The following is a 42,074-nucleotide window of genomic DNA, read 5'->3' as shown; positions in this document are numbered from 1 at the left end:
GACAAGCAAGATAAACAAGACAAGCAAGATAAACAAGACAAGCAAGATAAACAAGACAAGCAAGATAAACAAGACAAGCAAGATAAACAAGACAAGCAAGATAAACAAGACAAGCAAGATAAACAAGACAAGCAAGATAAACAAGACAAGCAAGATAAACAAGACAAGCAAGATAAACAAGGTGAAAAAGACGAAACAGCCAAGTCAACACCACTGGAACCTATAATAGAAACAAATTCACACAACTTAGATATATGGGATGAAATTTCTCTAAAAGAAATACAAGCTGGTGAACATACGAGTTTAGTTGAAGAAAAAAGCAATTATCAAAATATTAATTTGCTACAAGTAAGCGATATCCGTTTATATTTGGACAACCAACTACAATTTAGTTCCGTTGATGAACAAATTTATCATGAAGCACTTGTTCATCCGGTAACGTCCAAAGTCATTGATCCAAAACGTGTTCTCATATTAGGTGGCGGCGATGGCCTTGCCTTACGAGAAGTTTTGAAATATGAAACTGTGCTGCATGTAGACCTTGTTGATTTAGACGAGGCGATGATTAATATGGCTCGTAACGTACCAGAAATAGTCTCTTTAAACAAAAAAGCATTTTTTGATAATCGCGTGAATGTGCATATATGCGATGCAAAAGAATTTCTGAATTCTCCTTCCTCTTTATACGATGTAATTATTATTGATTTTCCTGATCCTTCAACAGAGTTATTAAGTACTTTATATACAAGTGAACTTTTTGCTCGTATAGCTACGTTCTTAACAGAAGATGGTGCTTTCGTCTGCCAATCTAATTCACCTGCTGATGCACCTCTTGTATATTGGAGTATCGGTAATACAATTGAAAATGCCGGATTAACTGTAAAAAGCTATCATATAATTGTTCCTTCTTTCGGAACTGATTGGGGATTTCATATTGCTGCTAACTCCTCACATGTACTCAATCAAATTGAACAATTATACGTAGTACCAACTACTCGCACATTACCTTCTCTTCTCGCTCCTTTATTTCAATTTAAAGAAGAACATTTAGAGCACCGTAACAACACTCTTTTAAATTCAGATTCGAACCTTATCCTACATCAATATTACAAAGAGGAAATGGAGTTTTAATGATTTTATAATAAGGAGTGCTACCCTATGGAATATTCTACTTTCGGTAAGCATATAATAGTAGATTTATGGGGAGTGGATTTTCCCCTACTAGATGATATTCACTTGCTAGAACACCATTTAGTTACCGCTGCAAATTACTCTGATGCACATGTGTTAAACGTAAGCAAAAAAAAATTCCAGCCGTATGGAGTTACCGTACTAGTTTTACTATCAGAAAGCCATATTTCAATTCACACTTATCCTGAAAAAAACTTTGCAGCGATTGATTGCTATACGTGCGGTACAACCGTTGAACCGCAAATAGCGATTGATTATATCGTAAATATATTAAAACCAAAACGGATTCATATAAAAAAATTAATTCGTGGTATAGGAGAAATTGTTACTACCGATTGATTCTTACTCATCCATGAAAAGGAGGGTTGTAAATACCATCAGTGGAACGAGAGCTCCACTGATGGTACGCAAACATACATAATTTTTCACCTTAATTGATGATTTAATTTTTCTATTTTTCGTTTCCAATATAGTGTCATCACAAACCATATAATGAAGTAAATAACAATAAAGCTGCCTATACAGACAAGAATCGAACCGAAACGATTCGGAACCCACCCGATCCAAATTGCTGTAGGTAAAAATGTCCCTAGTAAAATGATAAAGTGAATACTTGTCTGTTTTAATATGCTCCATTCTTCTTTTTCAAAAATAAATGAAGCGAAAGAAAAGATCAGCCCTACTATATTTGCTGTAACTAAATACGTAATTAACATTTTTGTTTCCACTGTTTCCATTCCATTTGCGTAACCAATCCATAAAAACAATAGACTATATATCATCGCCATTCCTAATCCAATAGCGATTTTATTTATTACTCTATCAACCATCTTTTAACCTCCTCCTATATTTAAAGCCTCTTTAATGAGCGGTACATATTTCCTCGAAACATATTCTTTCATTCCATTAGAAAAATGAGCACACATACTACCACCAAAAGACATTTCAAAGCTTTTTACATGCCCTAAATTTGCAAGTATCGACTTAGAAAATCTAGCAAAGCGCTTTCCGGCCAACTGTTCTTCTAATTCATATAAGCGAGCCTTCACTTCAAGACTCCCTTTCTTCGTTTGTGCCATAACTTTTCGACCTTCTGTATAAAACCAATAAATATCATGTAAATTCAATAGATGATACTGCTGGTCTAACACACCAATAATTTGATTTACAGTTCCCCCTTCTATTATTTTTAAAAGTTGCTGCATTTCATCTGTTACTTCTTTTGTTCTTATAATAATCTCTACTTCGTCTTGTGATGGGTCCAATTCGATGCGTACTTTCATCTACTTCCCACCCCCTTTACACTTTTATTTTTACATAAACTTGGAAAAAACAAATAAAATCATGCGTAAGTAGTTTTCTTTTTGTCATAACAGTATCTTTTCAAAACATAAAAAAACCTTGCATACGCAAGGTTCATTCTGCTGCTGACATCTTCCTATATAATTCTACAAACTCACTCGCTAATTCCTTTACCGTAATTGCATTCATTAAATGATCTTGCGCATGCACCATCAGAAGGGTAACTTCTGTCTTTTCACCACCAGCTTCCTTCTGTATGAGCTCCGTTTGTAAGCGGTGCGCCTCTTGCAGTTCATTTAAAGCTTCTTGTAGTTTAGCTTCCGCTTCCTGAAATTCACTGCGCTTAGCACAATCAATTGCTTCCATTGAACAACTTCTCGCATTTCCCCCATGCAAGATTAAATGAAAAACTTTCGTCTCTATCGTATCCATTTTAGCTCTTTACTCCCCCTTTTCTTCCGCCACTTTTTGTTTATCCCATATTTTTAAGAATGGTAAATAAATAAAGAATGCCAGTGCAAAGTTAACAAGCTGCAACATAACACCAGAAATTTTCCCGCCCGATCCTAAATATCCACTAAAAAGAATAGGTGTAGTCCAAGGTACAGCAGCTCCGCTCGGACGGGCAACTAATCCCCATTCCATTGCAAAGTAAGAAACAATTGTTAACACAACTGGAACTAATATAAATGGAATAAGTAAAAGTGGATTCATTACAATCGGCATACCGAAAGTCACCATTTCATTAATATTAAAAATACCAGGTGCAATCGACAATCGGCCGATACTTTTTAATTGCTGACTTCGCGCAAACAGTAACATCCCTACAACTAAAGCTAATGTTGCACCAGAACCGCCCATATAAATCCATAAATCAAAAAACTGTGCGGTAATCGTATTCGGTACGTCTTGACCAGCCTGAAAAGCAATTCGGTTCTGATCCATTAACGACAACCAAATCGGGCTCATTACCCCACCAACAATTGCAGCGCCATGAATCCCGCATGCCCAAAGTACATGGACAATAATAACTGCGATTACTGCGCCCCAGAGGCTAGCCCCTAGTACATTAAGAGGCTCTTGTAAAAGCTTTCCTACAACATTATGAATGCTACCGAAAGTCGTATGTTCAAAAATCAATCTAATGATCCAAACGACCGTCACAACAATAAAACCTGGAATAAGCGCAGCAAATGAACGCGTTACTGCCGGCGGAACTGTCTCTGGCATTTTTATAATTATCTTTTTTTGTACAACAAATCGATAAATTTCAGTAGATATAATTGCAATAATCATCGCCACAAATAAACCTTGGCTTCCCATTAATGCAGCTGATATCACTCCATCCACAAGTACACTTTCCTTTGTATTTGGTATCATATACATAACTTGGAATGGTGTTGCAAGCAAAAATGATACAAGTGACAATGCCCCAGATGCTAAAGCATCCACTTTATAATACTCACCAAGTCTGTAAGCGATTCCAAAAACAGCCACTAAAGACATTATATTAAAAGTTGCACTTACTGGGTACCCCAAAGCTTTCTGCCAACCCTCCCCAAACAAGTCGGCCATAAAATCATTATACCCTGGTATTGGTAAGGCACTAATAATAAGAAAAAAAGAGCCGATAATTAAGAACGGCATCGTTAAAACAATCCCGTCACGAATCGCTTGTAAATGCCTCTGCTCTGCAATCCTTCCCGCTACTGGCATCACATATTTCTCTAAAAACCGTATCATCTATCCCACTCTCCTCATGGTTTCATCGACAAAGCTGCTTGCAAGATAGCTTCCCCATTACAAAGGCCGTAATGGACGGATTGAATGACATCCACAGGGATTCCTTTCTCCTTACATAATTCTTTCATTTTCGGTAATAAATAACGTACTTGCGGTCCAAGTAAAAGTACATCCGCATCATCGATATGATTTCGCACTTCTGAACCTGATACAGCCCAAATTTTTACCTCTATCCCCTTTGCCCCTGCTGCTTTCTCCATTTTTGTAACTATCAAACTGGAAGACATTCCCGCTGCACAGCAAAGCAAAATTTTCATCCCGCTTCCCTCCCCTTTTTTCTACACTCAAGTTATGATGCACCCCTTGCCACTACTAGGTTACAAATATATATGTCTATATTTGTAACTGTATGCCGAGCTTAAAAACAAAAATTTCTCGGTTTTCACGCTATTCCATCTATCCGTATTTTCCTAGTAAAGAGGAATCTGACTCGCTATAATGATTCAGTATGATTTTTTTTATAATCGATAGGAGGGTATATTTATGAAGGCATATCGCTTTCCACTTATTTTATTATCTTCTATCCTAATTGGTGGTTTCATTGGTTATTTCATGGGTGCCGATGCAGTTGCTTTAAAGCCGCTTGGTGACATTTTCCTAAACTTAATGTTTACGATTGTTGTACCTTTAGTGTTCTTTAGCATCGCGTCATCTATTGCTAATATGGATGGATTAAAACGTTTCGGTAAAATTATGTCTAGTATGGCTGGGACTTTCTTATTTACAAGTATTTTAGCTGCTATTTTTATGATTATCATCGTGAAAGTATTCCCGCCAGCACAAGGTGTTGTATTAGAACTAACACAACCTGATAAAGCTGAAAAAGTTGTTAGCGTTGCTGATCAAATCGTTGGTATTCTAACAGTATCTGACTTCTCGAAGTTACTATCTCGTGAAAATATGTTAGCTCTTATTTTCTTCTCAATCTTAATGGGGATTGCAACTTCCGCAGTTGGTGAAAAAGGAAAACCTTTCGCTACATTTTTACAAGCTGGTGCAGAAATTTCAATGAAAGTCGTATCTTTCATTATGTACTACGCTCCAATCGGACTTGCTGCTTACTTCGCAGCATTAGTTGGTGAATTCGGACCACAACTTCTTGGAACTTACTTCCGAGCAGCAATGGTATACTATCCAGCTTCTCTTATTTACTTCTTTGTATTCTTTACATTCTATGCGTACCTTGCAGGTCGCAAACAAGGTGTACAAGTATTTTGGAAGAACATGGTCTCTCCTACAGTTACATCGCTTGCAACTTGTAGTAGTGCCGCAAGTATTCCAGCGAACTTAGAAGCAACGAAGAAAATGGGTATTTCTTCTGACATTCGTGAAACAGTTGTCCTTCTTGGATCAACGCTTCATAAGGACGGATCTGTTTTAGGCGGCGTATTAAAAATTGCTTTCTTATTCGGTATTTTTAACATGGAATTCGAAGGACCGAAAACATTGGCAATCGCTCTTGTCGTTTCTCTACTAGTAGGAACAGTAATGGGTGCTATTCCAGGCGGCGGTATGATTGGTGAAATGTTAATCGTTTCTCTATACGGCTTCCCGCCAGAAGCGTTGCCAATTATCGCAGCAATTAGTACAATCATCGATCCTCCTGCAACGATGTTAAACGTAACAGCAGATAACGCTTGTGCCGTAATGACAGCTCGCCTTGTAGAAGGTAAAGACTGGATCAAAAATAAATTTGCTTAATAGATAGAAAGAAGATGCTCGTTTGGAGCATCTTCTTTTTTGGGTTATTTGTCCGCAAATCGATACGTTGGAAAAATCGTTGATATATTAGCAAAATCGTTAATATAATCCCATCCGCCACAAATTTGTTAAAATCTTCACAAATATTCCACACCTCTTATCCATTCTCCGTACTATAATCATGTATGGAAAAGGAGATGGAAACAATGACACAAAGCGCACCAGAATTTAAAGTTTTGCAAAGCATTGCCTTTCTTGCTGTCGTTTTGCAAAGTTCCTTATTATATACAATGAATCAAGGAAATGTCTTGCTTGAACAATCCCTCATTATGGGTATGTTATTTAATCTCGCAAAATTTTCAGCACCTGCATTCATATTTATCGTTGGATTTCATTTAATTCGTCACTATACAAAGCAATTAGTATACAAAGAATATATTTCTGAAAAAGCCACACATTTACTCATTCCTTATTTCTTTTGGTCTATTCTTTACTTATTAACAACAAACGATCTTATTACATTACAAAGCGGAATAAAAAGTTTACTACTCGGAACAGCCGCACCTCATCTTTGGTACGTTATTATGATGTTCCAAATTCACTTATTATTCCCTTTACTATGTACACTATTTTATTGGTTTCAAAAACGAACGGAAAATAAAAAAGACATATATAAATATATGACCATTTTCGCGTGTCTATATTTCCTTTTAATGTGGTTCTCTTCCCACTATATTTTTAATGGAGAAAAATTAACGAGTTCGACCATTTTACATTATACAGATCGCTCCTTTTTATTTTACTCATTTTATTTCGTTCTGGGAGGCATTGCCGCTGTAGCACTAAAAACTTGGCGTCTATTCGTTATGAAACATATCCCGCTTATCACCATATTATTTTTCATCTTATTTTTGTTCATCAATTATGAGCTATTTAGCTTTTACGGAGCAAACGCTATTCATTTAACCGTTTCTACCTATTTAAAACCGTCCATGTTTTTATATATAGTCTGTGAAATTATGATACTGTATGTATTATCTATTACAATTGTACAGCGTCGAGGTTTCTTATATAGAACGTTACGATTCATTGGAAACTACACGTATGGCGCTTATTTAGCACATTTTTTCTTCTTGCAAATATGTACAAAAATTCTTTCCTTATTCGCACTACAAGAAAACACAATACTATATAGCCTATTACTATTTGTGTTAACAGCTGTTATGTCTATTTCAACAATGGTCATTTGTAGCACACTACCATTTCATGTATGGATTACAGGGCCTTCCCCTACGACAAATATGAAATGGGCAAAGATCGCACTTCGGAAAAATCATGAAAAGCTATTCAAACCATATCTTTGATATAATAGTATTCCATATAAGAAAAGAAAGCAGGAGACATCTATGATTAATCAAGTTGGACAAATTATGCTATATGTAACTAACCAAGATGAAACCGTACAATTTTGGACAGAAAAAGTAGGGTTCCAAATCATTGCTGAAGAAAATAACGGAAAAGGATTTCGCTGGATTGAAATTGCGCCGGCAAAAGAAGCTGGAACAAGCATCGTCCTTCATGATAAAGCATTAATTGCGAAGATGCAGCCTGAATTAAATCTTAATACACCTTCACTTATGTTCTTCTCAAATGACTTAGACCGTCTATATAAGGACCTGTCTGAGAAAAACGTCACAGTTGGCCAAATTGTAGATCTACCTACTGGTAGAGCGTTCAACTTTGCTGATAATGAAAATAATTACTTTGCGGTAATGGAAAAAAATAAGAAAAAGTGCCATCCCTAGGGTGGCACTCTATTTTTTGCTCTTCTCTAATTCCATTTCAGCTAAAAGTGGCAAAACATTATCAAAAATATGCGTATTATTATTTTCACCTGTGACGTATCCACCGTAATATCTACTAAATACATTATCGTTTCGGAATGTGGCCATATGATCATACAATTCCTTCGCAAACTTTGTATCACCTGTTTGTAGTACGTACAATATTGTTAATCCGTAAGCTGCAGGCGATTCATAATTCACAGCCTGTTTTCCCGTTTCTAAATTGTAACGACCGTATAACTTTCCGTCCTCCTGGAATTTCTTCTTTATAAATTCCAAATAAGCATCTGATGAAAGACCACCTAGACTACGATGGTAAGCAACGTATGATTGGTCAATAAGATTCACTTCTTTATCGTACGTAAATGTGCCATCTTCTTTATACTCTTTCGGAAAGGCCCAGCCATGCCTTGGATAATCAGCTAAAAACTGAACTACTTCCTGATATTGCTGAGCAGAAACTTTTCCGTACTTTTTCATATAAAAGAATGCGTGCGGATTTATGTATGATGTTGTTGTAAAATTATTTTGTTTCCCTGCATCTGCATCATAATAATCCACGTAATAATTATCTTTTTTATTATAACGAAGTACAGCATTGCTCAATTGATCCGCAAGGTTTTTATAACGATCTTCCTTATACATTTCATAAGCACGATATAATTGTTCAATAATACGAAGATCATCTATAAGTGCATTTGTGGCTGACTGCATTTCTCCCTTTTCAGAGATTTTCCATAAAACGATGTGATCCTTATGTACAAAATTATTTTGAATAACCTTTACTTGTTCATCAAATAACGCTTGATCATCTTTATCAAGTGTATATTGTAGCCATAGTCCTGCCGATTCTGATAAAGCTTCACGGCCCTTCGCCTCACTTACTCCTGCCTGTGTATCTGCTAAACGGTACGTTGCAAGTGTTCCATTTTCATTTACCATATGCCTTAAAATAAAATGCTCCGTACGGTTTCCTTGTAAAGCTGACCAAAATACAATTCCACCTAAAGCGATTAAGAGAATAACTCCAATCCCTATATATAAACGTTTCCGCAATCTTTTCACCTCCTTATTCAGGCTAACCTTAATTTTAACAGAACATACGTCAATTAAAAAAAGACAATCTATTAGATTGTCTCCCTCACTTTATCCCTCATAAGCCTCTTTAGAAGGTCTATATAGCGATTCCACAAGTCGATCGTATTCACGACGTGTAATTTCTTTATTGTACAACTTCAATAATAAATCTCTATGCTCTTTTGAAAATGCCATCTTTTTAATGACTTCAGGATACATAAAACATCCTCTCCATTTCACATAAACTTCTTTCGAAAAATCAGAACTTATGTTCGCATAAAAGATTATAAAAGATTCCTCAATAAAAAACAAACAAAATATTATCAAATATTCATTTCTTTTTATTTTGAATATTCAATTATAATATTGCCATATTCATTTTTTAAATACATATATATTTTTGGCAGTTTATTGAATAAATCTTCCAATTCAATCAGAAAATAATGGCAAAAAAGAAGAGGAGTATACATATGGATACCGTAACATTAGCAAGAGCGTTTTTTGGTTCTTCATTAGCATTCCACATTATTTTTGCAACACTTGGAGTCGGGCTTTCTTTAATGATTTTTATAAGTGAAATATTGTATCACTGGAAGAAGGATTCTGACTATGCCATTATGGCAAAAAGATGGACAAAGGCTTTTGCTATCCTTCTCGGTGTAGCAATTCCAACTGGAACAATTGTTGGTGTACAAATTTCACTTCTTTGGCCTGGTTTCGCCAAAATTGTTGGCCAAGTCATTTCTGTTCCGTTTCAAATTGAGATTTTCGCCTTCTTTTTAGAGGCTTTATTCATGTCTATTTACGTATACGCAGCTGATAAACTACCCCCATTTATGAGATTAGTCTCACTATTTTTCGTTATGCTTGGTGCCACGGCATCCGCCGTGCTTATTACATCAGCAAATACATGGATGAATACACCCGCAGGCTTTTCAATGGGGCCAGATGGATCAGTTTTTAACGTTGACCCTTGGAAAGCTTTCTTTAATCCAAGCTTTGGCACAAGTGCATTCCACGTTGTTATTACGGCCTATGCAGCTGGGGCAGCTGTCATTGCCTCTATCGCCGGATTTAAATTATTAAAGAAAAATGTAAGCAAACGTGAAATTGCTTACCATAAAAAAGGATTACTGTTAGGACTTGTCGTTACATTTATCACAGGCGCTACGATGTGGATTTCTGGACATGAATCCGCGATTGCCTTACATAAACACTCACCAGAAAAACTAGCATCTGCTGAAGCTTTGTTTGAAACGACATCACACGCACCTTTATCACTTGGTGGGGTTGTTGATCCTAATACACTTGAACTAAACTATGCACTCGAAATTCCGAACATGCTCAGCTTATTAGTAGGACTCGATCCTAGTACCGTAGTAAAAGGGCTAAATGAGTTTCCGCGAGAAACGTGGCCACCATTTTATACACATACCCTTTTCAACTTAATGGTTGGTGCCGCTACATTTACCTTTGCAGTCGCAGCTATTGCCCTCTTGTATTGGTACTTTGTTTATCGAAAAAAAGGAGCAGAATTACCGAAGTGGCTTCTTTGGGCTACTGCTGCGTGCGGACCAGTTATGATGCTCGGTATTGAGTTCGGATGGATTTTCAGTTGTAGCGGTCGCCAGCCATGGACCATTTATGGTATGCAACGTACGATGGATGCTTCTACACGTGCTGATTTCGTCGGTCCCTTATTTGTTCTATTCATCATTTTATATATCGGACTCGCTATTTTAACAGTCTTTGTACTACGAACATTCTTTAAGAAACATCCGTTAAAGAATGATTTACATCATCAAGGAGGCGATTCTCGTGCATGAGGAAAGCATTGCAATCATCATCTTATGGGCTCTTATTTTTGTTTATAGTATATTAGGGTCCATTGATTTTGGAGCTGGTTTTTGGGGCATGGTATACGCGAAACATCCGACGATTGCTGCTAAACTTGCGAATCGATACTTATCACCAACTTGGGAAGTAACCAATACATTTCTCGTCTTTGTTGTTGTCGCTTTCCTTGGTTTCTTTCCGAAAGCAGCCTTTACCCTTGCAACCGTTATGTTCGTACCCGTTATGCTAATTCTAGTACTCGTTGCAATTCGCAGTACATTTATGGTATTTGCTTACTCTCTGCCGAAATACCAACACCTTCTTCGTATTATTTCAGGTATTACAGGGCTCCTAATTCCAGCTCTATTAATTACCGTTTTACCCGTTACAGAAGGTGCTTACATTACAATGGTTGAAGGAAAAGAAGTACTCCTGTACGGAAAACTCCTTTCTAGCCCTGTTATTTATTGTTATATGCTCTTCGGACTAACTTCGGAACTATTTCTATCTTCTCTCTTTCTTGCTGATTTTGCGAGAGAGCAAGGTTCAGAAGATTCGTATAGAATTTATAGAAGAAATGCCATCATACTTGGTCCTGCAACGCTTATTACAGCTATTATTGCCCTTGTTGTAATGGACCCTGAAACACACTGGCTCATGCAAGGAATAATAAAACAATTCCCGTGGTTTACAGTTTCTATCGTTTTATTCGTTATCGGATACTCTTCTCTTTGGTGGACAAACAAGAAGTACAGCACACTTGGATTCCCTCGTATCGCCGTTTTAGCTGTCGTCGCTCAATATGCATTTGCAAGCTACGCTTATGGCGTCGCGCATTTACCGTATATTATTTATCCTGACGTAACTGTCTTTACAAGCTTTACGACACCTGAAACATTCTATGCACTGCTTATTCTATACGCAATTGGGATTGCAATTTTACTCCCAGGATTCATTTTTTTCTGGAATTTATTCTTAAAAGACCGCACATTTTTAAAGGAGAAATAATAAATTGAAACTATAATCAGTGGGGGTTTTGTTCATCCCCCACTGATTATTAGACTTCACCAATCGGGCGTTTACGGGCAGTCCCCACCGATCGGTGAGGGCTATTTAGAAATAAAAAGATACATGCAGGGCATTCATACTTAGAATGCCCTGCATTTGTTAGGCTTCTATCCTCCTGGTTATTTCACTACTAGTTATACTTGCCCTATAGCATAAAAAACACATATTCACTTCACTCCATTATCCGTCTAGTTCCTCTTATTTTTCACTGAATATACTACCAATATAACCTGAGACAAGATACATTTGTTCAAGGAAAAATAGAAAGGTAGGCAAATTATGAGTACTGAAATATGGATTACTATTATTGTATTCTTCTTAACGATGATTGTTGTCTTTTGGCGACCTCGTGGTTTAAATGAGGCGTGGCCGGCAGCAATTGGTGCTGGTATTATCCTGATTACTGGCCTTGTATCAAAACCAGACGTCATGGACATTATAAGTAAAATCGGAGGTGCCTCCATAACAATATTAGCGACCATCGTTATGGCGGTTATATTAGAAAGCTTCGGCTTCTTCCATTGGTCCGCAGCAAAACTTGCAAATCTAGCGAAAGGTTCTGGACGCCGCCTATACTGGTACATTCAATTACTATGTTTTCTTATGACGCTTTTATTTAATAACGACGGTAGCATTTTAATTACAACACCAATCTTAATTTTACTACTGAGAAACCTCCAATTAAAACCTCATCAACAAATCCCTTATTTATTAAGCGGTGCTTTAATTGCAACCGCATCTAGTGCACCAATCGGTGTAAGTAATATCGTAAACTTAATTGCCTTAAACATCGTCCATATGACTCTTTATATGCATACAGCTATGATGTTTGTACCTGCAACACTAGGACTATTGTTTATGTCATGGCTCATGTATACAGTTTTAAAGAAAAAACTTCCGAAAAGATTACCTGTTTCTTCATATGATATTGAAGAGATTTTCTTCACAAAGAACTTCCATCCACTTAAAGGAAAAAATTCTGTTGATACGAAACAAAAGCGTACAAGATTCATGTTAAAAGTATTAGGTTTCGTCTTCCTTATGCGCTGTCTTCTATTCGTTGCATCCTTCTTATCCATCCCAATCGAAATTGTTGCTGTACTCGGTTCACTCGTTCTTCTCATCTGGAGATGGTACTACTTACGAACAAACCCTGTCGATATTTTGAAAAAGACACCGTGGCACATTTTAATTTTCGCTTTCTCTATGTATGTAATTATTTACGGGCTTCACAACGCAGGATTAACAGCGGCACTTGTAAATTGGCTCGAGCCAGTTGTAAGTCAGCATCTACTCTATGCTAGCTTTGCAATGGGCGGACTCGTTTCCCTCCTCTCTAACGTCTTCAATAACCACCCTGCACTTATGATTGGTACAATCACATTAACAGAAATGGGACTAGATCCAGTCACATTAAAAACGATCTACCTTGCAAACATTATTGGTAGTGACATCGGTTCACTATTATTACCAATCGGTACGCTAGCTTCCCTCATTTGGATGTATATTCTGAAACAAAACAAAATTAAAGTGAAATGGAAAGATTATTTAAGCGTATCTCTCATCGTTATTCCTCTCACAACCGTCGTCACATTATTCCTCTTATACTATTGGGTACACTTATTCTTCGCCTTATAAAAAATAGAAGCCCCTTTTGCTACCGTCTTAGCAAAAGGGGCTTCTTCTATAATTAAGTTAGGTACTACAATGTGATCAATCAAGTAAAGAGGTGTAACGTGTTATTGGTATAAATGACTACCAGTGTCTTTAAATTCTTTCGCTTTCGCTTTCATACCTTTTTCAATTGCTTCTGTCGTTTCTAAATCATTTTCTTTCGCATATTCACGAATATCATGTGAAATTCTCATACTACAAAACTTCGGTCCACACATCGAACAGAAATGAGCTGTTTTCGCTCCTTCTGCTGGCAACGTTTCATCGTGATACTCCATCGCGCGCTCAGGATCTAAAGATAAATTAAATTGATCGCGCCAACGGAATTCAAAGCGTGCTTTTGAAAGTGCATCATCACGCTGATGGGCCGTTTTATGCCCTTTCGCAAGATCAGCTGCGTGCGCAGCGATTTTGTACGTAATAACACCTTCGCGAACATCATCTTTATTCGGTAAACCTAAATGTTCTTTCGGCGTTACATAACAAAGCATCGCCGTTCCAAACCATCCGATCATCGCAGCCCCAATCGCTGATGTAATATGGTCATATCCTGGTGCAATATCTGTCGTTAACGGCCCAAGTGTGTAGAACGGCGCGCCCTGACAAATATCAAGTTCTTTCTCCATATTTTCTTTAATTAAATGCATCGGTACATGCCCAGGTCCTTCAATCATAACTTGCACATCATGTTTCCAAGCAATTTTCGTTAATTCACCAAGTGTCTCAAGCTCTGAAAACTGCGCTTCATCATTTGCATCTGCAATGGAACCTGGACGTAATCCATCTCCAAGAGAGAACGAAACATCGTACTGCTTCATAATTTCACAAATCTCTTCAAAATGAGTATATAGGAAGTTTTCTTTATGATGGAATAAACACCATTGTGCCATAATTGAACCACCACGAGAAACGATACCTGTCGTACGCTTTGCAGTAATTGGAATGTAACGAAGTAATACACCAGCGTGAATCGTAAAGTAATCCACGCCTTGCTCCGCTTGCTCAATTAACGTGTCACGATACACTTCCCACGTTAAATCCTCTGCTATTCCATTTACCTTTTCAAGCGCTTGATAAATCGGCACTGTTCCAACTGGTACCGGAGCATTACGAATAATCCACTCACGCGTCGTATGAATATTTTTACCTGTAGATAAATCCATAATCGTATCTGCACCCCAGCGAGTCGCCCACGTCATCTTCTCTACTTCTTCTGCAATAGAAGAAGAGACAGCTGAGTTTCCGATATTCGCATTTACCTTCACATGGAAATTACGCCCGATAATCATCGGTTCTGCTTCCGGATGGTTAATATTCGCTGGCAAAATTGCACGACCTTCTGCAATCTCCTTACGAACAAACTCAGGCTCTACTCCTTCACGAATCGCAACATATTCCATCTCAGACGTAATAATACCATTACGCGCATAATGCATTTGCGTTACATTGGCACCTTGCTTCGCTCTAAGCGGCTGGCGATCCATTTGCGGGAAAACAGGTGTATGTTTCGAAGCCACTTTCACACCATCATCCTCTGGTTTCACTTCGCGCCCTTCGTATGCCTCTACATCCTCGCGCTCCATGATCCAAGAATGACGCGGCGTTGGAATCCCCTTTTCCAACTCCACTTTATACGCAGGATCTGTATAAGGACCGCTCGTATCATACACACGAATCGGCTTGTTTGGAACACCATTTGTATCGCTTTGTTCAATCTCACGCATCGGCACTTTCATACCCGCGCGTGGTCCATCCACATACACTTTCTTACTTCCTGGTAAACTCGACTTCAATTCAATTTGCTCAGCTGAAACAGATTGTTTCATCACCTTTGTTACCCCCCTGTTCGTGACAAGGACGAGATATGGCCAGCGCATGCCAAAATAAAAAGAGCCAGGTCCATAAAAAAATAAGGACCTGGCTCATAAAAGGCATCATTATGTAAAGCCGTTAACTTCCCTACGCTGGTACGAGCCAGATCAGGTCCAAAGGGTTAAGAAGTTCACGCGCTTCTCTCTCAGCCTACGCATACGTTAGGCACCCCTAGTTTATCACTGATTTAATTTTCAATACTTTCCCATCATACACGATAATCTGAAAAATGCAAAGGTTATTTCTTTTGTTGTTTACGGAATCATCCAAGTTAAATAATAAGCCTGTACATATGTCATAATCCCCACAATAATTACGAAGAATAAACTATGCTTCACTGTAAAGCGGAACAGATCTGATTCTTTCCCAGCAAGACCAACCGCCGCACAAGCGATTGCAATCGATTGCGGAGAAATCATTTTACCTGTTACACCGCCCGTTGTATTTGCTGCAACGAGAAGCACTTCAGATACACCGACTTGCTGCGCTGTAATTGCTTGTAAATTTGAGAATAGTGCGTTCGCTGACGTATCTGATCCTGTTAAGAATACGCCAATCCAACCTAGGAACGGTGAGAAGAACGGGAATAATCCGCCAGTTCCTGCTAGTGCTAATGCTAATGTAGAAGATAAACCAGAATAGTTTGCGATAAACGCAAATCCTAACACAAATCCGATTGATAGAATTGGCATCTTAAGTTCGTTTAACGTTTCTTTAAATGTGACTACTGCATCTTTCGCACTCATTTTCAAAATAAAGATAGAAATGATACAAGCAATTAAAATTGCTGTTCCCGTTGCTGATAATACGTCAAACTTCAAAATTGCCTCGTAAGGCGTCGGTTGATTTACAATCGGCTCTGCTTTCATTACTAAATTGTGTAAACCTGGGACTTCAAACTTAAATACAAGACTCTCTAATGCGCCGCCTGGAGCGAATAATGCTTTAAAGAAACTTTGGCTCCAAATGACTACCATCACAGTTAAAATAATAAACGGAGACCACGCTTTTACTACTTTTCCTACTGTTAGTTTCGGCATAGATGTTGATGTCGTTGTCGTTGCCGCGGCTACTTCACTATCCGCTTGTTTAGATTGATAAATCTCTTTCGGCTGCCAAACTTTTAAGAATAGCGACAAACTTACTAAACTTACAAGCGCTGACGTAATATCAGGAAGTTCTGGTCCTAAAAATGTCGCTGTAATGAACTGTGTAATTGCAAATGAGCTACCTGCTACAAATAACGCAGGCCATGTTTGTCTTACTCCTTTAAATCCATCCATTAAAAATACGATAAAGAACGGAACAAATAATGATAAGAATGGCAATTGATGTCCAGCCATTTGTCCAATTTTATGCGGATCAATACCTGTTACTTGTCCAGCAACCGTAATTGGAATGCCCATCGCTCCGAACGCTACCGGTGCAGTATTTGCGATTAAACAAAGACCTGCTGCATATAAAGGATTTAAGCCAAGACCTGCAAGAAGCGCTGCCGTGATTGCTACTGGTGCACCAAACCCTGCTGCCCCTTCCAAAAATGCGCCAAATGAAAAACCGATTAAAATAACGAGTAAACGATGATCGTTCGTAATTGATAATACTGACGCACGAATCACATCGAATTGACCTGTTCTCACAGAAATTTTATATAAAAATACCGACATAATGATAATCCAAGCAATTGGCCATAATCCGTATAAAAAACCGTATCCGGTCGCTGCCATTGCCATTGTGAATGGCATTTTATACGCGAATAACGCCACCAAAATTGTAAGTACAACTGTAATAAATCCTGCCACATACCCCTTCATGCGGAATACTGCTAAAGCTAAGAAAAAAAAGATGATTGGAATAAGTGCGACTGCTGCCGAAATCCAAATGTTACCGAACGGATCGTAAACTTGTGTCCATGTGTTCATTGTTCTCTCCCCCTAAAGAATCCCCTTTTAAATAGATATAACCTTATCAATAGACTATCAGGTCATCATACCTTTAAGTCTAAAAATAAAAACGCTCCGGAAAACGTTTTCAATAACTTCTTTTATACTTTATCATAACAATTTTTATTTAAAAAGATTTTTTTGAAAATTTCATTATTTAATGTAGAAATCTTACAAAAACGTCACGTTCTTGTAATGTTCATCGATAGGAAGCTTGCCAACATTATTGCATAATGAATGTATAACAACGGAAATTATTCATGAGGTGATACATATGAACGGAAACAAAATATTAGCTGCTTTATCATACTTTAGTGTACTATTCGCACCTATCTTATTCCCTATTATCGTATGGATTGTGGGCGATTCTGAAACAAAACCACATGCAAAACGTGCTCTATGGACACATATCATTCCAAGCATCGCTTCATTTATTGGATTAGTTATTCTAGGAATTATGGGCATCGGATCTGATCAACCAGACGTAACACTTGGAATTGGAGCAATCATCGTCTTATGTATTTGCGGAATCATTAGCTTATACTACTTCATTTGGAATATCGTAAAAGGTATTAAAGTACTGAAAGCTTAATTTTAAACAAACGTTTAATTAAAAAGGACACTTGCAAATTGCAAGTGTCCTTTATCCCGTAAACGCCCGATTGGTGTGGGCTAATAATCCGTAGGGGATGCCCCCCACTGATTAAAGTTTCACTTTATCTTCTGCGTTTTTTCTTTTTTCTCATCATTTTCTTTCGGCGCGTATTCACTTTATCCGCTATAATGTGGAGCGTACTTGCCACAACAATTCCCATTACGAACGTTACAATTTCAACCTCATGTTCCTTCGCAATTTCTATTAAATTCCCATCAAATGCTATTACATTTAATAGGAATAAAAATGGAGAAAATACGATTAACATGTATGCGATACGAATCACATCACCAAGTATAACCGTATGTGTAAAAAAGGAACGATGCGGCATCATCCTTTTATATGGATACCAAAATATACGCAGGAATCCCCATTTATTATACGCATTACTGTACGTATCTAAATCAGGTGTTAAAAATGAAGTACCTACTAAAAAGCCAATTGCAAAAGTTAATAAAAAATCAAAATTTGTTAATCCATACGAAAAAAGCAGAAACAAAACAACCGGAAGGGATATTAAGTTTATTTTCGTATGCGTTCTTCCTGATGGCATAATGCACTTCCTCGCTTACGTTCGCCCTGTCATCCTATGACAGTTCTCACCTATTGATCTAATTTCTGATCGATAAATGATGTGTCTATATCCGAACTAAACCATTCTGCCAATTTCACTCGCGCCTTATCTTTCACCTCTTCATTGACGTATAACGACACCTGTATTAACGCGGCCGTTAGCGCCCCTAAATCATCCGTATAACCAATTCCAGCAACGAAATCTGGGATAGCATCTATCGGTGTGATAAAATAAACAAGTGCTCCAATTACAATAATTTTCACTCGTTTTGGAACATCAGGTCTTTGTAAAACGTAAAACAATAATAAACTGGCATAAATAACCGACTGCCCCGCTTGCTTTGCAACATGTTTTACTTTCTTCCAAAACGCTTCAACTGAAAATTTTTGTTCCATGTGAAAGCCTCCCTATTTTTAAAAGAAATAAGCTACAATATGTTATCAGTAAAAGTTCATCAAAATTACACATAATCTATCAATGAATTTTTATTGTAACAAACAAACCAAAAAAGAACAAGTGTTCGTTAATTTTCACACACTTTCCTTCATATAATAGGTTTCTAGACAACCACTTACCCATCTTCATTTCTTATTTCTCAACCATGGAAATTTTCACTTTCACTTAACACTTTGTTCCATCTTTGTTATATTTTCTAGTTGACGGACATATAAACGAATGTTAAAGTTTTCACTGGTAGTGACAACTCACATACAAAAAATGTAAAATGTTATAGTGTTTCTCAGAAATGAATTTTGTTGTATAATACAGAAATGACGTTATGCTTATGAGCAACAAAAGAAACCAAAAGGGTATGCATAGTTATAGTCGTATATGGGTGAATATAGAACCTCTAATTATGGCAAAGAAAACTATGTATTTTTTATTTTAGCATTTTTCGCTCCAAAATCGACCAAGCCTGATAGAGAAAGGGTGGAAATGAATGAAAGAAACCTTGAAATCACAATTTCAAAATGTGCGTTTCACTTTATTCGTAGCTTTGACCGTATGGCTGAAGACCTACATTATTACACGCACAAGCTTTGATTTAAAACTTGAATCTTTCATGCAAGAATTCATTTTATTCATTAGTCCATTAGCAGCATCATTACTGTTTGTGGGACTTGCATTATTTGCAAAAGGAAAAAAACGTAACTATATAGCACTTGGAATTAACTTCATCTTAACGTTCATTCTTGTTGGTAACGTAATGTTCTACGGATTCTACAATGACTTCGTTACTTTACCAGTACTAGGACAAACGTCTAACTTTGGGAGCTTAGGTTCTAGTGTGAAAGAATTATTGAACTTCAAAATTATCCTTGCATTTGCGGATATTATCGTATTCTTCGTTCTATTGAAGAAGAAGAAAGATTTTGCACCGACAGAGCGTGTAGCACGTCCGATGCGTTCTTTATACTTCGTATCAACGGTTGCTATTTTCTGCGCAAACCTAGGACTTGCAGAAGCTGAGCGTCCAGAACTATTAACACGTTCATTCGACCGCGTTATGCTAGTTAAAAACTTAGGACTATATGTACACCAAGTATATGATCTTGGCTTACAAGCAAAATCAAGTTCACAAAAAGCGTTTGCTGATAGTAGTAAATTGCAAGAAGCAGAAAACTATGTAAAAACAACACAAAGTAAACCAGATCCAAATATGTTTGGTACTGCAAAAGGGAAAAACGTAATTGTTGTCTCTCTTGAATCATTACAAACATTCTTAATTGGTGCACAAGTTAACGGACAAGAAGTTACACCATTCTTAAACCAATTTGCGAAAGAAAGTTATTACTTCGATAACTTCTTCCATCAAACTGGGCAAGGTAAAACATCTGATGCTGAATTCTTAGTAGATACTTCACTATATCCACTAGACCGCGGTGCTGTATTCTTCACACACGGTAACAACGAATATACAGCAACTCCAGAAATTTTACGTCAGCAAGGGTATCACACATCGGTATTCCACGCAAACAACGCAACATTCTGGAACCGTAACATTATGTATCCGGCACTTGGTTATGATCGTTACTACAACGAGCTTGACTACAAGATTACGCCAGAAACAAAATTAAACTGGGGATTAAAAGATATCGAATACTTCGATCAATCTATTGATATGTTAAAAGAAGTGAAGCAACCATTCTATACTCGCTTCCTTACTTTAACAAACCATTACCCATTCACTTATGATGACAGTACGAAATTAATCGATGAATACAATTCTGGTGATGGCGTATTTGATCGCTACATGGTAACTGCTCGTTATTTAGACGAAGCAATGAAACACTTTGTTGAACGTCTAAAAGCAGAAGGTATTTATGACAACTCAGTTATCGTATTCTACGGTGACCACTACGGTATTTCTGAAAACCATAACCGTGCAATGGCACAGTTCTTAGGAAAAGAAGAAATTACTACATTTGACCATATGAACTTACAAAAAACACCGATGTTTATTCACGTTCCAGGTCAAAAAGAAGGTAAAACAATTTCAAAACCAACTGGTGAAATTGATATTAAACCAACTATTCTAAACTTACTTGGTGTAGATTCTACGGATCAAATTCAATTTGGTCACGACGTATTCTCACCAGACAATAAAGGATTCGTTGTTCTTCGTGACGGTAGCTTCGTTACAGATAAGTACATGTACACGAACAGTACATTCTACGACCGTAACACAGGTGAAGTTGTACAATTACCGAAAGAAGAATCTCAACCACTAATTGATCGTGCACAAAATGAATTGAACATGTCTGACAAAATCATTGAAGGCGACTTACTTCGCTTCTCTGACAGTAACAAAATCAAAACTGGTGAAGTAAAAACAGCTATTAAAGAAGAAAAGAAGAGCGCTGAGTAATCTCAGCCTCTTTTTTATATTCCTCTCTCTCGCCTCTTATATTCATTAACTTTAAAATTACATAAACTTTACCAAAGGTTCACATAGAATTAATGAAACATCTCTATAATAAAATATATAAACGAGGTTCTACATATTTCTTATCTCTCATCTTAAATAAGATCCCTTAAAGAGATGTGTAAATCTTTTGTTTCTACTTTCTTATAATTGTCTTTCAACATGTTTTGTTTCCATACACAAAACATTCAATAAGACGATGTCCCTATGAAAGATAGCTACCCTCCTTGTGCAGCATTCCATACGAATGTTGCTTTTTTTTATTAAAAAGCAGGATTCTCATTTCTTATTTTCGAATTTGTATATACGAAATACTGTAAATCATCTCTACTTCTCTATGATTTATAAATACATATACGTCATATGTAGAGAATTCCTTACATAAAAATTATTATAGTGATTTTGATTCCAAATGAATTAAAGTTTCACGTTACTTATGTACTTACGAAAGGATGGGACGGAAATTGACATACGAAAGATTTGTACTTTGGAATGATGAGGTTATTGATACAACGAAACATAGAACGTACATAGAACTTGAAGAGAGAGGCTTACAGTTTGGAGATGGTGTCTATGAGGTCATTCGCCTATATAAAGGAAACTTCCACCTATTAGATCCGCACATAACAAGATTATATCGCTCCATGGAAGAAGTAGAATTATCACTTCCTTTCTCAAAAGCTGAACTCATCACCTTACTTTACAAATTAATTGAACGAAATCATTTCCACGAAGATGGCACAATTTATTTACAAGTATCTCGCGGTGTACAAGCTCGTACCCATGCATTCTCATATGACATTCCTCCGACAATTTATGCCTATATTACAAAGAAAGAAAGACCGGCTTTATGGATTGAATATGGTATACGTGCTATATCAGAACCAGATACTCGCTGGCTACGCTGTGACATCAAATCATTAAATTTATTACCAAATGTATTAGCTGCTACGAAAGCTGAACGAAAAGGTTGTAAAGAAGCACTTTTCGTACGAAATGGCATTGTAACTGAGGGAAGCTGTTCTAATTTCTTTTTAATCAAAAACGGAACTCTTTACACACATCCAGCCAATCACCTTATTTTAAACGGCATTATTCGTCAATATGTCCTTTCTTTAGCGAAAACCCTTCAGATTCCTGTACAAGAAGAACTTTTCAGTGTTCGTGACGTTTATCAAGCTGATGAATGCTTTTTCACAGGAACGACGATTGAAATTTTACCGATGACTCACCTTGATGGAACGGCAATACAAGATGGTCAAGTTGGTCCTATCACAAAAACGCTACAAAGATCCTTTTCTCAAAGCTTGTTACAATCCAACATGTCATCTTCTTAAACACGAATAATCCCTATCCTTTCTACATTCAATATATGTATTTAATTGGAAATCAAGGTGTAGATTTATGCCTTGATTTTTTCTTGTAATCTTTTTGTCATATTCAGATTCCCGCATAAGTCTTGACAGTAATCGACATGCTCTTTAGAATTTTTAACAGTTGGTAAATATTTCTTCACTACATTACAGACAGAAAGGAATCGACAAACTATGAAAAAATACCTTGCCGGTCTTGCGGCAGTGTCTGTAGCAGGAGGAGCAGCACCTACACTTGATAGCGTTCAAGCTGCCCCTGAACAAAACGCACAAAAAGCTGCTACACAAACTGTCCAAGCTTCCGCATCAAACAGTTCATCTTATACAGTAAATGCTGACGTATTACACGTTCGTGCAGGATCAAGTACCTCTCACGACATCATCTCTCGCGTTTATAATGGTCAATCATTAAACGTAATTGGAGAAGAAAATGGTTGGTTCAAAATTAACCATAATGGGAAAACAGGTTATGTTAGTGGTGAATTTGTATCAAAAAATGAGGAAAAAACAAATAACAATGTAAGTACAGGTGGAAAAAATAAAGTTACTGCCGATGTATTACGTGTACGTACAGCTCCTAACACTTCTAGTGCTATTTCAGGCCGTGTGTATGAAGGACAAACTTTAAACGTTATCGGTCAAGAAAATGGTTGGGTAAAAATCAAACATAACGGACAAGTAGGTTATGTGAGTGGCGAATTTGTATCTGGCGTTTCTTCAAATGGGGGCTCTACAAACAATAACGACCAAACAAATGTACAACCAGCAAGCGGAAACTATACAGTAAACGTATCTTCCCTTCGCGTTCGTACAGGTCCTAGCACTTCTCATACAACTATAGGTTCTGTTAAGAAAGGACAAGTAGTACAAGTTGTAGGCGAAGTTCAAGATTGGTTCAAAATCAATTATGCAGGACAAACAGCTTACTTAAGCAAAGACTACGTAACAAAAGGCGGTTCTAACGAAAACGCCACGCAAGGTAACAACCAAGAACAAAACAATAATGTAACTGTTCAAACTGGTGGTACTTACGTTGTTAACGCAACATCTCTACGTGTTCGTACGGGCCCTGCTGCTTATCATAGTGTAATTGGCGGCGTGTTAAACGGTACTACTTTAAACGTAGTTGGATCTGAAAACGGCTGGTTTAAAGTGAACTACCAAGGAAAAACAGGCTATGTTAGTAGCGAGTTTGTAAAATTCGTTAAAGGTGGCACTGCTACTCCTGAACAACCTAGCCAAACAATCGGTGACTACTACATTAATGCTGCTGCACTGAATGTACGTAGCGGTGAAGGGACAAATTATAGAATCATAGGCGCACTTCCACAAGGACAGAAGGTTCAAGTAATCTCTGAAAACTCTGGATGGAGCAAAATTAACTACAACGGTCAAACTGGTTACATCGGAACACGTTTCCTATCTAAAACACCAGTTGGCGGTGCAGTAGATAATAAGCCTAACGACAACCAAAATAACAACCAAAACAATAACAACAATAATAATACAAACAATAATAGCGGTGACAGTTCTTCTCTACTTGCATACGCGAAATCTATGCAAGGCGTACCATACGTTTGGGGCGGTACTTCTGCTAACGGTGTTGACTGCAGTGGTTACATCTACCACGTATATAAGAAATTTGGTCATAACATTAGCCGCCAAAGTGTTGCAGGATATTGGAGTAGCTTACCACAAACTTCAAATCCACAGCCAGGTGACTTAATTTATTTCAAAGACACTTATAAAGCCGGTCCTTCTCACATGGGTATCTACCTTGGGGGCGGATCATTTATCCAATCTGGAGATAAAGGTGTCGCAATCGCTTCATTAAGTAACTCTTATTGGAGCAAGCATTTCTTAGGTTATACGAAAGCACCTTAAGTTATAGTTTCAGAGCCTTCTAGTTTACTAGAAGGCTCTTTTTTTGAAGGACTCAATATAAAGTGAAACTTTAATCAGTGGGTGTTTTGTCCATCCCCCACTGATTATTAGCCTTCACCAATTGGGCGTTTACGTGCTAAATCTCCCTCCATGCTCTCTCTACGGCAAAAATTATGCGTTCATTCTCCTATTTCATACACTATATTCCATAAAATTTTTTCGAAACGTATCACAATGCATATATTTCCACAAAAAAACATAACCTATTTCATGTCAATTCATTTTATATGTGTTTTTTCAAAGAATTTTCTTTTTATTTAAACTTTTCGTTAGACGTTTGACCTCCGATGTCCATTATGATAAGTTACTTAAGATGTTATATTCGCAAAAGTATAGACAACTGGTTTATACACTTTTTTTACTATGAGGAAGGAGCATACACTGCATGAATCTTTTATGGGGAATTGGCGGCGTGATTGGAGTATTAGCAATTGCTTTCTTACTATCTTCCAACCGCAAAGCTATTAATTGGCGCACAATTTTAATCGCGCTAGCATTACAAATGTCATTTTCATTTATCGTATTACGATGGGATGCTGGAAAAGCAGTTTTAAAATACGCTGCTGACGGCGTTCAAGGATTAATTAATTTTTCTTACGAGGGAATTAGGTTCGTTGCTGGGGATTTAGTCAACGCAAAAGGCCCTTGGGGATTTATCTTCGTGATTCAAGCACTACTTCCAATTGTATTTATTAGTTCATTAGTAGCAATCTTATATCATTTCGGTATTATGCAGAAATTCGTTAGTATCATTGGTGGTGCACTAAGTAAACTTCTTGGAACTTCGAAAGCAGAAAGCTTAAACTCAGTAACAACTGTATTTTTAGGACAAACTGAAGCTCCAATCTTAATCAAACCTTACTTAGCACGCTTAACTAACAGTGAATTCTTCACTATTATGGTAAGTGGTATGACAGCTGTTGCCGGATCAGTTCTTGTCGGTTATGCCGCAATGGGAATTCCGTTAGAACACTTATTAGCAGCAGCAATTATGGCAGCTCCATCAAGTTTATTAATTGCAAAAATAATTATGCCAGAAACAGAAAAAGTAGATAATAACGTTGAACTTTCTACAGAACGTGAAGACGCAAACGTTATTGATGCAGCTGCACGTGGTGCATCTGAAGGTATGCAACTTGTTATTAACGTAGCGGCAATGTTAATGGCTTTCATCGCATTAATCGCTTTATTAAATGGCCTATTAGGATGGGTTGGTTCTTGGTTCGATATTAAACTTAGCCTTGATTTAATCTTCGGTTACTTACTATCACCATTTGCGATCTTAATCGGGGTTTCTCCAAACGAAGCTATACAAGCAGCAAGCTTTATCGGTCAAAAACTTGCAATCAACGAATTCGTTGCATACGCAAACTTAGGACCACACATGGCAGATTTCTCTGCAAAAACAAATCTAATTTTAACATTTGCAATCTGTGGTTTTGCAAACTTCTCTTCTATCGCAATTCAATTAGGTGTAACAGGAACTTTAGCTCCCACTCGCCGTAAACAAATTGCACAATTAGGGATTAAAGCAGTTATCGCTGGTACACTAGCGAATTTCTTAAACGCAGCAGTTGCAGGTATGATGTTCCTATAATTTCATGTAAAATCTCCTCTTTTAAAGAGGAGATTTTTTTATATACTACAAATATAATTTTTACATACATCAAATACTTATATCTAGATGTATAGACAATGCGTTGCAATAATTAGTATATATCTCTATTTATTTTTTCTTGTAAAAAAGAGGGATACTATTTGATGTCGCACGCTTAAAAAGAATTCTAGCTACATAGTCCATTTCTGAATAGTTGCGCATACTACAAATATCCCACGCGAATTATCTTTAAGGAGGCAAGTTTCGTGAAAGATAAATCCTATAAAATCCTTTCTATGTGGATTTTACAAATTGTATTTTATTTTACTACTGTACATGTGACGAAATATGAGCACACGCTCATTTTTACAATTATATATGTCATCATAAATGTACTATTTCTATTTTTAACTGATAAAATCGCATTTGTTTTCTTCATATTGGGAACCATTATTTCGGTATTCTATTTGTTCTACCAAGCATGGCTTTACTTATGGAGTACATCAGATCAATGGGAATATATTATTACTCACTTCCTGATGGCAGCAAATTTCTTCATTGTATACATCTCAACCCATCTATTAAAAAAGGTTATACATGAAAATAAAGAGTTAACTGAACGTGTGAGAACATTAGAACAATATATTGGAGAGTCAAAATTATTAACAAGACAAGAATTCGAGAGACGCCAAGCCTTATTAACAACTGCAATGGACCGTCGTAATGAAACAGGCTTTATTATTTACTTTGACTTAACTTCCTTTAGTAAATATACGAAGGAAAGTGTTATGGACCGTGTAGCTTCATTATTAGTTGAGACTGTAAGAACTGATTTTGACCTTGCCGCTGAATACGACAATAGTACATTAGTCATTTTATTACAAAACACAAATGAAGCTGGTGCTGATATAGTAATAAACCGTCTACAGCCAAAAATGGAAAAATGGCTCTCAGCTGAGGCAATTCAAGACATTAAAATTACACGAGAACAAATCGCTACAAAAGGACCTACAGTATTATGATGACACTCGTTATACTTCTTTTATTCCTTCTGTTTTGCGTACTCGTATTTTGGATCAGCATCACATTTTCAATTAAATACGTACTTATTTTTACAGCCTTTCTATTCTCTGGCTTACTCGTTTACTACTCTTTCTTAACACTTGCAGGCTTAGTTCACCGAAATAGTAAACGAAAAGATCGTACACTAGAACATTATCCAAGCGTCGATATTTTAATACCTGCCCATAATGAAGGGGTCGTTATTAAAGATACTTTAGAAGCGATGGCGAAGATTGAATATCCAGGAAAACTAACTGTTTATTTATTAAACGATAACTCTCAAGATGAAACACCTGAAATCGGTGATGATTTTGACAAAGCTTATGCTCATATTCGTCACATTCGTGTACCGCCTGGTGAACCAAAAGGGAAATCACGTGTATTAAACTATGGCCTGAGTATTTCGGATGGTGAATATTTCTGTGTTTATGATGCAGATAACCAGCCTGAGCCACATGCTTTACGCATGCTTGTAGAACATGCTGAAACAATCCAGGATGCTGTTGGGGCTGTTGGACATGTTCGTACTGTAAATGAAAAAAGAAACTGGCTAACGCGAATGATTTCATTAGAATTTCAAATCTTCCAGCTCCTTATGCAATCTGGACGTTGGTTACTATTCCAAACCGGTTCACTGACAGGAACAAACATGCTTCTTCGTCGCTCTGCGTTAGAAGAACTTGGCGGTTATGACCCTTATGCAATTGCAGAAGATGCTGAATTAACATTACGAATTACACAAAAAGGCTACCTCCTACCAATCGTTCCGGAATCGATTACATGGGAGCAAGAACCAGAGCATTTAAAAATTCTTATTAAGCAACGTACACGTTGGCTCCAAGGGAATTTGTACATTTTAGAAAAAATGTTCTCGTCATTAAGTTTCTTTAAAGGAAAACTTCTCGTCCATTCCTTACAGCAAGCTTTAGTGTATGTCGTATTTTGGCTTTTCCTAATCATTTCGAATGTTTGGTTCGTAATTGGGTTACTTGGGATATTCCAGATTCAATATAGTATTCCACTACTATTTATGTGGTACGTCGCATATATTACATATGTTTCGCAATTATTTAGTGCACAAAGTGTCGAACGAACCTTTACACCGACTAATATTTTCATTAGTGTCATCATGTACTTTACGTACGCACAGCTCTTTACGTACTTATTCATTCGTAGCTTAATCTTATACTTACGTGCAAAGAGTAAGAAACAAGTCATCGGCTGGGATAAAACGGTTCGATTCAAAAAAGATAAATAATAAGCGCATCTCCCGCTTATTATTATTTTGTAAAATAAAAACAAGCACAGAGCGCCGTAAGCTCTGTGCTTATTTATTGCCGTATAAATTTATATATCAGACAATACCCCTTAGCTGAAAGTAATTTCACGTCCATCCCCCAACGAACGATCGACCTTCATTTATATACGAAAAAGTGATTGCTATTTTTGTAGAACCAATTGCTTCTCTTGCTGTTCTTTGCGCGTTTCAGTCTTAGGTTCCGTGCTTTCTTGGACACTACGATGTGCCACACGTTTCAAACAAATATGCTTCCACTTTCTTTCGTAACGTTTCATTATTCTAGATGTCCCCCTTGAATGCGATTTAAAACTATTTGAAATCGCTTACAGGAAATAATATAGCACATATAAATAAACGTGACAACACATTTCCGACAAATTTTTGTCAAAAATACGAATTGAATTCGTAAAATATCGAATGTTGTCGAAATATAGTGTTTTTCCTTTATATAAAAGGCATACTACTTATATAGTAATGTGTTTTATTTCCCTTATTTGTATGTAAAATCCCTTCTATAATAAAAAAGGGCTGATATAAAATCAGCCCTTTTCCTTCTATTATTTATGTTGTTTCGTACGCCCTTCTTTTTGCAACTCTTTAAATAGTGCTGCAATCATAAAGAAAATAACAAATACAAATGGGAATGCCGCAATAATCGACGCAGTTTGCAGTGCCTCTAATCCACCGACATACAATAAGGTCGAAGCTATCGCTGCTAGAATAATACCCCAAACCATTTTGATGCGATTTGGTGGGTTTAAACTACCATGTGTCGTTAACATCCCTAGAACAAACGTAGCAGAATCTGCTGATGTAATAAAGAATGTTGAAATAAGTAAAATAGCTAGGACAGATAAAGCCGGCCCCACGCCACCCATTTGGTCTAACATAGCAAACAATCCTACTTCTGTGCCCATTTCTTTAATTTGGTCATATACATTCGCCCCGTCGAACAATTCCATGTGAATACCTGTTCCTCCAAAAACAGAGAACCACAGTGCACCGATTATTGTTGGTACGAGTAACACACCGATAACAAACTCACGAATTGTACGTCCGCGTGATACACGAGCAATAAATGTACCTACGAATGGTGACCAAGCAATCCACCATGCCCAGTAGAAAATTGTCCATGACTGAATCCATTGATTTCCGTCTTCATTTAATGGACTTAATCGGAAACTCATGCTTGGCAATTCTTGAATGTATGAACCAATTGTTGAAGTAAAGTAATTCATAATAAAGTTTGTTGGGCCTGCAAATAATACAATTATCATAAGTGCAAACGCTAAAATAATATTCGTATTACTTAAATATTTAATTCCTTTATCGAGCCCTGTTTGTGCAGATAACATATAAAGAACTGTTACAATTCCGATAATTACTAACTGTGTCGTTAATGAGTTGGGAATGGATGTTAAATAACTAACACCACCTGCAATTTGCTTCGCCCCAAGTCCTAATGATGTCGCCACACCAAATACTGTCGCAAATACAGCTAGAACATCAAACATACGGGCAATACGGCCATGTTCACCGCCCTTAAATAGCGGACCCACTGTCGCACTAATTGTACTTGCCCTTCCTTTTCTAAATGTAAAATACGCGATACATAATGCTACAAGTGCATATAATCCCCACGGATGTAATCCCCAATGGAAAAATGAAAAACGAAGTGCAAGACGTGCACTCTCTTCAGTTGCACCCTCTCCAAACGGCGGTGTGTATAAATGATTCAACGGTTCTGCAACGCCCCAGAAAACCAAACCGATTCCCATGCCGGCACTAAATAACATAGCAAACCATGTCATATAACTATAATCCGGTTCATCATCATCTTTACCTAAACGAATCGAACCGTACTTAGAAACAATTAAGAAAATAGCAATTCCTAAGAAAATAGAAACGGAAATAATATAGAACCAACCAAACTTACTAACTAACGCAGCTTGAATTGCAGTCGTTACATTTCCTAAGCTACCTTTTCCAATAATAGATTCGGGAATAACCCCCCAAATTGTAAATACAATACATAATGTTAATGAGATAATAAATGTTTTCGTTAGTTTCCTCATCAAATCCCCCTTCGTATGTTTCATTTCTTGTAAATGACATAAATTCCGATATGTTAAATCGGATAGAAAACTATAGTTTTGCGGTGATTTTCTTTCGGCTCTCTTAGTTTTGCCTTCACCAATTAGAATTCTTATGGACAGCCTTACCTTCCGTATAACCTTTTCACTCTGCAAGAGCTATAAGATAGGAATACTACTGTCAAATTGTGTGAGAAAAATGCGGATGGGAAGAGATTTTCCCCAAAAAGGATGTGCTACAGATGTAAAAAAGGGCAGATTTGTTCTTTACAACCCTTTCTTCTTGTAACAATTATGCGGTTTTTGTGCTAGTATATAGCGCATGTTTATAACTTCACAAACGAGATGTTTATGTTTATATAACTATATTACCCATAAAACGGTAAAATACTCAAGGAGTGTAACTGTATAGTAATCATTACGTAACACTCCTGTAATATTTTTATTTACGCCGAAAAAAATATATTGCATTAAATATTTTGAATATAACTAGAAACCTAATAATGATATGGAATGAAAAACGCTTCTCTCTAATTCTAGCTATATTACAAAGTGTTAACGACTTATTACGAATGGTTTGTAATTGTGTGTTTTCCCCAAATCCGAAAAAATCTGTTGCTATAATGAGGACACGAAAACAAACGCAATGGAGGCTATCATGAAAAAATTAATTGGTATAGCAACAGCAGCAGTTTTTGGTCTTGGGATTTTCACATCATCTGCTAGCGCAGAAACTGTTGTAACAACAGACGTACTAAACGTACGAGAAAACCCTACTACGGAATCAAAAGTTGTCGGTAAATTACTAAATGGTTATAAATTAGATGTTCTAAATACAGAAAACGGATGGTCAAAAATCAAATTAGATGGTAAAGACGCATTCGTAAGTACAGAGTTTACAAAAAGCTCTTACTATGTAACAGCTAACGTATTAAATGTACGTGCTGAAGCGAACACAAACTCAGAAATTCTTGGAACGCTTAAGAAAGACGATATGATCGAAACAACGAACCAAGTACAAAATGAGTGGTTACAATTTGAATATAACGGGAAAACGGCTTATGTTCATGTTCCTTTCTTAACAGGTACAGCACCTGTTATTGAGAAACAAGAAACGCCTGCTCCTGCTAAAGCTGCAGCACCCGCTCAAACTCAAGCACCTGCACCAGTAAAAACAGCTGCTAAGCCTGCGGTGAAAGCTGCTCAAACTAGCGAGCCTTCTGGTGGTCGTGAGTTAACAGTTGAAGCTACAGCATATACAGCTCATCCGAGCGAAAACGGTGGCACATACGGCGGCCGTGTACTAACTGCAATGGGTCATGACCTAACAGCGAACCCAAACATGAAAATGATCGCTGTTGACCCGAAAGTAATCCCATTAGGATCTAAAGTATGGGTAGAAGGTTATGGAGAAGCAATCGCTGGAGATACTGGCGGTGCAATTAAAGGTAACCGTATCGACATTCTACTTGGATCAGATAGCGCTGCTCAAAAATGGGGACGCAAAACTGTTAAAGTGAAAATTTTAAAATAACCAATGACTGCTAAATTACAGCCGGTTCTCTTTATTGAGAGCTGGCTTTTATTTTTTATATAATACATATAAGGAGGTGACGTCCATGAATTTACAAGCAAAGGTAGACTGGGTCGGTACACCAAAACCGTACATATATAAAGATGATGTAACATATGATGCAATCGCAATTGACTTCTCACTCGCAAATGATGACAATCGCTATAAATTAATTGTGCTCAGCCATGAAGAAAATACACATTACAAAATCGTACAATATGGAATAAAACCAGGTTCCCAAAAGCCCTTTCCTATCGACATTCCATTCAAGCAAGGAATGCTACCGCTCATAGAACAAATATTAAATGATCCATATGTACAAGCGATATTAAAGCAAACACATTCCTAATTACAAAGAAAGACTATCTCCATTACAAGAGATAGTCTTTCCTATATTAACGAGTCGGACCAGATATTTCCTCTGATTTCAGCGTGTTATTTGCTCCAAGAGAATGGTACAATATCTTGCCATTTCCATTAACCGTAACGATATGTTCATTATTAAAACTTTTGAACTTAACAGAGCCATCACCGTAACGAATATGATACTCTTCATATGTCGTTACTTTATATTTCGTTTCACTTTGACGTTCTACATTACGAATATCCATCGTTAATAAATCTTCTGTAATTCCTTTTTTGTGTAGATATTGTAAGTATTCACGGTCCTCTTTATACGATTTCCCGCTCTTATCATAATCATTTTCAATTAAGCTAAAATCATTTAATGAAATTGCACGCACGTTATTATAAATATGATTTCGTACAAATTCACCAACTGCCGAGTTTGACGTTTCTTTCGGGAACTTTAAATAATATGTGCTTTGGTCTCCAACTTTGATGCTTTCAGATTTAATGATACCAAAATCAGCATTTTTCTCTAAATGTACTTCAACAGTTTCATCTGTCGGTACAGGACCAAGTTTATAGCTACCGTAACTTAATTTCCCACGTTTTTTACCGTTCACAAAAACAGTTGCGTCGCTTTCATCGGAAGAAATGGTTACATAATTTCCTTCAAGTGACAAATTCACTTCTACTGTCCCATTCTTTTCGTCTGCTAAATCTACTTCTTTTTCTGTCTCTAATTCAGCAAGTTCTGTCTTCGCCTTCGCCTTTACAACATAAGCACCTGGGAAGTATGGACCTAATTCTTTCGAGGTTTTATCACTAGAAAACTCTGTTTCTTTTTTATCATTCACATATATTTCAGCATTCTTTGCAGTTGTGCTAACACTCATGTAATAAGATTTCATGCTGAACTTATACTTCGGATATAAGAACCACTCTTTCCCGTCTTCTATAATTTGCCCATCTTTAAACGATGCTTTATCACTTGCTAACTTTTGATTTACTGTCTCTTTTTGTAAATAAGACAGTAATGCTTTATTGTACGAAGGATTATCCTTTAAATAACGTATGTACGCTTTAATATCTTCTGTCTTCACCTTTAAGCTTGGATCGTCTACTTTCAAAAACTCATCGATTGCATTCACATCTTTCTTTTGAAATGCTTCGATCATTGCATTTACTTGCTTTTCCTTCGAAAACTTGCTTGCACCGAATTTATATGCGCCAAACAAAATAGCAAAAACAATGACAAAACCTATAAGTAAAAACATGTTTTGCTTACTTTTCACTGGCTTTGTTTCTCTCTGCATTTCTGAACGAGAAGAAGCTGTTTGATCAGCAATTTCTTCTACTTTACTTCCACACTCAGGACAAAAGTTCAAATGGTCTGCGACCTGCTTTTTACAAGTTCCACAAAACTTCAATATGCTCTCCCCCTATTTCTTAGCTAATTTCATTCCAGTGAACGCCGCTACATATGTCACAATAAAACTAAACAAAGTTAAATATATAAATGAATTTTGCATAGATAGCACCGTGCCACTTGCCTCGAATACATTCATTACATTTCCAGACACATCAATTCGAAACTTAGAAATTATGTTCATTACAATCATCATAATTGTGTAAGAGCCACTACATACCGCTAGTGTAATATACATATTAGTAGTCGGTAATTCTGCTAATTTTCTACCTGCTCTAAACATAAGGAATAACGGAATCACAAGTAACAATAAACCATAATGGAATCCGCCATTTACTTCATCAACCTCAGCGATATCTTCCTGTGTTCCTCCTTGTGCAATCACTATATCTTTCATCCCAACTCCATTTACAGAAATGCCCGATACGAATGAAAATGCTAATTTGTTATCAACTGATTTCTTACTAATTCTTTTAAACTCATGATCAAATGCTGGACTTGATACTTCTAACGGAGAGAAATGAGCCATACTCCATAATTGAGGTGTTAATTCTAGTACTAATAATGCACCTTGCGTTTTTGAAGCTTCTATTCCTTTTAATGGTTCAACACTGTCTTCGTTACTTACTAATGCCATAGCTACAACGCACATTACTAACGCTGTCACTAAAAGTCCTTTTATCATAGATGAAATCCCATAATAAATAGCTGCTCCATATGGCATTAACTCTTGAAACGCTGCTGCCATATTATTTTTGCTTGTATGAACAATAAATCCTACTAAAGTGAATAACGTTCCACATACAAAACCACTTAGGAAACTCTTTACAGCCGAATAACCAACTGTTATCTTGCCTGCATCTGAGAATGGAATTATAAAAGATTGTGCTGCTACAAAGCTTATAATAAGTAAAAAGATCCCATATATAATACCGACTGTTGCTGCTACAAAGATTTGATCCTTAATCGTCTTCGCAACACGTTGTTTTCCTAACCATATTCCTGTACCAGCCAAAATAATGAATGGAACAATTAATAATAAAACGAATGGCGTATGCCAAGATAAAGATAACATCAATCCACTATCATCACCGGCTGTAAAACCAAGCAAATGATAATTTAATAAGGTAGAAGTTGCGCTTGCATAAAATCTTGGTAGCATTTCCAGTTCTTTCGTAAGATTGCTAAACATCTCACTTAATATAGGAGCAAATAATAAACTTCCAATCCAACCGGCAACTAACATGAGAACACTTGCAATAGCCCCACCAATAAAGCCTGTTTTTAAAACTGCTTTATCTACTGTAAATGCAACTTTCGGAGCACTACCCATCGTAGGTAACTTTACAATTTGTTCTTTTTCCTTAACAACAAATAAAGAATGCCCACACTTTTGACAATATAAATTTTGCTGAGCATTTTCATTACCGCAACCTCTGCAATATTTAGCAGTATCTCGATCTAATGTTACTGTATCTACTGCCCCCGCAATCTCCATACTTCCTTCATTAGGACAATAATTCACTTCTTCACCATGTTGTTTTCCGCACGTACGACAATACATCTTATTCACTCCCTACTTTGCTTAATTCCACAAACCGGGCAGTAAGTAGCGTTTTTATCAATATACTCATTACATCTAATACAATTTTCCTGTTCACTATTACTTTCTACCGCTAACATCGGGTTAGGGTTTCCACATGAACCACAGAACCTATCATTTATTGATAAAGGCCCACCACATTCACAAGTAGCTTTCTCGCCTTGTTGTTTTTGCAATTCAACGATGCGTTTTCTCGCTTGATAAATAGCAACATCAAACTCTTGAATTGGAGAAATCATTTCTTTTAAACTCGCTTCATTTACTCCATTTCCTCTTAGTTGAACATATACCTGTTGTCCAAGTTCTAATAAAACTCCTGCTTTTTTCTGCATTTGCACTTGTATTCCTTTTTTCAATTGGGCAATTTCTTGTGCAATTTGCAACTTCTGCTTTCCTTGTTCTATTCCCTCTTGTAACTTATTCATTCCACTACCTAATTTCGTCTGTAAATCTGACAAGTTGACTCTCTCTCTATAAATATATGGTAATATACAAAATTAACTTTATATATATTACCATGATTTTCTAATTGTGTAATTAGAATTTCATTTTTTCTGTTTTGAGCATTTTTTGTTTATAATGGTAAAGGAAAGAAATCTGTGTACGGAGGAATATTATGCTGCAACACTCAATTACGAAAGATGAAATTATGATGATTGCGAATGAGTTCGTTCAAGGGCTTGATCCGCAGCAAGTTGCTGATCAGGAGCATGTCGCTACAGCTCGGCACCTATATCGTAGTGGTGTTGTCTATAACGTTGACTTTGATGGCTATACGCTATCAGGAACTGTAGATGCTGAAGGCAGTGTATATAGCGTTCACATCCCGATTCGTAATGTCGCTGAAAGCTATTGCGATTGCTTCGCGCCAACGCAATGTGAGCACATGCTTGCTGTGTTACTATCTGCAGCTTCAAGTTTTGGGCAGGTAGGAGATGTATTAACTTTATTTAAAAATAATACGAAACCTTCTCTTCCTCCTATTCGAACTGCACGACAAGTATTGCAATCATCAGCTTTTGAAGAAATGGATTACAAAAGTTGGTACACGTACTTTGAAAATGAATTTGAATCATTTAAAAAAGAACAAGCTCGGCTCACTTATAAACAAATGTATTTTCTTATGAGTCTTTTTACAGACTTCTATACAAAATTAGAACGGAAAGCTCCGCGCGTCATTGCAATTCATGAATTATTTAAGTTGCACGCGGCACTTTATTGCTTTCAAAAATTATTAGAAGAAATTCAAGAATTTGAAGCAAACAAACTATATTCTTATCACCAACCAGTTAACGTCGTTCGTCTATTCGTTGATAAAGTTGAATCTATCGTTAGAGACCTAAAAACAGAAGCGATTCCTGCAGAATCCGAACCGATTTTACAAGAAACAGCTCGGCTCGCACATGAAGTATTCTTCTCTACCGATTCCTATACACAAGAACGATTCTTCATTTATCGTCACATATGGGGTGAACTGTTAAGAACAGAAGAGCAGCTACAAGAAGAAGAAAAACGAATCGATACTAAAATTAATCCACTTTCTAAAGCATTAGCATCTTCTCATCTGCTCTTTTTAAATAATGAAGACTTATCGGCAATGGAATTACTCAAAAAACAGCCTGCTTCTGTTGTAAGCCTTTATTTTTATTGGTTAGAAGAGTTATTAAGTGCGATGCAGTGGGATCGTGCTAAAAACTGGCTTTCCTTTACGTATAAACAAGTAAAGAAAACAATACTTGAACAAGAGAATACCGTCTTCATACAAGATATCGTTCGGTTATTTGTAATGATGTATGAAACTTATGCAACGCATACGAATGAACAAGCGGGATTAGAAATGATTTTACAAGAACTATTACCGTATAGTTTCACGAATTATGAGCAATACGTACTAGCGAAGAAACAATACCGTGCATGGACAGAACTTCAGCTCTTATATGGATTCGAGGTAATCGAACTTTTGAAAGAACCATTGAAAGATATTGAAAAAGAAGCGCCCGAAGCAGCACTTCCTCTTTATCACCATGCCGCAATGGAAGCAATTGAAGAGCGAAATCGCAAATCATATAAACGTGCTGTTCGTTACTTAAAGAAATTACGTATGCTTTATAAACGACTAAAGCGAACTGATGAATGGGATGCTTTCATTATTCATATCGCTAACTTACATTCACGTCTGCGTGCACTACAAGAGGAATTACGGAGAGGAAAATTAATCGATGATCATACAAACTGAAGTAACAATTAGGCTCCAGCACGTTAGTCAAGGTTGGTTCCTTTGGGGAGAAGATGATAGCGGTACGCTCTTGTCCGTAGCAACTTGGAAAAAAAATGCATTCGCATGGCACTCTACTTCTTTCTATGGCACGTTTCTAAAAGAAGCAACGTATGACGGAAAAAAAGGCGTTATGCTAACGAATGTGCAAGCATTTGAATACATTGCAAATAAACCGATGAACTCATTTGCAAATATGCAAATGAACGGTCCTATTACAGCACTTACAAAGGATGCAAATGAATTATGGGACGCTTTCGTAAGTGGAAGCTTCGTACCCGACATGGAGCGTTGGTCTCATCAGCCATCTTGGATTGTTAAGAATACAACAATTGAAGATGACACGTTAGCATCACTTTTCAATTCAGCGGTGAACGAAAGTATTTTGCAAGATAGTCGCTCAAATGATGGCTGGGAAGATGCAAAGAGACTATATGAACATTACGACTTTACGAAAAGACAATTGGAAGCAGCACTACATGAAGAAGATTGGCTTCGAAAAATTGGTTACATTGAAGATGATCTTCCATTTACAGTTGGCTTAAGACTACAAGAACCACAAGAAGAATTTGAAATGTGGAAGCTCGAAACAATCGTTACGCCAAAACGTGGTGCGCATCGCATATATGTATATGAAAGTATCGATTCCTTGCCAAAACGATGGCACGATTACGAAGAACGTATTCTTGAAACACAAGAAGGATTCAGTAAGCTCGTACCGTGGCTAAAAGAGGACGACAAGTTCCGAGAAGAACTCTTTGAAACGGAAGCTTGGAACTTCTTAACCGAAGCAAGTAATGAATTACTCGCAGCAGGTATTACAATTTTACTACCATCATGGTGGCAAAATTTAAAAGTAACAAAACCGAAGTTACGTGTACAGCTAAAGCAAAGTACAGCGCAAACGCAGTCTTTCTTCGGTATGAATACACTCGTTAATTTCGACTGGCGCATCTCAACGGACGGGATTGATTTATCAGAAAGCGAATTTTTCGAACTTGTTGAGCAGAACAAACGTCTTTTCAATTTAAATGGTCAATGGATGAGACTTGATCCTGCCTTTATTGAAGAAGTAAAAAAACTAATGAACCGTGCAGATAAATATGGACTAGAAATGAAAGACGTTCTACAGCAACATTTATCTAGCACGGCGGAAACGGAAATTGTAGAAGACGATAGCCCATTTACCGATATTGAAATCGAGCTAGATGGATATTATGAAGAGCTTTTCCAAAAACTTCTGCACATTGGAGATATTCCAAAGGTGGATGTACCTTCTTCACTACAAGCGACACTTCGCCCGTACCAACAACACGGTATTGAGTGGTTACTATATTTACGGAAGCTTGGATTTGGAGCATTACTAGCCGATGATATGGGGCTCGGAAAAAGCATCCAGACGATAGCTTACTTACTATATGCTAAAGAAAACAATCTCCAAACAGGCCCTGCATTAATTGTGGCGCCAACATCAGTTCTTGGAAATTGGCAAAAAGAATTTGAGCGTTTTGCACCAAATTTACGTGTTCAGTTACATTACGGAGGTAACCGAGATAAGGGCGATTCATTTAAAGACTTTCTTCAATCAGCAGATGTTGTATTAACTTCTTATGCATTAGCTCAGCTTGATGAGGAAGAATTAGGTACGTTATGCTGGGACGCTGTTATTTTAGACGAAGCACAAAATATAAAAAACCCACATACGAAACAGTCGAAAGCAGTAAGAAATCTACAAGCAAATCACAAAATTGCTTTAACCGGTACACCGATGGAAAACCGACTTGCTGAGCTTTGGTCTATTTTCGACTTTATCAATCATGGATATCTAGGAAGCTTAGGACAATTCCAGCGCCGCTTCGTCACACCAATTGAAAAGGACCGTGATGCAGGAAAAATTCAGCAAGTACAACGATTTATCTCGCCATTTTTACTGCGTCGTACGAAGAAGGATCAAACAGTCGCATTAAACTTACCAGATAAACAAGAACAGAAAGCTTACTGCCCACTAACTGGCGAACAAGCTTCTTTATACGAACAACTTGTTCAAGATACGTTACAAAATGTCGAAGGATTAAGCGGAATTGAGCGTCGTGGATTTATATTACTTATGCTGAATAAATTAAAACAAATTTGTAACCACCCTGCCCTTTATTTGAAAGAAGCAGAGCCGCAGAACATCGTCGAACGTTCTATGAAAACGGGAACGTTAATGGAACTAATTGAGAATATAAAAGATCAAAACGAAAGTTGTTTAATCTTTACTCAATATATCGGCATGGGTAATATGCTAAAAAGTGTATTAGAAGAAACATTCGGTCAGCGCGTCCTCTTCTTAAATGGTAGTGTACCGAAGAAAGAGCGTGACAAGATGATTGAACAGTTCCAAAACGGAACGTATGATATTTTCATCTTATCGTTAAAAGCTGGCGGAACAGGATTAAACTTAACTGCTGCCAACCATGTTATTCACTATGACCGTTGGTGGAACCCAGCTGTAGAAAACCAAGCAACAGACCGTGCATATCGGATTGGTCAAAAACGCTTCGTTCACGTTCATAAACTTATTACAACGGGAACACTAGAAGAAAAAATCGATGAAATGTTAGAACGAAAACAATCACTAAACAACGCCGTCATTACAAGCGATAGTTGGATGACCGAGCTATCGACAGACGAACTAAAAGAATTACTTGGTGTATAAAGTGCAACTTTATTCAGTGAGGGGCTTGTTCATTCCCCACTGATTATTAGTCCACACCAATCGTTTTTTTACGGGCAGCAAGGCTCCCACAAATAGCGGGATAAACAAAAAAAGGAGCAATCTCTAAATGAGATTAGCTCCTTTTTCTATGCCAAAACCAATTACTTATTATAATTCCTGTTAACCCGCCGCACGTATCAAGCAATGAATCCTGCCACATCGGTGTACGGCCTCCTGTTAACCCTTGATGAATTTCATCAAATATTGCATATCCCGCAACGAAAAGAAGTGCGTATATAAAGCACCTTTTTCTCGAATAACCAGATTTATAAAAAGCATAATACGTCAATGAGCCGAGTATAAAGAACACCGTAAAATGAGCACCTTTACGAAGGAAAAACTCGATAAAACCACCTACACCTTTATTTGCGATACTAACAGGTGTACCTCCGCCATAATCGATAGATACCCCTGAAAAATGCTCTTTCACAAACTCAACATTTGCGGATTGCTCAATATCCGAGCGCATATCCTGTTTTTTATATGGCTGTGCTGAGGAATAGAAAATAATCCCCATCCATAATAATACAGGAATCCAAAATAACCATTTACGATTCATTCTTCCGAAAGCTCCTCTCTTGCTCTTTTAAGAGTATCAAAAAAAAGAAAAAATTTCACGCCAAAACATGACATTTACCCCCTATTTATAAAGTGAAAGGGGGTGATAAACATGACAGTTGAAACAATCGTAATGGATTTAACTTTACGTCTCCTATTAAACGGAGGATTAGACAAAAACGGTAAAACAGTTTTTAAGAACAAGCAATTCAAACGTGTGAAAACAAACGCAGATTTAGGAAAAACCAAGAGGATACTGTGCTTGAGGATTGGTCAATTCCGCTACCATTTTGACCAAACAGCTTTACTGCCATCACTCCGGGAGATAACGTAACCATATGTTACCTTCTACTCTTTCACAAGCTGACACCTTAATTTACAGCTAACTCCCCTACACCTTTCTATCTACAACGAATTCAGCCCAGTCTATAGCCAATTAACTCTGTCTACAACACTATCAGTCTCGTCTATCAAAGCATCAGCTTCGTTTTATGAATAATCAGTCTCGTCTATCAAAGCGTCAGCTTCGTCTTATGAACAATCAGTCTCGTCTATCAAAGTATCAGCTTCGTCTTATGAACAATCAGTCTCGTCTATCAAAGCGTCAGCTTCGTCTTATGAACAATCAGTCTCGTCTATCAAAGCGTCAGCTTCGTCTTATGAACAATCAGTCTCGTCTATCAAAGCGTCAGCTT

At 37.1% G+C, this 42,074-nt stretch carries 36 protein-coding genes, 1 pseudogene and 1 riboswitch; of the genes and pseudogenes, 21 read left to right on the top strand and 16 right to left on the bottom strand.

Annotated features, from left to right (window positions below):
- A partial coding sequence (locus tag MR065_RS22895) for a polyamine aminopropyltransferase (protein ID WP_242215171.1) occupies window positions 1–1,131 on the top strand: 1,131 nt, incomplete at its 5' end.
- Between the two features lie 27 nt (window positions 1,132–1,158).
- Window positions 1,159–1,530 carry an adenosylmethionine decarboxylase gene (speD, locus tag MR065_RS22890; RefSeq protein WP_242215170.1) on the top strand — a complete coding sequence of 124 codons (372 nt, stop codon included), beginning with the start codon at window positions 1,159–1,161 and terminating at the stop codon, window positions 1,528–1,530.
- 86 nt (window positions 1,531–1,616) lie between these two features.
- On the opposite strand, the gene MR065_RS22885 is transcribed toward speD, so the two are convergent.
- The 5 genes from MR065_RS22885 to MR065_RS22865 all read right to left on the bottom strand — a co-directional run bounded on the left by MR065_RS22885 (window position 1,617) and on the right by MR065_RS22865 (window position 4,553).
- Window positions 1,617–2,021: a DUF3021 domain-containing protein gene (locus MR065_RS22885; protein ID WP_242215169.1), complete on the bottom strand. Its 405-nt coding sequence runs from the start codon at window positions 2,019–2,021 to the stop codon at window positions 1,617–1,619.
- Window positions 2,022–2,024: 3 nt separating this feature from the next.
- Window positions 2,025–2,474 carry a LytTR family DNA-binding domain-containing protein gene (locus MR065_RS22880; protein WP_242215168.1) on the bottom strand — a complete coding sequence of 150 codons (450 nt, stop codon included), beginning with the start codon at window positions 2,472–2,474 and terminating at the stop codon, window positions 2,025–2,027.
- A gap of 133 nt (window positions 2,475–2,607) precedes the next feature.
- Window positions 2,608–2,925 carry a PTS sugar transporter subunit IIA gene (locus MR065_RS22875; RefSeq protein ID WP_242215167.1) on the bottom strand — a complete coding sequence of 106 codons (318 nt, stop codon included), beginning with the start codon at window positions 2,923–2,925 and terminating at the stop codon, window positions 2,608–2,610.
- 9 nt (window positions 2,926–2,934) lie between these two features.
- Window positions 2,935–4,236, bottom strand: a complete 1,302-nt coding sequence (gene celB / locus MR065_RS22870) for a PTS cellobiose transporter subunit IIC (protein WP_242215166.1) — start codon at window positions 4,234–4,236, stop codon at window positions 2,935–2,937.
- Window positions 4,237–4,250: 14 nt separating this feature from the next.
- Window positions 4,251–4,553 carry a PTS sugar transporter subunit IIB gene (locus MR065_RS22865; protein ID WP_097904811.1) on the bottom strand — a complete coding sequence of 101 codons (303 nt, stop codon included), beginning with the start codon at window positions 4,551–4,553 and terminating at the stop codon, window positions 4,251–4,253.
- 226 nt (window positions 4,554–4,779) lie between these two features.
- On the opposite strand from MR065_RS22865, the gene MR065_RS22860 reads away from it, so the two are divergent.
- The 3 genes from MR065_RS22860 (at window position 4,780) to MR065_RS22850 (ending at window position 7,802) form a co-directional block, all read left to right on the top strand.
- Window positions 4,780–5,997 (top strand): dicarboxylate/amino acid:cation symporter, encoded by a 1,218-nt coding sequence (locus MR065_RS22860; protein ID WP_097904803.1) that lies wholly within the window; start codon window positions 4,780–4,782, stop codon window positions 5,995–5,997.
- A gap of 206 nt (window positions 5,998–6,203) precedes the next feature.
- Window positions 6,204–7,361 carry an acyltransferase gene (locus tag MR065_RS22855; protein ID WP_242215165.1) on the top strand — a complete coding sequence of 386 codons (1,158 nt, stop codon included), beginning with the start codon at window positions 6,204–6,206 and terminating at the stop codon, window positions 7,359–7,361.
- Window positions 7,362–7,403: 42 nt separating this feature from the next.
- Window positions 7,404–7,802, top strand: coding sequence for a VOC family protein (locus tag MR065_RS22850; RefSeq protein ID WP_242215164.1), 399 nt, complete (start codon window positions 7,404–7,406; stop codon window positions 7,800–7,802).
- Between the two features lie 9 nt (window positions 7,803–7,811).
- Here MR065_RS22850 and MR065_RS22845 read toward each other — a convergent pair whose 3' ends face one another.
- Window positions 7,812–8,897, bottom strand: a complete 1,086-nt coding sequence (locus tag MR065_RS22845) for a transcriptional regulator (RefSeq protein ID WP_242215163.1) — start codon at window positions 8,895–8,897, stop codon at window positions 7,812–7,814.
- A gap of 90 nt (window positions 8,898–8,987) precedes the next feature.
- A complete protein-coding gene (locus tag MR065_RS22840) occupies window positions 8,988–9,137 on the bottom strand; it encodes a hypothetical protein (RefSeq protein WP_000283175.1) in 150 nt (49 codons plus the stop codon).
- A gap of 251 nt (window positions 9,138–9,388) precedes the next feature.
- On the opposite strand from MR065_RS22840, the gene cydA reads away from it, so the two are divergent.
- The 3 genes from cydA to MR065_RS22825 all read left to right on the top strand — a co-directional run bounded on the left by cydA (window position 9,389) and on the right by MR065_RS22825 (window position 13,460).
- Window positions 9,389–10,744, top strand: coding sequence for a cytochrome ubiquinol oxidase subunit I (cydA, locus tag MR065_RS22835; RefSeq protein ID WP_097904799.1), 1,356 nt, complete (start codon window positions 9,389–9,391; stop codon window positions 10,742–10,744).
- Window positions 10,737–11,762 (top strand): cytochrome d ubiquinol oxidase subunit II, encoded by a 1,026-nt coding sequence (locus MR065_RS22830; RefSeq protein ID WP_144511674.1) that lies wholly within the window; start codon window positions 10,737–10,739, stop codon window positions 11,760–11,762. Before cydA ends, MR065_RS22830 begins: the two co-directional genes overlap by 8 nt.
- 339 nt (window positions 11,763–12,101) lie before the next feature.
- Window positions 12,102–13,460 carry an arsenic transporter gene (locus tag MR065_RS22825; RefSeq protein ID WP_242215162.1) on the top strand — a complete coding sequence of 453 codons (1,359 nt, stop codon included), beginning with the start codon at window positions 12,102–12,104 and terminating at the stop codon, window positions 13,458–13,460.
- A gap of 101 nt (window positions 13,461–13,561) precedes the next feature.
- Here the strand turns inward: MR065_RS22825 and thiC are convergent, their stop codons facing one another.
- Together thiC and lldP are read right to left on the bottom strand one after the other, a co-directional pair.
- Entirely contained in the window at window positions 13,562–15,322 is a 1,761-nt protein-coding gene (gene thiC / locus MR065_RS22820; RefSeq protein ID WP_242215172.1) for a phosphomethylpyrimidine synthase ThiC, read from the bottom strand.
- A gap of 113 nt (window positions 15,323–15,435) precedes the next feature.
- Window positions 15,436–15,551, bottom strand: a riboswitch (TPP riboswitch).
- 71 nt (window positions 15,552–15,622) lie between these two features.
- Window positions 15,623–17,290 carry an L-lactate permease gene (lldP, locus tag MR065_RS22815; protein WP_242215161.1) on the bottom strand — a complete coding sequence of 556 codons (1,668 nt, stop codon included), beginning with the start codon at window positions 17,288–17,290 and terminating at the stop codon, window positions 15,623–15,625.
- A gap of 295 nt (window positions 17,291–17,585) precedes the next feature.
- Between lldP and MR065_RS22810 the strand changes: the two genes are divergently transcribed.
- A complete protein-coding gene (locus tag MR065_RS22810; protein ID WP_002159844.1) occupies window positions 17,586–17,903 on the top strand; it encodes a magnetosome magnetite crystal formation protein family in 318 nt (105 codons plus the stop codon).
- Between the two features lie 124 nt (window positions 17,904–18,027).
- On the opposite strand, the gene MR065_RS22805 is transcribed toward MR065_RS22810, so the two are convergent.
- Window positions 18,028–18,519: a metal-binding protein gene (locus MR065_RS22805; protein WP_242215160.1), complete on the bottom strand. Its 492-nt coding sequence runs from the start codon at window positions 18,517–18,519 to the stop codon at window positions 18,028–18,030.
- Between the two features lie 50 nt (window positions 18,520–18,569).
- Window positions 18,570–18,935, bottom strand: coding sequence for a YkvA family protein (locus tag MR065_RS22800; RefSeq protein ID WP_242215159.1), 366 nt, complete (start codon window positions 18,933–18,935; stop codon window positions 18,570–18,572).
- 545 nt (window positions 18,936–19,480) lie between these two features.
- Here MR065_RS22800 and MR065_RS22795 point away from each other — a divergent pair.
- The 6 genes from MR065_RS22795 to MR065_RS22770 all read left to right on the top strand — a co-directional run bounded on the left by MR065_RS22795 (window position 19,481) and on the right by MR065_RS22770 (window position 28,700).
- Window positions 19,481–21,409 (top strand): LTA synthase family protein, encoded by a 1,929-nt coding sequence (locus tag MR065_RS22795; protein ID WP_242215158.1) that lies wholly within the window; start codon window positions 19,481–19,483, stop codon window positions 21,407–21,409.
- Between the two features lie 509 nt (window positions 21,410–21,918).
- Window positions 21,919–22,803 carry a D-amino-acid transaminase gene (locus MR065_RS22790; RefSeq protein WP_242215157.1) on the top strand — a complete coding sequence of 295 codons (885 nt, stop codon included), beginning with the start codon at window positions 21,919–21,921 and terminating at the stop codon, window positions 22,801–22,803.
- Window positions 22,804–23,013: 210 nt separating this feature from the next.
- Complete coding sequence (locus MR065_RS22785; RefSeq protein ID WP_242215156.1) at window positions 23,014–24,723, top strand: C40 family peptidase; 1,710 nt, start codon at window positions 23,014–23,016, stop codon at window positions 24,721–24,723.
- 445 nt (window positions 24,724–25,168) lie between these two features.
- Window positions 25,169–26,380, top strand: coding sequence for a NupC/NupG family nucleoside CNT transporter (locus MR065_RS22780; RefSeq protein WP_242215155.1), 1,212 nt, complete (start codon window positions 25,169–25,171; stop codon window positions 26,378–26,380).
- Window positions 26,381–26,646: 266 nt separating this feature from the next.
- Window positions 26,647–27,402 carry an MreC domain-containing protein gene (locus tag MR065_RS22775; RefSeq protein ID WP_242215154.1) on the top strand — a complete coding sequence of 252 codons (756 nt, stop codon included), beginning with the start codon at window positions 26,647–26,649 and terminating at the stop codon, window positions 27,400–27,402.
- A complete protein-coding gene (locus tag MR065_RS22770; protein WP_242215153.1) occupies window positions 27,399–28,700 on the top strand; it encodes a glycosyltransferase family 2 protein in 1,302 nt (433 codons plus the stop codon). Before MR065_RS22775 ends, MR065_RS22770 begins: the two co-directional genes overlap by 4 nt.
- A gap of 599 nt (window positions 28,701–29,299) precedes the next feature.
- Here the strand turns inward: MR065_RS22770 and opuD are convergent.
- Window positions 29,300–30,817, bottom strand: coding sequence for a glycine betaine transporter OpuD (gene opuD, locus MR065_RS22765; RefSeq protein WP_242215152.1), 1,518 nt, complete (start codon window positions 30,815–30,817; stop codon window positions 29,300–29,302).
- 676 nt (window positions 30,818–31,493) lie between these two features.
- Between opuD and MR065_RS22760 the strand changes: the two genes are divergently transcribed.
- Together MR065_RS22760 and MR065_RS22755 are read left to right on the top strand one after the other, a co-directional pair.
- Window positions 31,494–32,369 carry a cell wall-binding protein EntA gene (locus MR065_RS22760; protein WP_242215151.1) on the top strand — a complete coding sequence of 292 codons (876 nt, stop codon included), beginning with the start codon at window positions 31,494–31,496 and terminating at the stop codon, window positions 32,367–32,369.
- Between the two features lie 85 nt (window positions 32,370–32,454).
- Window positions 32,455–32,757 (top strand): DUF3910 family protein, encoded by a 303-nt coding sequence (locus MR065_RS22755; RefSeq protein WP_242215150.1) that lies wholly within the window; start codon window positions 32,455–32,457, stop codon window positions 32,755–32,757.
- A gap of 46 nt (window positions 32,758–32,803) precedes the next feature.
- Here MR065_RS22755 and MR065_RS22750 read toward each other — a convergent pair whose 3' ends face one another.
- From MR065_RS22750 to MR065_RS22740, 3 genes are read right to left on the bottom strand one after another with little or no spacing between them, the layout of a single operon-like run.
- The gene (locus tag MR065_RS22750) at window positions 32,804–34,183 is read right to left on the bottom strand and encodes a zinc ribbon domain-containing protein (protein ID WP_242215149.1); all 1,380 of its coding nucleotides are present in this window, start codon (window positions 34,181–34,183) and stop codon (window positions 32,804–32,806) included.
- 12 nt (window positions 34,184–34,195) lie between these two features.
- Complete coding sequence (locus MR065_RS22745) at window positions 34,196–35,746, bottom strand: zinc ribbon domain-containing protein (protein WP_242215148.1); 1,551 nt, start codon at window positions 35,744–35,746, stop codon at window positions 34,196–34,198.
- Between the two features lie 5 nt (window positions 35,747–35,751).
- Window positions 35,752–36,243, bottom strand: a complete 492-nt coding sequence (locus tag MR065_RS22740) for a zinc ribbon domain-containing protein (protein ID WP_242215147.1) — start codon at window positions 36,241–36,243, stop codon at window positions 35,752–35,754.
- 158 nt (window positions 36,244–36,401) lie between these two features.
- Between MR065_RS22740 and MR065_RS22735 the strand changes: the two genes are divergently transcribed.
- On the top strand, window positions 36,402–38,021 hold the full coding sequence (locus MR065_RS22735; protein ID WP_242215146.1) for an SWIM zinc finger family protein: 1,620 nt from the start codon (window positions 36,402–36,404) through the stop codon (window positions 38,019–38,021).
- Window positions 38,005–40,761, top strand: coding sequence for a DEAD/DEAH box helicase (locus MR065_RS22730; RefSeq protein ID WP_242215145.1), 2,757 nt, complete (start codon window positions 38,005–38,007; stop codon window positions 40,759–40,761). Before MR065_RS22735 ends, MR065_RS22730 begins: the two co-directional genes overlap by 17 nt.
- Before the next feature lie 133 nt (window positions 40,762–40,894).
- Here the strand turns inward: MR065_RS22730 and MR065_RS22725 are convergent, their stop codons facing one another.
- Complete coding sequence (locus tag MR065_RS22725; protein WP_002191198.1) at window positions 40,895–41,380, bottom strand: VanZ family protein; 486 nt, start codon at window positions 41,378–41,380, stop codon at window positions 40,895–40,897.
- Window positions 41,381–41,491: 111 nt separating this feature from the next.
- Between MR065_RS22725 and MR065_RS27790 the strand changes: the two are divergent.
- Together MR065_RS27790 and MR065_RS22715 are read left to right on the top strand one after the other, a co-directional pair.
- Window positions 41,492–41,635, top strand: a pseudogene (locus tag MR065_RS27790) (DUF1659 domain-containing protein); the annotation flags it as partial.
- Window positions 41,636–41,870: 235 nt separating this feature from the next.
- On the top strand, window positions 41,871–42,074 hold a 204-nt coding region (locus MR065_RS22715), incomplete at its 3' end, for a hypothetical protein (RefSeq protein ID WP_242215143.1).

The sequence above is a fragment of the Bacillus cereus group sp. BfR-BA-01383 genome, from assembly GCF_022663495.1.
Taxonomy (GTDB): Bacteria; Bacillota; Bacilli; order Bacillales; family Bacillaceae_G; genus Bacillus_A; species Bacillus_A cereus_AU.
Note: the sequence above shows the minus strand (reverse complement) of the source record. Positions and strands in the feature narration are given on the sequence as shown.

Coding starts and splice junctions, on each gene's coding strand:
- speD (WP_242215170.1), top strand. CDS start 1,159: ATGGAATATTCTACTTTCGGTAAGCATATAATAGTAGATTTATGGGGA.
- MR065_RS22885 (WP_242215169.1), bottom strand. CDS start 2,021: ATGGTTGATAGAGTAATAAATAAAATCGCTATTGGATTAGGAATGGCG.
- MR065_RS22880 (WP_242215168.1), bottom strand. CDS start 2,474: ATGAAAGTACGCATCGAATTGGACCCATCACAAGACGAAGTAGAGATT.
- MR065_RS22875 (WP_242215167.1), bottom strand. CDS start 2,925: ATGGATACGATAGAGACGAAAGTTTTTCATTTAATCTTGCATGGGGGA.
- celB (WP_242215166.1), bottom strand. CDS start 4,236: ATGATACGGTTTTTAGAGAAATATGTGATGCCAGTAGCGGGAAGGATT.
- MR065_RS22865 (WP_097904811.1), bottom strand. CDS start 4,553: ATGAAAATTTTGCTTTGCTGTGCAGCGGGAATGTCTTCCAGTTTGATA.
- MR065_RS22860 (WP_097904803.1), top strand. CDS start 4,780: ATGAAGGCATATCGCTTTCCACTTATTTTATTATCTTCTATCCTAATT.
- MR065_RS22855 (WP_242215165.1), top strand. CDS start 6,204: ATGACACAAAGCGCACCAGAATTTAAAGTTTTGCAAAGCATTGCCTTT.
- MR065_RS22850 (WP_242215164.1), top strand. CDS start 7,404: ATGATTAATCAAGTTGGACAAATTATGCTATATGTAACTAACCAAGAT.
- MR065_RS22840 (WP_000283175.1), bottom strand. CDS start 9,137: ATGTATCCTGAAGTCATTAAAAAGATGGCATTTTCAAAAGAGCATAGA.
- cydA (WP_097904799.1), top strand. CDS start 9,389: ATGGATACCGTAACATTAGCAAGAGCGTTTTTTGGTTCTTCATTAGCA.
- MR065_RS22825 (WP_242215162.1), top strand. CDS start 12,102: ATGAGTACTGAAATATGGATTACTATTATTGTATTCTTCTTAACGATG.
- thiC (WP_242215172.1), bottom strand. CDS start 15,322: ATGAAACAATCTGTTTCAGCTGAGCAAATTGAATTGAAGTCGAGTTTA.
- lldP (WP_242215161.1), bottom strand. CDS start 17,290: ATGAACACATGGACACAAGTTTACGATCCGTTCGGTAACATTTGGATT.
- MR065_RS22810 (WP_002159844.1), top strand. CDS start 17,586: ATGAACGGAAACAAAATATTAGCTGCTTTATCATACTTTAGTGTACTA.
- MR065_RS22805 (WP_242215160.1), bottom strand. CDS start 18,519: ATGCCATCAGGAAGAACGCATACGAAAATAAACTTAATATCCCTTCCG.
- MR065_RS22800 (WP_242215159.1), bottom strand. CDS start 18,935: ATGGAACAAAAATTTTCAGTTGAAGCGTTTTGGAAGAAAGTAAAACAT.
- MR065_RS22795 (WP_242215158.1), top strand. CDS start 19,481: ATGAAAGAAACCTTGAAATCACAATTTCAAAATGTGCGTTTCACTTTA.
- MR065_RS22790 (WP_242215157.1), top strand. CDS start 21,919: ATGGGACGGAAATTGACATACGAAAGATTTGTACTTTGGAATGATGAG.
- MR065_RS22785 (WP_242215156.1), top strand. CDS start 23,014: ATGAAAAAATACCTTGCCGGTCTTGCGGCAGTGTCTGTAGCAGGAGGA.
- MR065_RS22780 (WP_242215155.1), top strand. CDS start 25,169: ATGAATCTTTTATGGGGAATTGGCGGCGTGATTGGAGTATTAGCAATT.
- MR065_RS22770 (WP_242215153.1), top strand. CDS start 27,399: ATGATGACACTCGTTATACTTCTTTTATTCCTTCTGTTTTGCGTACTC.
- opuD (WP_242215152.1), bottom strand. CDS start 30,817: ATGAGGAAACTAACGAAAACATTTATTATCTCATTAACATTATGTATT.
- MR065_RS22760 (WP_242215151.1), top strand. CDS start 31,494: ATGAAAAAATTAATTGGTATAGCAACAGCAGCAGTTTTTGGTCTTGGG.
- MR065_RS22755 (WP_242215150.1), top strand. CDS start 32,455: ATGAATTTACAAGCAAAGGTAGACTGGGTCGGTACACCAAAACCGTAC.
- MR065_RS22745 (WP_242215148.1), bottom strand. CDS start 35,746: ATGTATTGTCGTACGTGCGGAAAACAACATGGTGAAGAAGTGAATTAT.
- MR065_RS22735 (WP_242215146.1), top strand. CDS start 36,402: ATGCTGCAACACTCAATTACGAAAGATGAAATTATGATGATTGCGAAT.
- MR065_RS22730 (WP_242215145.1), top strand. CDS start 38,005: ATGATCATACAAACTGAAGTAACAATTAGGCTCCAGCACGTTAGTCAA.
- MR065_RS22725 (WP_002191198.1), bottom strand. CDS start 41,380: ATGAATCGTAAATGGTTATTTTGGATTCCTGTATTATTATGGATGGGG.